General features: G+C 66.8%; 59 protein-coding genes and 2 tRNA genes (2 of these 61 only partly in view). 34 read left to right on the forward strand and 27 right to left on the reverse strand.

Annotated features, from left to right (window positions below; all coding sequences use genetic code 11):
* Positions 1-58: the beginning of a DUF2865 domain-containing protein gene (locus ACFPOB_RS09530; protein ID WP_377797787.1), read on the reverse strand. It extends 1,148 nt beyond the left edge of the window; only the first 58 of its 1,206 coding nucleotides appear in the window; the start codon lies at positions 56-58; the stop codon falls past the left edge of the window.
* A gap of 320 nt (positions 59-378) precedes the next feature.
* Positions 379-867, reverse strand: coding sequence for a MarR family winged helix-turn-helix transcriptional regulator (locus ACFPOB_RS09535; protein ID WP_377797789.1), 489 nt, complete (start codon positions 865-867; stop codon positions 379-381).
* A 123-nt stretch (positions 868-990) separates the two neighbouring features.
* Between ACFPOB_RS09535 and hmgA the strand changes: the two genes are divergently transcribed.
* A complete protein-coding gene (hmgA, locus tag ACFPOB_RS09540; protein WP_377797791.1) occupies positions 991-2,361 on the forward strand; it encodes a homogentisate 1,2-dioxygenase in 1,371 nt (456 codons plus the stop codon).
* A 174-nt stretch (positions 2,362-2,535) separates the two neighbouring features.
* On the opposite strand, the gene ACFPOB_RS09545 is transcribed toward hmgA, so the two are convergent.
* Positions 2,536-3,621, reverse strand: coding sequence for a TRAP transporter substrate-binding protein (locus ACFPOB_RS09545; RefSeq protein WP_377797793.1), 1,086 nt, complete (start codon positions 3,619-3,621; stop codon positions 2,536-2,538).
* 62 nt (positions 3,622-3,683) lie between these two features.
* On the opposite strand from ACFPOB_RS09545, the gene ACFPOB_RS09550 reads away from it, so the two are divergent.
* A complete protein-coding gene (locus ACFPOB_RS09550) occupies positions 3,684-4,697 on the forward strand; it encodes a fumarylacetoacetate hydrolase family protein (RefSeq protein ID WP_377797795.1) in 1,014 nt (337 codons plus the stop codon).
* Between the two features lie 145 nt (positions 4,698-4,842).
* On the forward strand, positions 4,843-5,799 hold the full coding sequence (locus ACFPOB_RS09555; RefSeq protein WP_377797797.1) for an MBL fold metallo-hydrolase: 957 nt from the start codon (positions 4,843-4,845) through the stop codon (positions 5,797-5,799).
* 7 nt (positions 5,800-5,806) lie between these two features.
* On the opposite strand, the gene ACFPOB_RS09560 is transcribed toward ACFPOB_RS09555, so the two are convergent.
* Both ACFPOB_RS09560 and ACFPOB_RS09565 read right to left on the reverse strand, forming a co-directional pair.
* Positions 5,807-6,088: a HigA family addiction module antitoxin gene (locus ACFPOB_RS09560; RefSeq protein ID WP_092156397.1), complete on the reverse strand. Its 282-nt coding sequence runs from the start codon at positions 6,086-6,088 to the stop codon at positions 5,807-5,809.
* Between the two features lie 12 nt (positions 6,089-6,100).
* On the reverse strand, positions 6,101-6,382 hold the full coding sequence (locus tag ACFPOB_RS09565; RefSeq protein WP_377797798.1) for a type II toxin-antitoxin system RelE/ParE family toxin: 282 nt from the start codon (positions 6,380-6,382) through the stop codon (positions 6,101-6,103).
* 47 nt (positions 6,383-6,429) lie between these two features.
* Here ACFPOB_RS09565 and ACFPOB_RS09570 point away from each other — a divergent pair, with 47 nt between their 5' ends.
* Genes ACFPOB_RS09570 through ACFPOB_RS09580 form a run of 3 tightly spaced genes read left to right on the forward strand, consistent with a single transcriptional unit; the run spans position 6,430 to position 8,784 of the window.
* Entirely contained in the window at positions 6,430-7,998 is a 1,569-nt protein-coding gene (locus tag ACFPOB_RS09570; protein WP_377797799.1) for an FAD-dependent oxidoreductase, read from the forward strand.
* Positions 7,995-8,216 carry a DUF2783 domain-containing protein gene (locus ACFPOB_RS09575; RefSeq protein WP_377797801.1) on the forward strand — a complete coding sequence of 74 codons (222 nt, stop codon included), beginning with the start codon at positions 7,995-7,997 and terminating at the stop codon, positions 8,214-8,216. The genes ACFPOB_RS09570 and ACFPOB_RS09575 overlap by 4 nt, the downstream gene beginning before the upstream one ends.
* 34 nt (positions 8,217-8,250) lie before the next feature.
* On the forward strand, positions 8,251-8,784 hold the full coding sequence (locus tag ACFPOB_RS09580; RefSeq protein ID WP_377797803.1) for a hypothetical protein: 534 nt from the start codon (positions 8,251-8,253) through the stop codon (positions 8,782-8,784).
* Here ACFPOB_RS09580 and ACFPOB_RS09585 read toward each other — a convergent pair.
* Positions 8,754-9,320, reverse strand: a complete 567-nt coding sequence (locus ACFPOB_RS09585; protein ID WP_377797805.1) for a GNAT family N-acetyltransferase — start codon at positions 9,318-9,320, stop codon at positions 8,754-8,756. The two genes, ACFPOB_RS09580 and ACFPOB_RS09585, sit on opposite strands and share 31 nt — an antisense overlap.
* Before the next feature lie 112 nt (positions 9,321-9,432).
* Between ACFPOB_RS09585 and ACFPOB_RS09590 the strand changes: the two genes are divergently transcribed.
* The gene (locus ACFPOB_RS09590; protein WP_377797806.1) at positions 9,433-9,948 is read left to right on the forward strand and encodes a CreA family protein; all 516 of its coding nucleotides are present in this window, start codon (positions 9,433-9,435) and stop codon (positions 9,946-9,948) included.
* A 12-nt stretch (positions 9,949-9,960) separates the two neighbouring features.
* Here ACFPOB_RS09590 and ACFPOB_RS09595 read toward each other — a convergent pair whose 3' ends face one another.
* Complete coding sequence (locus ACFPOB_RS09595; protein ID WP_377797808.1) at positions 9,961-10,500, reverse strand: hypothetical protein; 540 nt, start codon at positions 10,498-10,500, stop codon at positions 9,961-9,963.
* Between the two features lie 172 nt (positions 10,501-10,672).
* On the opposite strand from ACFPOB_RS09595, the gene cysS reads away from it, so the two are divergent.
* Together cysS and cimA are read left to right on the forward strand one after the other, a co-directional pair.
* A complete protein-coding gene (cysS, locus tag ACFPOB_RS09600; protein ID WP_377797809.1) occupies positions 10,673-12,142 on the forward strand; it encodes a cysteine--tRNA ligase in 1,470 nt (489 codons plus the stop codon).
* Between the two features lie 196 nt (positions 12,143-12,338).
* Entirely contained in the window at positions 12,339-13,994 is a 1,656-nt protein-coding gene (gene cimA, locus ACFPOB_RS09605; RefSeq protein WP_377797811.1) for a citramalate synthase, read from the forward strand.
* Positions 13,995-14,143: 149 nt separating this feature from the next.
* Here cimA and ACFPOB_RS09610 read toward each other — a convergent pair whose 3' ends face one another.
* Positions 14,144-14,476 carry a hypothetical protein gene (locus ACFPOB_RS09610; protein WP_092156414.1) on the reverse strand — a complete coding sequence of 111 codons (333 nt, stop codon included), beginning with the start codon at positions 14,474-14,476 and terminating at the stop codon, positions 14,144-14,146.
* A 170-nt stretch (positions 14,477-14,646) separates the two neighbouring features.
* Between ACFPOB_RS09610 and ACFPOB_RS09615 the strand changes: the two genes are divergently transcribed.
* The 6 genes from ACFPOB_RS09615 (at position 14,647) to ACFPOB_RS09640 (ending at position 20,881) form a co-directional block, all read left to right on the forward strand.
* Entirely contained in the window at positions 14,647-15,276 is a 630-nt protein-coding gene (locus ACFPOB_RS09615; RefSeq protein ID WP_377797950.1) for a nucleoside triphosphate hydrolase, read from the forward strand.
* A gap of 234 nt (positions 15,277-15,510) precedes the next feature.
* Positions 15,511-17,421: an ABCB family ABC transporter ATP-binding protein/permease gene (locus ACFPOB_RS09620; protein WP_377797812.1), complete on the forward strand. Its 1,911-nt coding sequence runs from the start codon at positions 15,511-15,513 to the stop codon at positions 17,419-17,421.
* A 464-nt stretch (positions 17,422-17,885) separates the two neighbouring features.
* Positions 17,886-18,734, forward strand: a complete 849-nt coding sequence (locus ACFPOB_RS09625) for an AraC family transcriptional regulator (protein ID WP_377797814.1) — start codon at positions 17,886-17,888, stop codon at positions 18,732-18,734.
* Positions 18,731-19,384 (forward strand): SAM-dependent methyltransferase, encoded by a 654-nt coding sequence (locus ACFPOB_RS09630; protein ID WP_377797815.1) that lies wholly within the window; start codon positions 18,731-18,733, stop codon positions 19,382-19,384. Before ACFPOB_RS09625 ends, ACFPOB_RS09630 begins: the two co-directional genes overlap by 4 nt.
* Positions 19,381-20,268: a DMT family transporter gene (locus ACFPOB_RS09635; RefSeq protein WP_377797816.1), complete on the forward strand. Its 888-nt coding sequence runs from the start codon at positions 19,381-19,383 to the stop codon at positions 20,266-20,268. The genes ACFPOB_RS09630 and ACFPOB_RS09635 overlap by 4 nt, the downstream gene beginning before the upstream one ends.
* Before the next feature lie 109 nt (positions 20,269-20,377).
* Positions 20,378-20,881: a hypothetical protein gene (locus ACFPOB_RS09640; protein WP_377797818.1), complete on the forward strand. Its 504-nt coding sequence runs from the start codon at positions 20,378-20,380 to the stop codon at positions 20,879-20,881.
* Between the two features lie 57 nt (positions 20,882-20,938).
* Here the strand turns inward: ACFPOB_RS09640 and ACFPOB_RS09645 are convergent, their stop codons facing one another.
* The gene (locus ACFPOB_RS09645) at positions 20,939-21,331 is read right to left on the reverse strand and encodes a hypothetical protein (RefSeq protein ID WP_377797819.1); all 393 of its coding nucleotides are present in this window, start codon (positions 21,329-21,331) and stop codon (positions 20,939-20,941) included.
* Positions 21,332-21,439: 108 nt separating this feature from the next.
* Positions 21,440-22,441: an SDR family oxidoreductase gene (locus ACFPOB_RS09650; RefSeq protein ID WP_377797821.1), complete on the reverse strand. Its 1,002-nt coding sequence runs from the start codon at positions 22,439-22,441 to the stop codon at positions 21,440-21,442.
* Positions 22,442-22,589: 148 nt separating this feature from the next.
* Here ACFPOB_RS09650 and ACFPOB_RS09655 point away from each other — a divergent pair, with 148 nt between their 5' ends.
* The 3 genes from ACFPOB_RS09655 to ACFPOB_RS09665 all read left to right on the forward strand — a co-directional run bounded on the left by ACFPOB_RS09655 (position 22,590) and on the right by ACFPOB_RS09665 (position 26,122).
* Positions 22,590-24,245: an FAD-binding dehydrogenase gene (locus ACFPOB_RS09655; protein ID WP_377797823.1), complete on the forward strand. Its 1,656-nt coding sequence runs from the start codon at positions 22,590-22,592 to the stop codon at positions 24,243-24,245.
* Positions 24,246-24,349: 104 nt separating this feature from the next.
* Complete coding sequence (locus ACFPOB_RS09660) at positions 24,350-25,090, forward strand: phosphatidylserine decarboxylase (RefSeq protein ID WP_377797825.1); 741 nt, start codon at positions 24,350-24,352, stop codon at positions 25,088-25,090.
* A gap of 159 nt (positions 25,091-25,249) precedes the next feature.
* The gene (locus ACFPOB_RS09665; RefSeq protein ID WP_377797826.1) at positions 25,250-26,122 is read left to right on the forward strand and encodes a CDP-alcohol phosphatidyltransferase family protein; all 873 of its coding nucleotides are present in this window, start codon (positions 25,250-25,252) and stop codon (positions 26,120-26,122) included.
* On the opposite strand, the gene ACFPOB_RS09670 is transcribed toward ACFPOB_RS09665, so the two are convergent.
* Positions 26,119-26,496, reverse strand: a complete 378-nt coding sequence (locus ACFPOB_RS09670) for a hypothetical protein (protein ID WP_377797828.1) — start codon at positions 26,494-26,496, stop codon at positions 26,119-26,121. The genes ACFPOB_RS09665 and ACFPOB_RS09670 overlap by 4 nt on opposite strands.
* 284 nt (positions 26,497-26,780) lie before the next feature.
* Between ACFPOB_RS09670 and ACFPOB_RS09675 the strand changes: the two genes are divergently transcribed.
* The 6 genes from ACFPOB_RS09675 to ACFPOB_RS09700 all read left to right on the forward strand — a co-directional run bounded on the left by ACFPOB_RS09675 (position 26,781) and on the right by ACFPOB_RS09700 (position 31,530).
* Positions 26,781-27,431, forward strand: a complete 651-nt coding sequence (locus ACFPOB_RS09675) for a Maf-like protein (protein ID WP_377797830.1) — start codon at positions 26,781-26,783, stop codon at positions 27,429-27,431.
* Between the two features lie 21 nt (positions 27,432-27,452).
* Positions 27,453-28,880: an L-lactate permease gene (locus ACFPOB_RS09680; protein WP_377797832.1), complete on the forward strand. Its 1,428-nt coding sequence runs from the start codon at positions 27,453-27,455 to the stop codon at positions 28,878-28,880.
* 109 nt (positions 28,881-28,989) lie between these two features.
* Positions 28,990-29,814, forward strand: a complete 825-nt coding sequence (locus ACFPOB_RS09685; RefSeq protein ID WP_377797835.1) for an SDR family NAD(P)-dependent oxidoreductase — start codon at positions 28,990-28,992, stop codon at positions 29,812-29,814.
* Positions 29,804-30,010, forward strand: coding sequence for a DNA gyrase inhibitor YacG (gene yacG, locus ACFPOB_RS09690; protein ID WP_377797837.1), 207 nt, complete (start codon positions 29,804-29,806; stop codon positions 30,008-30,010). Before ACFPOB_RS09685 ends, yacG begins: the two co-directional genes overlap by 11 nt.
* A 555-nt stretch (positions 30,011-30,565) precedes the next feature.
* Positions 30,566-30,641 (forward strand) — tRNA-Phe (locus ACFPOB_RS09695).
* Positions 30,642-30,777: 136 nt separating this feature from the next.
* Positions 30,778-31,530 (forward strand): DUF5131 family protein, encoded by a 753-nt coding sequence (locus tag ACFPOB_RS09700; RefSeq protein WP_377797838.1) that lies wholly within the window; start codon positions 30,778-30,780, stop codon positions 31,528-31,530.
* Here the strand turns inward: ACFPOB_RS09700 and ACFPOB_RS09705 are convergent.
* Together ACFPOB_RS09705 and ACFPOB_RS09710 are read right to left on the reverse strand one after the other, a co-directional pair.
* On the reverse strand, positions 31,485-32,417 hold the full coding sequence (locus tag ACFPOB_RS09705; RefSeq protein WP_377797840.1) for a three-Cys-motif partner protein TcmP: 933 nt from the start codon (positions 32,415-32,417) through the stop codon (positions 31,485-31,487). The two genes, ACFPOB_RS09700 and ACFPOB_RS09705, sit on opposite strands and share 46 nt — an antisense overlap.
* A gap of 121 nt (positions 32,418-32,538) precedes the next feature.
* Entirely contained in the window at positions 32,539-32,823 is a 285-nt protein-coding gene (locus tag ACFPOB_RS09710) for a hypothetical protein (protein WP_377797842.1), read from the reverse strand.
* Between the two features lie 109 nt (positions 32,824-32,932).
* Here ACFPOB_RS09710 and ACFPOB_RS09715 point away from each other — a divergent pair, with 109 nt between their 5' ends.
* The 3 genes from ACFPOB_RS09715 (at position 32,933) to ACFPOB_RS09725 (ending at position 35,148) form a co-directional block, all read left to right on the forward strand.
* Complete coding sequence (locus ACFPOB_RS09715; RefSeq protein WP_377797844.1) at positions 32,933-33,433, forward strand: MgtC/SapB family protein; 501 nt, start codon at positions 32,933-32,935, stop codon at positions 33,431-33,433.
* Between the two features lie 83 nt (positions 33,434-33,516).
* Positions 33,517-33,945: a hypothetical protein gene (locus ACFPOB_RS09720; protein WP_377797846.1), complete on the forward strand. Its 429-nt coding sequence runs from the start codon at positions 33,517-33,519 to the stop codon at positions 33,943-33,945.
* A gap of 126 nt (positions 33,946-34,071) precedes the next feature.
* Positions 34,072-35,148, forward strand: coding sequence for a helix-turn-helix transcriptional regulator (locus ACFPOB_RS09725; protein WP_377797848.1), 1,077 nt, complete (start codon positions 34,072-34,074; stop codon positions 35,146-35,148).
* 25 nt (positions 35,149-35,173) lie between these two features.
* Here ACFPOB_RS09725 and ACFPOB_RS09730 read toward each other — a convergent pair whose 3' ends face one another.
* Both ACFPOB_RS09730 and ACFPOB_RS09735 read right to left on the reverse strand, forming a co-directional pair.
* On the reverse strand, positions 35,174-35,797 hold the full coding sequence (locus ACFPOB_RS09730) for a Vgb family protein (RefSeq protein ID WP_377797850.1): 624 nt from the start codon (positions 35,795-35,797) through the stop codon (positions 35,174-35,176).
* A 38-nt stretch (positions 35,798-35,835) separates the two neighbouring features.
* Positions 35,836-37,056, reverse strand: coding sequence for a helix-turn-helix domain-containing protein (locus ACFPOB_RS09735; RefSeq protein ID WP_377797851.1), 1,221 nt, complete (start codon positions 37,054-37,056; stop codon positions 35,836-35,838).
* A gap of 119 nt (positions 37,057-37,175) precedes the next feature.
* On the opposite strand from ACFPOB_RS09735, the gene ACFPOB_RS09740 reads away from it, so the two are divergent.
* From ACFPOB_RS09740 to ACFPOB_RS09760, 5 genes are all read left to right on the forward strand, one after another.
* Positions 37,176-37,619 carry an SRPBCC family protein gene (locus ACFPOB_RS09740; protein ID WP_377797853.1) on the forward strand — a complete coding sequence of 148 codons (444 nt, stop codon included), beginning with the start codon at positions 37,176-37,178 and terminating at the stop codon, positions 37,617-37,619.
* A 279-nt stretch (positions 37,620-37,898) separates the two neighbouring features.
* Positions 37,899-38,987 (forward strand): branched-chain amino acid ABC transporter substrate-binding protein, encoded by a 1,089-nt coding sequence (locus ACFPOB_RS09745; RefSeq protein WP_377797951.1) that lies wholly within the window; start codon positions 37,899-37,901, stop codon positions 38,985-38,987.
* Between the two features lie 235 nt (positions 38,988-39,222).
* Positions 39,223-39,423 (forward strand): hypothetical protein, encoded by a 201-nt coding sequence (locus tag ACFPOB_RS09750; RefSeq protein WP_377797855.1) that lies wholly within the window; start codon positions 39,223-39,225, stop codon positions 39,421-39,423.
* A 95-nt stretch (positions 39,424-39,518) separates the two neighbouring features.
* Positions 39,519-39,609: transfer RNA gene (locus ACFPOB_RS09755), tRNA-Ser, on the forward strand.
* A gap of 188 nt (positions 39,610-39,797) precedes the next feature.
* Positions 39,798-40,487 (forward strand): DUF2161 domain-containing phosphodiesterase, encoded by a 690-nt coding sequence (locus ACFPOB_RS09760; RefSeq protein WP_377797857.1) that lies wholly within the window; start codon positions 39,798-39,800, stop codon positions 40,485-40,487.
* A 28-nt stretch (positions 40,488-40,515) separates the two neighbouring features.
* Here ACFPOB_RS09760 and ACFPOB_RS09765 read toward each other — a convergent pair whose 3' ends face one another.
* From ACFPOB_RS09765 to ACFPOB_RS09785, 5 genes are all read right to left on the reverse strand, one after another.
* Positions 40,516-41,571 (reverse strand): NAD(P)H-dependent flavin oxidoreductase, encoded by a 1,056-nt coding sequence (locus ACFPOB_RS09765; RefSeq protein WP_377797859.1) that lies wholly within the window; start codon positions 41,569-41,571, stop codon positions 40,516-40,518.
* Positions 41,572-41,681: 110 nt separating this feature from the next.
* A complete protein-coding gene (locus tag ACFPOB_RS09770; protein WP_377797861.1) occupies positions 41,682-41,912 on the reverse strand; it encodes a tautomerase family protein in 231 nt (76 codons plus the stop codon).
* Positions 41,913-41,935: 23 nt separating this feature from the next.
* On the reverse strand, positions 41,936-42,646 hold the full coding sequence (locus ACFPOB_RS09775) for an SDR family NAD(P)-dependent oxidoreductase (RefSeq protein WP_377797862.1): 711 nt from the start codon (positions 42,644-42,646) through the stop codon (positions 41,936-41,938).
* Between the two features lie 148 nt (positions 42,647-42,794).
* On the reverse strand, positions 42,795-43,730 hold the full coding sequence (locus ACFPOB_RS09780; RefSeq protein ID WP_377797864.1) for a LysR family transcriptional regulator: 936 nt from the start codon (positions 43,728-43,730) through the stop codon (positions 42,795-42,797).
* Between the two features lie 31 nt (positions 43,731-43,761).
* Positions 43,762-44,127, reverse strand: coding sequence for a hypothetical protein (locus tag ACFPOB_RS09785; protein WP_377797866.1), 366 nt, complete (start codon positions 44,125-44,127; stop codon positions 43,762-43,764).
* 27 nt (positions 44,128-44,154) lie between these two features.
* Between ACFPOB_RS09785 and ACFPOB_RS09790 the strand changes: the two genes are divergently transcribed.
* The gene (locus ACFPOB_RS09790) at positions 44,155-44,370 is read left to right on the forward strand and encodes a hypothetical protein (RefSeq protein ID WP_377797868.1); all 216 of its coding nucleotides are present in this window, start codon (positions 44,155-44,157) and stop codon (positions 44,368-44,370) included.
* Between the two features lie 58 nt (positions 44,371-44,428).
* On the opposite strand, the gene ACFPOB_RS09795 is transcribed toward ACFPOB_RS09790, so the two are convergent.
* From ACFPOB_RS09795 to ACFPOB_RS09825, 7 genes are read right to left on the reverse strand one after another with little or no spacing between them, the layout of a single operon-like run.
* Complete coding sequence (locus ACFPOB_RS09795; RefSeq protein WP_377797870.1) at positions 44,429-45,112, reverse strand: transglutaminase-like domain-containing protein; 684 nt, start codon at positions 45,110-45,112, stop codon at positions 44,429-44,431.
* A gap of 13 nt (positions 45,113-45,125) precedes the next feature.
* Positions 45,126-45,731: a 2-hydroxychromene-2-carboxylate isomerase gene (locus tag ACFPOB_RS09800; protein WP_377797872.1), complete on the reverse strand. Its 606-nt coding sequence runs from the start codon at positions 45,729-45,731 to the stop codon at positions 45,126-45,128.
* 3 nt (positions 45,732-45,734) lie between these two features.
* Positions 45,735-47,342 carry an acyl-CoA carboxylase subunit beta gene (locus tag ACFPOB_RS09805; protein WP_377797874.1) on the reverse strand — a complete coding sequence of 536 codons (1,608 nt, stop codon included), beginning with the start codon at positions 47,340-47,342 and terminating at the stop codon, positions 45,735-45,737.
* A 4-nt stretch (positions 47,343-47,346) separates the two neighbouring features.
* A complete protein-coding gene (locus ACFPOB_RS09810) occupies positions 47,347-47,847 on the reverse strand; it encodes an acyl-CoA carboxylase biotin carboxyl carrier protein subunit (protein ID WP_377797876.1) in 501 nt (166 codons plus the stop codon).
* 2 nt (positions 47,848-47,849) lie between these two features.
* On the reverse strand, positions 47,850-49,334 hold the full coding sequence (locus tag ACFPOB_RS09815; RefSeq protein WP_377797877.1) for an acetyl-CoA carboxylase biotin carboxylase subunit: 1,485 nt from the start codon (positions 49,332-49,334) through the stop codon (positions 47,850-47,852).
* Positions 49,334-51,172, reverse strand: a complete 1,839-nt coding sequence (locus tag ACFPOB_RS09820) for an acyclic terpene utilization AtuA family protein (protein WP_377797952.1) — start codon at positions 51,170-51,172, stop codon at positions 49,334-49,336. The genes ACFPOB_RS09815 and ACFPOB_RS09820 overlap by 1 nt, the downstream gene beginning before the upstream one ends.
* 5 nt (positions 51,173-51,177) lie before the next feature.
* Complete coding sequence (locus tag ACFPOB_RS09825; RefSeq protein WP_377797879.1) at positions 51,178-51,960, reverse strand: enoyl-CoA hydratase-related protein; 783 nt, start codon at positions 51,958-51,960, stop codon at positions 51,178-51,180.
* A 207-nt stretch (positions 51,961-52,167) separates the two neighbouring features.
* Here ACFPOB_RS09825 and ACFPOB_RS09830 point away from each other — a divergent pair, with 207 nt between their 5' ends.
* Positions 52,168-53,370, forward strand: the 5' portion of a protein-coding gene (locus tag ACFPOB_RS09830) for an acyl-CoA dehydrogenase family protein (RefSeq protein WP_377797882.1). It continues 51 nt past the right edge of the window; 1,203 of the gene's 1,254 nt are visible here — the first part of the coding sequence; the start codon lies at positions 52,168-52,170; the stop codon falls past the right edge of the window.

The raw sequence follows: 53,370 nt of genomic DNA on the forward strand, positions 1-53,370 counted from the left end.
TCAGCGCGGCGAAGGTCAGCGCCGGAGCGAGCGCGCGTCGGAGCGAAGCGAAAATCATCGAAGGCAGAGTTGCTATCCCTGTGACTCGTCCCATGCCAGCGTCGGTCGCTTGCACCGGCAAAGCACATGCTACAAACGCGACGGAACTAAGGAGGTACGCGTCAGCCGCCGGGAGAAAGGCGATTCGACGCAGATTCCACATCCGTCAGCGCATCGCATATCCCGCCCCGGGCAGCAAATCCGCCCCAGTATCACGCTAGAGCCCGTTCCGATCAGCTTGCCCGCAAGCTGATCGGAAAAACGGTCTCTAAACTCAAAGCGAGAGACAGATTCACCGATCAGGCCGATTCGGCGCGATCGGATCTGTCTCTTGCGCGATCACGCCTCCTCGGTCTGGTAGGCGCCGGCGAGATGGCGGCCGCGCTCGGTCAGCAGCGCCAGCACCCGTTCGAATGTGCGCAGCTCGTCTGGCGAAATCCCCTCGATCCAGCGCTCCTCGAAGGCCAGCGCCAGCGGCACGATCTGGGCGTAGAGGCGCTGGCCGGCGGCGCTGAGGGCGACGAAGGCTTCGCGCCGGTCGGCCCGGTTCTCGGCCCGCGTCACCAGCCCGCGCTTGTCGAGTTCGGAGACGGCGCGCGAGACCTTGGTCTTGTGCATCTGCGAGAGCTCTCCGATGTCGCGCGAGGTCAATTGCCCGAACTCGCCGAGCTGGGCGATCACCCGCCATTCCGGGATGCCGATGCCGAAACGCGTGCCGTAGACGCGGCCGAGCGCCCGGCTGGCGAAGAAGCCGACCACGTTGAGCCGATAGGGCAGGAACTGCTCGAGGTGCAGGGCGCGGTCTTCAGGCTTTTGTTTCGTTGACATTAGTTGCACATGTAACTAATTGGAGTGACAGAAGGCCGCGGAAGGCTGCCGCCGTGATCATTGCGCAACGGCAGCGTCTGTCAAAGCGGCCAGCAGCGGAAACGCAGCGGGAGGAGGCCGGCCATGAACCTGCAGACCAACGTGCAGACCACGGTTCAATCGAGCTTCGGCGAGCAGGTCCGCGGCGGTCGCCGCTACATGTCCGGCTTCGGCAACTCCTTCGAGACCGAGAGCCTGCCGGGCGCGCTGCCGGTTGGACGCAATTCGCCGCAGAAGGCCGCCTACGGCCTCTATGCCGAGCAGCTCTCCGGTTCGCCCTTCACCGCGCCACGCTCCACGAACGAGCGCTCCTGGCTCTACCGCATCCGCCCCAGCGTCAAGCATGGCGGGCGCTGGACGCTGGTCGACAAGGGGCTGATGCGCTCCGCGCCGTGCCGGGACGAGACGCCGCCCTCGCTCGGCCAATTGCGCTGGAGCCCGATCCCGATCCCGCAGGAGAAGCTCACCTTCCTCACCGGCCTGCGCACCCTGACCACCGCTGGCGATGCCGACGCCCAAGCCGGCATGGCGGCGCACATGCTCTTCGTCACCGCCTCGATGGAGCGCGAATACCTCTTCAATGCCGATGGCGAGTATCTCGTCGTGGCGCAGGAGGGAGCCTTACGCTTCTTCACCGAGTTCGGCATCATCGAGATCGAGCCGGGCGAGATCTGCATCATCCCGCGCGGCGTGATGTTCCGTGTCGAACTGATGGGCGGGCCGGCGCGCGCCTATGTCTGTGAGAACTATGGCGGCGGCTTCACCTTGCCCGATCGCGGCCCGATCGGTGCCAACTGCCTCGCCAATCCCAGAGACTTCCTCACGCCCGTCGCAGCTTATGAGGACATCGAGAAGCCCTCGACGCTGTATGCGAAGTGGGGCGGGGAGCTGTTCTCGACCGAGGTCGGCCAGTCTCCGCTCGACGTCGTCGCCTGGCACGGCAACTACGCGCCCTACAAATACGATCTCAGGCATTACTCGCCGGTCGGCGCGATCTCCTTCGACCATCCCGACCCGTCGATCTTCACCGTGCTGACCGCGCCCTCCGAGACGCCCGGCACCGCCAATATCGATTTCGTCATTTTCCCGGAGCGCTGGATGGTGGCGGAGAACACCTTCCGGCCGCCCTGGTACCACCGCAACATCATGTCGGAGTTCATGGGGCTGATCTACGGCGTCTACGACGCCAAGCCCGAGGGCTTCACCCCCGGCGGCTTCAGCCTGCACAACATGATGCTGTCGCACGGTCCGGACATCCAGGCCTTCGAGCACGCTTCGACCACTGAGCTGAAGCCGGTCAAGCTGACCGGCACCATGGCCTTCATGTTCGAGACCAGATTCCCGCAGCGCTTGACCGGTTACGCCGCCGGCCTGCCTGAGCTGCAGGACAACTATGCCGATTGCTGGAGCGGGTTGAAGAAGCGCTTCGACCCGAACAAGCGCGAGGCGTGGTGAAAGGCCGTCATTCCGGGGCTTTGCGAAGTGAATAACCTGGAATCCTTGGCTGCACCTCTTCCGTCATGGTCGGGCTTGTCCCGACCATCCACGTCTTCCTTCATCGAAGGTGGTGTTCAAGACGTGGATGCTCGCCACAAGGGCGAGCATGACGGCGTGCAGGAGCGTTGCGGCCTATCGGCTGCGCAGCCGGTTCATGAAGGCGTCGTAGGACAGCTCCGCCACCTGCCACCAGAGCAGGTTCTCGCCGCGGAAGGCGACCATCGACTCGTAGCCCTTCTTGAAGGCTTCGCTCTTGGCCGAGGTCTCGGCGTAGTATTCCTCAGCCGCCTTGAGCGAGGCTTCCATGATCGGCTGCGGGAAGGCCTTGAGCTGCGCGCCCTGGGCGATCAGCTTGCGCAGGCCGCCCGGATTCACGAAGTCGTACTTCGCCAGCATCCAGTTGTTGGCCGCTTCACAGGCATTCTGCACGATCGCCTGGTAGTGCTTGGGCAGCTTGCTCCACTGCTCCTGGTTGATAACGAGGTGCAGCATGGCGCCGCCTTCCCACCAGCCGGGGTAGTAGTAATAGGGCGCGACCTTCACGAAGCCGAGCTTCTCGTCGTCATAGGGGCCGACGAACTCGGCCGCGTCGATGGTGCCGCGCTCCAGCGCCGGGTAGACGTCGCCGGCCGCGATCTGCGTCGGCACCACGCCGAGCTTGGCCAGCACCGCCCCGCCCATGCCGCCGATGCGGAACTTCAGGCCCTTGAGGTCATCGAGCGTCTTGAGCTCCTTGCGGAAGAAGCCGCCCATCTGGCAGCCGGAATTGCCGCAGGGGATCGAGTAGGCGTTGAACTTGGCCAGCGCGGCGTTGACGATCTGCTCGCCGCCGCCGAAATACCACCAGCTGTGCTGCTGGCGGGCGTTGAGGCCGAAGGGGATGCCGGTGCCGAGCCCGAGCGCCGGCTCCTTGCCGACATAGAAATAAGTCGGCGTGTGTGCGCATTCGACAGTGCCGGAGGTGACGGCGTCGAGCGCCTGCAGGCCGGGCACGATCTCGCCGGCCGAGAAGGTCTGGATCTGGAACCGGCCGTCCGTGGCATCGGCCATGAACTTCGCGAACTGCTGCGCGGTGCCGTAGATCGTGTCGAGCTGCTTGGGGAAGCTCGAGGTCAGCCGCCATTTCACCTCGGGCATCGATTGCGCGATCGCGGGCATCGCGATCGGCGCGGCGGCCGCGGCGAGCGCGCCCGTCTTCAGAAACATACGGCGTTGCATGGACTTTCCTCCCGGGGATCGGTTTGCTGCCATCATCACTGTTCGGCGAGGATTGAAAAGAGATGAAAGTCGCATCCCTCATGCACGGCCGGGATGGCCGTCTCGTCGTCGTCTCGAACGACCTGACCCGCGCGACCGACGCATTTCCGGTCGTGGCGACGCTTCAGGGCGCCCTCGACGACTGGGACCGCTGCGCGCCGCGCCTCGCCGATCTCGCCGAGAGCCTGGAGCATGGCTCGGTGCCGTCCTTCCGCTTCCACGAGCATGACTGCGCCTCGCCGCTGCCGCGCGCCTATCAGTGGGTCGACGGCTCGGCCTATGTGAACCATGTCGAGCTGGTCCGGAAGGCGCGCGGCGCCGAGATGCCCGAGAGCTTCTGGACCGACCCGCTAATGTACCAGGGCGGCTCCGATTCCTTCCTCGGGCCGCGCGAAGCGGTGAAGCTGGCGAGCGAGGATTACGGCATCGATCTCGAAGCCGAGATCGCGGTGGTCACAGGCGACGTGCCGATGGGTGTCAGCCCCGAGGAGGCGAGGGGCCTCATCCGCCTCGTCATGCTCGTCAACGATGTGAGCTTGCGGAATCTGATTCCGAACGAACTGGCCAAAGGCTTTGGTTTCCTTCAATCAAAGCCGTCCTCGGCCTTCTCGCCCGCAGCTGTGACGCCGGACGAGCTCGGCTCGGCCTGGAAGGACGGCAAGCTCCATCTGCCGCTGCTCGCCCAGGTCAACGGCAAGCCTTTCGGCAGGCCTGAGGCCGGCGTCGACATGACCTTCGATTTCGGCGTGCTGATCGCCCATGCCGCCAAGACCCGCCCGCTCGTCGCCGGTACCATCGTCGGCTCCGGCACGGTCTCGAACCGCGACGCCGATGGCGGGCCGGGCAGGCCGGTTTCGGAAGGCGGGCTCGGTTATGCCTGCATCGCCGAGCAGCGCATGGTCGAGACGATCCGGCATGGCGCGCCGCAGACGCCTTTCCTGCGCTTCGGTGACAATGTCCGGATCGAGATGAAGGACGCTGCTGGCCATTCGATCTTCGGCGCGATCGAGCAGGACATCCTGCCGCATGCGCAGTAGTCCGCGCCGTCATTCTCGGGCGAAGCGCAGCGCAGACCCGAGAATCTCCTGATGAGGAGGCGCTTCTCAGCGCCCCTTCCGGCCTCAGATGCTCGGGTCAAGCCCGAGCATGACGTCAACATCAACGAGTTTGTGAGGTTGCCCAATGTCCTCCCCCGCTTTCGCCTCCACCGCCGATCTCGGCGAGAAGACGGTCTCCTTCGACGAGATCGGCAAGGGCGTTTACGCCTATACCGCCGAGGGCGACCCCAATAGCGGCATCGTCGTCGGCGACGACAGCGTGCTCGTCTTCGACGCGCAGGCGACGCCGACCATGGCCGAGCGCGTCATCGGAAAAGTGCGCGAGGTCACCGACAAGCCGGTCAGCCATGTCGTGCTCTCGCATTACCATGCCGTGCGCGTCCTCGGCGCGCCCGCCTATGGCGCAAAGGAGATCGTCTGCTCGGATGCGGCGCGGGCGATGATCGTCGAGCGCGGCGAGGAGGACAAGGCGAGCGAGATCGGCCGCTTTCCCCGCCTGTTCCAGGGGGCCGACTCGATCCGTCCCGGCCTGACTTGGCCGACCATGACCTTCTCGCACAACGCCTCAATCTGGCTCGGCAAACGCGAGGTCCGGCTGATGAAGCTCGGCCGCGGCCACACCGCCGGCGACATCGTCGCCTGGATGCCCGACACCAATGTGATCTTCGCCGGCGATCTCGTCGAATACGGTGCGACGCCTTATTGCGGAGATGCCCATTTCACCGACTGGCCGGCAACGCTAGACGCGCTCGCCGCCTTCGCGCCGGCTGCGATGGTGCCGGGCCGGGGCGCAGCGCTGACCAATCGCGGCATGGTCGCCGACGGCATCAAGGGCACGCGCGCCTTCCTCACCGACCTCTACGAGGCCGTGAAAGGCCATGTCGCCGCCGGCCGCTCGCTGCGCGAGACCTTCGAGCGCGTCCACGAGACGCTGAAGCCCTCCTATGGCGACTGGGTGATCTTCGAGCACTGCCTGCCCTTCAACGTCACCCGCGCCTATGACGAGGCCGGCGGCCTCGACCATCCGCGCATCTGGACCGATGAGCGCGACCGCCAGATGTGGCTGGACCTGCGCGGCTGAAGACGGGTCAGGCAGCGTGGGGATGGATCGCGGAATAGTCCTGCTCGGCTTGGGCTTTGGACAGGTCGTGCGCGGCCTGGAGGTTGAGCCAGAAGCGCGGATCGGTGCCGAAATAGCGGCCGAGCCGGATCGCCGTGTCGGCCGAGACATCACGGCGCTCGCGCAGGATGTCGCTGATCCGGTTGCCGGGCACATCGAGGGCCCTGGCGAGCGCGCGGGCGCTCATTCCGAGCGGTTCGAGGTATTCCTCGCGCAAGATCTCACCGGGATGGGTTCTGATCCGAGCCATCGCGATCTCTCCTCAATGATAGTCGACGATCTCGACATCCGCCGGACCGTCGCCGTCCCAGCGGAAGCAGAGTCGCCATTGATCGTTGATCCGGATGCTCCATTGACCCTTACGGTCGCCCTTCAGCGCCTCAAGCCGGTTGCCGGGAGGCGAGCGCAGATCGGAGAGCGTGACAGCGGCGTCGAGCATATCGAGTTTTCGCAACGCGATCCGTTCGATCGCCCGCCAGCGCACGGCGCAGGCTTCTCCGCGAAACAAGCGTTCCGTGTCCCTGTCGGCGAAGCTCAGGATCATATCTCAAGATATGATACGTATCGCGTATCGGTCAAGGAGTTGGCTTGATGCAGCCCTTCCGCCAGTTCGCCTATCGCCGCAGCGCGGACCAGGACGCGTCCGCACCCGCCCGGCATCCGGTGGTCATCGTCGGCGCCGGCCCGGTCGGGTTGACGCTGGCGCTCGATCTGGCGCGCCGGCAGGTTCCGGTCGTGCTGATCGACGACGCCGACCGGATCGGCGAGGGCTCGCGCGCCATATGCTTCGCCAAGCGGACGCTCGAGATATTCGACCGGCTCGGGCTGGCGCAGGCGATGGTCGAGAAAGGCATCACCTGGCAGAAAGGCCGGGTCTTTCGCGGCGAGGCCGAGCTCTACGAGTTCGACCTGTTGCCAGAAGGCGGCCATAAGCAGCCGGCCTTCATCAATCTCCAGCAGTTCTATGTCGAGGCGGCGCTGGTCGACGCCGTGCTGGCCGAGCCGCTGGTCGATCTGCGCTGGAGCAATCGTTTGGCCGGCCTCCACAACCGCGAGGACGGGGCGAGGCTCACAATCACCACCCCGGATGGGGATTATCCCCTCGAAGCCGACTGGCTGGTCGCCTGCGACGGCGCGCGCTCGCCGACGCGTGGCCTGCTCGGCCTTGAGTTCCGCGGCGAGGCTTTCGAGGACCGTTTCCTCATCGCCGATGTGAAGATGACCGCGCCGTTCCCGACCGAGCGCTGGTTCTGGTTCGATCCGCCCTTCCATTCCGGCCAGTCGGCACTGCTGCACAAGCAGCCGGACGACATCTGGCGCATCGACCTCCAGCTCGGCCCCGATGCCGATCCCGAGCATGAGAGGCGGCCCGAGATCGTGCGGCCCCGGATCGAGCGCATGCTCGGCCATGCCGACTTCGCGCTGGAATGGGTCTCGGTCTACCGCTTCCAGTGCCGCCGGCTCGACAGGTTCCTGCATGGGCGCGTGGTCTTCGCCGGCGATGCCGCCCATCAGGTCTCGCCCTTCGGGGCCCGGGGCGCCAATTCGGGCATCCAGGACGCCGACAATCTCGGCTGGAAGCTGGCGCTGGTCGTGCAGGGCAAGAGCCCGGCCTCATTGCTCAGCAGCTATGACGACGAGCGCGTCGCCGCTGCCGACGAGAACATCCTGAACTCGACACGGGCGACCGACTTCATCGCGCCGCGCTCACCGGGGGAGCGGCTGCTACGCGAGGCGGCGCTGTCGCTGGCGCCGCTGACCGGCTTCGCCAAGCGCTTCGTCAATTCCGGCCGGCTCTCGGTAGCCAGTGCCTATGCCGGCTCGGCACTGTCGAGTGACGAGGAGGACTGGGACGACGGCCTGCTGCCGGGCGCCGCCTTTCTCGATGCGCCGCTGGCCGGTGGCTCTCATACCTGGCTGAGTGAAGCCTTTGCGGCCGGGCAGGCGATCCTGCTCGGTGAAGGTGCGGCGGAGATTGCGCCCGCCGGGGTCCTCGCGATCGAGCCGGCCGCTAGCGATGGCACACTGCGCCAGCGTTACGCCCTGAAGCAGGGTGCAGCCGTGCTGCTGCGGCCGGACGGGCATGTCGCTGCTCGGTTCCGCGAGCCAAATCGGGCCGCGATCGAAGCCGCGGTCGAGCGGATGGAGGGCAGGAGATGAACGCCGCGGCTACCATCGCGCCTGCGACCGAGCTCGCCAGCGAATCGCGCTTCGCCGATCCCGACGCCGCCTTCCGCTTGCTCGCCCAGGCGCATCGCGATCTCGACGAGCGCGATAGCGCTGCCTTCAATGCCCGCCTCGTCCTGATCCTCGCCAATCACATCGGCGATGAGCAGGTCTTGCGCGAAGCCGTGGCGCTGGCGCGCGAGGCGGGCTAGGCTCAGGGCTCGACGCCTCCGGAGCCCGAGCCTGATGGAAGATCTGCCGACCTTCTACTCCACCCTGATCCCGCTCGGCTTCTTCTTCTGGGGGCCGGCGCTGGTGGTGCTGACGCTGCTGCTCTCCTGGCTCTGGGCCCGCAGCCTCAAGATCGACCGGGCCTTGGAGAGCGATTTCAACGGTTTCACCCGGGAAGACGTCGAAAAACTGTTCTCGCTCTATGGCCCCGAGCGTCGGGCGATTTACCGCAACAAGCTGCTGCCGGCCGATCTCGCCTTCGCGCTGGTCTACGCGGTCGTCGGCGCGCTGATCGTTACGGGCCTGTCGATGCGCGGCTATCCCTGGTGGGTGGCGGCGCTCTGCGGCGGCGGCTGGCTCTTCGGCGGGCTCTGCGACATCGTCGAGAACCTCGCCATCGCGCGCCTCCTCGATCGGTTCCCGACCCTCGACGACGGCACCGTCGCCATCGCCAGCGGCTTCACCCGGCTCAAGCTCGTCCTGACCGGGCTTGGCTTCATCGGCGCGATCGCGGCCTATTATCTCGCGTTCAAGCCGATCGCGGCCTGATCCGCAGCTCGCCAGGCTTGTGCGCTATGCCGGAAGCACGCTCCGGGCACCGGCGGGTCGCCGATCAGACCGTCGAGCCGGTCAGACTCACGCCTGAAGCCGAGACGCTCGGCAAGACGCAGGGCGGCGGCGTTATCGGGATGGGTCACGATCGCGATCTGCGGTAGGGCCAGCCCTGCAAAGCCGTGCCGCACCAGCCGTGCGCCGGCTTCCAGCGCGTAGCCCTGTTTCCAGTGGCGTGCCGCAAAGCGATAGCTGAGTTCGACGGCCCCCTCTTCGATCGGCCAGGGGATCAGCCCGACATAGCCGAGCAACTCGCTTTCATCGTCACGGGCAAAAACCGACCAGTAGCCGAGCCCGCGATCGACATTGAGGAAACTGCGCGCCTTCACGCCCTCCCGGCTCATCGAGGGATCGCCGAGTGGCCGGATATAGCGCATGACCAGCGGGTCGGCGTTCATCGCCGCAATGGCATCGAGATCGGCTTCGGTCCGCGGTCTGAGGAGAAGGCGCTCGCTTTCCAGCACCGGCAGCATGGTCGTCGCCCTGTCGTTTGGTTCGAAGATTGCTGCGCCTGCACTGGCGCGAAACAGTCCGCCATCCCATATCCTGCCGGCCCCTCTGCGGGAATGCTCTGGGAGAATCTGGATGAGCTTTCGTCGTTGTCTTCTCGCCGCTTCGGCGCTGCTCGTAGCTGCTGGCATCGCCGCGCCGGCCGTGGCGCAGGAGGACCTGATCTTCAAGAAGTCGACAGTCTGGAAGATGCTGACCCCGGACGACAAGCTCGCCGTCTACGGCGTCGATGATCCCGTCGTCGAAGGCGTCGCCTGCCACTACACCGTTCCTGAGAAGGGCGGTGTCTCCGGAATGTTCGGCGTCGCCGAGGAGGTTTCGGACGTCTCGCTCGCCTGCCGGCAGATCGGGCCGATCCGCTTCAAGGAGAAGGCGTCGCAGGGCGACGTCGTCTTCCGCGAGCGCCGCTCGCTGATCTGGAAGAAGATGCAGATCGTGCGCGGCTGCGACGCCAAGCGCAACGTGCTGATCTACATGGTCTATACCGACAAGCTGATCGACGGCTCGCCGCAGAACTCGACGTCCAGCGTGCCGATCATGCCCTGGGGCGCGAGCGGCGACGTGGCGAAATGCTCGGAATGGGTGAGGTGAGGGGCGAGGGGATCAGCCGCTGCAGGTAATGGTCAGCGGCTGTTCGGTCGCGGGGGCGCTGACCTGACGCGGGGTCGAGCCGGTGAAATCTTCCGGCTTGGCGACACCATAGGCGGTCGCGACGCGGTGGCCTTGCGATTCGCACCAGGCGTCCGCGACGATCTGGCCGCATTCCGACTTGCTGGAAATGCAGTCGGCGACACCGTAGCCGTCTCCGGCCGGGATCAGATAGGTGCGTTCGGCCTTGGGCGCGGCAACGGTGTTGGTGGCTGGCGCCAGGGCCAGCGACATGCCGGCGCCGATGATTCCGAAGAGCCCGACCAGAGCGACGGCGCGGCGCATGATGATGTCCCTGAGACCCGACCGGGGCTGAACCTTCGACATGTCAAGTTGGTTCCAAATGGTTAAGACTGCGTGAACCACGGCAATCTTGGTTGCGCGCAAACCGACCTCCGCTTGTGGCGGCATTGCGGCGGCGAGAGCACAAATCGCGGGACGGCGGAACGACGCCGATCGACCGTTGCCAAGCTGCCACTTGACGTAGGCGCACATGACAGGCATCACGGCAGGATGACGCGAGCCCTTGCCATTATTTGCATTATTTGCCGCTAGCTTTCGCTGGCCGGCTGCTCACGTCCTCGTCCCAACGAAAAGACAGACAGCGCCCCGGCCAGCGGCCAGGATACGCCGTTTTTTATCGCCTTCTCGCCAGGACACCGCTTCGATGCAGCCGACCCTCAGGCTCTACAACACGCTGACGCGGACGAAGGAGGTCTTCACCCCCGTCGATCCCCTGAACGTGCGCATGTATGTCTGCGGCCCGACGGTCTACGACTACGCCCATATCGGCAATGCCAGGCCGGTCATCGTCTTCGACGTGCTCTACCGGCTGCTGCGGCATGTCTATGGCGAGGCTCACGTCCGCTATGCCCGCAACCTCACCGACGTCGACGACAAGATCAATGCCCGCGCCGCGCGCGATTATCCCGACCTGCCGCTGAACGAGGCGATCGCGAAGGTCACGCAGACGACGACGGCGCAGTTCCATGCCGATGTCGATGCGCTCGGTAACTTACGTCCCGACGACGAGCCGCGCGCCACCGGCCATATCGAGGAGATGAAGGCGATCATCGAGCGCCTGATCGCGCGTGGCGTCGCCTATGTCGCCGAGGAGCACGTGCTCTTCCACGTGCCGGCCGTCGCCGGGCTGAAGGACGCGCCGCGCTATGGCTCGCTCGCCCGCCGCTCGCTCGACGAGATGGTGGCTGGAGCACGAGTGGATGTCGCCCCCTATAAGCGCGACCCGATGGATTTCGTGCTGTGGAAGCCGAGCCGCGACGGCATCGATCCGGGCTGGCCGTCGCCGGCCGGCATCGCCACGCCTGGTCGTCCCGGCTGGCACATCGAGTGCTCGGCCATGTCGATGAAGACGCTGCTCGAGCCCTTCGGCGGTGGCCTCAGATGCGACGATCTCGCCAAGAACGTCTTCGACATCCATGGCGGCGGCATCGACCTCGTCTTCCCGCATCACGAGAACGAGCTCGCCCAGAGCTGCTGTGCCTTCGGTGCGGCGGGCGGTGCTGCGCGCATGGCGAACTACTGGATGCATAATGGCTTCCTGCAGGTCGAAGGCGAGAAGATGTCGAAATCGCTCGGCAACTTCGTCACCATCAACGAGCTCTTGGCGACCGACACTTTCGGCGGGCGGACATGGCCCGGCGCGGTGCTGCGCCTCGCCATGCTCAAGACCCATTACCGCCAGCCGATCGACTGGACGGTGAAGGCGCTGGAGGAGGCGGAGAAGACGCTTGCCGATTGGGCTGCCGTTGCCGGGCAGGCGGAGGTCGGGCAGGTCCCAGCTGGCGTGATCGAAGCACTGGCGGATGATCTCAACACCTCGCAGGTGCTCGCCGAACTGCACGCCCTGCGCAAGGCCGGTGATCATGCCGGTCTGAAGTCGAGCCTTGATCTGCTCGGCATCGCCCTGCCGAAGGTAGTGGCGGCTGAGATCGACGACGCCCTGCGTGCGAAGGTCGAAGCCGCGATCGCCGCTCGCCTGGCTGCCCGCAAGGCGAAGAATTTCGCCGAATCCGATCGCCTCCGCGACGAGCTCGTCGCGATGGGCATCGTACTCATGGACGGCAAGGACCCGACCACCGGCGCGTTGATAACCAGCTGGGAGGTGAAGCGGTGACGCTTCACCTCCCAGCGAGTGCCTTGACCCCTTGCCGCAGTGCGGCGTTGCCCTAGTCCGTTGAAAGAAGACCAACAAAAATGACCACCCAGACCCCGAAGATCCGCAAGCGTGGTTCGCTCTCGATCGCGATGAAGCTCGTCATGCTCGCCATGGTGATGCCGAAAGTGCTGCGCTATCGGCTGCGGTCCAGGCTATGAGCGCCGCAGCCCCCGCTCCAGTGCCCGAAGCCGCGCCGCGCCAGGCCGGCGAGAGCGCGCTCGCCCGCATCCACCTCTTCGACACGACGCTGCGCGACGGCGCCCAGACCACGGGCGTCGATTTCTCGCTCGACGACAAGCGCGCAGTGGCGGCGATGCTCGACAAGCTCGGCATCGACTATGTCGAGGGTGGTTACCCCGGCGCCAACCCGCTCGACACGACCTTCTTCGCGAACAAGCCGACGAAGCACGCGAAATTCGCCGCCTTCGGCATGACCAAGCGGGCAGGGCGCTCGGCCTCGAACGATCCCGGCATCGCCGCGCTGCTCGAGGCCAAGGCCGACGCCATCGTCTTCGTCGCCAAGAGCTGGGACTATCATGTCCATGTCGCGCTCGAGATTTCCTTGGAGGACAATCTCGACGGCATCCGCGACAGCGTCGCCACCGCCAAGGCCGCCGGCCGCGAGGTGATGCTCGATTGCGAGCATTTCTTCGACGGCTACAAGGCCAATCCCGACTATGCGCTCGCCTGCGCCCGCACCGCCTATGAGGCCGGCGCGCGCTGGGTCGTGCTCTGCGACACCAATGGCGGGACGCTGCCGGACGAGGTTGGGCGCATCGTCGCCGAGGTCGCCAGGGTCGTGCCGGGCGACAATCTCGGCATCCACGCCCATGACGATTGCGGCTGTGCCGTCGCCAATTCGCTGGCGGCGGTCGAGGCCGGCGTGCGCCAGATCCAGGGCACGCTGAACGGCCTCGGCGAGCGCTGCGGCAACGCCAATCTGGTCACGCTGATCGGCGCGCTGAAGCTCAAGGAGCGCTACAACCGCCGCTTCAGGCTCGGCGTCGGCGAAGTCGAGCTCGGCGAGCTCACCCATGTCTCGCGCGCCCTCGACGAGATGCTGAACCGGGCGCCCAACCGCCATGCCCCCTTCGTCGGCGCCTCCGCCTTCGCCACCAAGGCCGGCATCCATGCCTCGGCCGTGCTGAAAGACCCGCGCACCTACGAGCATGTCGCGCCCGATCTGGTCGGCAATGTCCGGAAAGTCCTGGTCTCCGACCAGGGTGGCAAATCGAACCTCGTCGCCGAGCTGGAGCGCATCGGTGTCACCATCGGCCGGGACGATCCGAGGCTCGCGCGCGTGTTGGAGGAGCTGAAGGAAAAGGAAGCGCAGGGTTATGCGTTCGAGGGCGCCGACGCCTCGTTCTACCTGCTCGCCAAGCGCATCCTCGGCGAGTTGCCTGATTACTTCGAGATCGAGCGCTTCACCGCCAATGTGGAGCGCCGCTACAATGCGCTGGGCGAGCTCGTCACCTTCTCCGAGGCGATCGTCAAGGTGAAGGTCGGCGAGGAAACGCTGATCTCGGTCGCCGAAAGCGCGCTCGGCCCGGTCAACGCGCTCGATCTCGCCTTGCGCAAGGATCTCGGCCGCTACCAGTCGCTGATCGGGGGCCTCAGACTGGTCGACTACAAGGTCCGTGTCTTCCAGGGCGGCACCGATGCCGTGACGCGCGTCCTGATCGAATCGGCCGACGAGACCGGCGAGCGCTGGACCACTGTCGGCGTCAGCGCCAACATCATCGACGCCTCGTTCCAGGCGCTGGTCGACTCGATCACTTACAAGCTGATGCGCGAGGGCGCGACGGCGTAGTCAGCCTCCTTCTCTCCTCGGGGGAGAAGGTCCGGCAGGGGATGGGGGCGGTTCGACTGGGTGAGCCGGTTGTCGGCCGGCCCTTTGCGTCCTTCATCCGTCAGCGCTTCGCGCTGCCACCTTCTCCCCTGAGGGGAGAAGGTGAAGGGTCACTCCGTCAGGCGCAGCGACTTCTCCTTGCAGAGGTCGATGCCGTCATTGTCGCTTTCGCTCTCGTCGCTGAACTTGCCGAGCAGGTAGTAGCTGCAGCCGGCCGGCTTGTTGAGCTTGACCATGGCGCTCTTGCCGGGAGCCAGCGGCTTGGCGAGCTTGCCGACGAGCCGGGCCTGCTCACCCGTGGTGGTAATTTCCAGCGACTCGAGCGGCACGGTACGGGCATTGGTGATCTTGATCTGCGTTGGCGGGCGTGATTGCGCGAGGGCCGGCACCACAGGCAGCAGCGCAAGCGCGCAGGCAGCGGGAAGAATGCGTCGAAGCATCATGGGCGTCTTCTCCTGGCGTCAGCCTTAAAGGCTTTCGGCCAGTCTGCCATCGCAGTTGCGACGAGAACAAGGCAGGGTAGATGTCGCTTCATCGCGGCAGCGGCCGGTTGCAGCTTCGGCAAGCCTTGTCGATCTTGCGGCGAAGAGTTGGGAGGCCCGGCCCCTTGACCATGCAGACCGCCGAAGACATCGCTGCCCGCATTGCCGCGCGAGCTCGCGGCCTGCGCCGTATCGTCGTCGCGCTTGCTGGGGCTCCGGGCGCAGGCAAGTCGATGTTGAGCGAGCGCCTGCTTGCCGCGTTGCCAGCAGGCGAGGCGGCGCTGGTGCCGATGGACGGTTTCCATTTCGACAATGCCGTGCTCGATCAGATGGGCATGAGAAACCGCAAGGGCGCGCCCGAGACCTTCGACTACGCCGGCCTCGCGGCGACGCTGTGGCGCATCCGGTCGGGCGGAGGCCCGGTCGCGGTGCCGGTCTTCGATCGCAAGGCCGATCTCGCCCGTGCCGGTGCGGCGATCGTCCCGGCCGATACCCGCTTCGTGCTGATAGAGGGCAACTACCTCCTGCTCGACAGGGCGCCCTGGTCCGGCCTCGCGTCGTTCTTCGACCTGACGATCTTCATCGAGGTGCCGTTGGCCGCGCTGGAGCACCGGCTGCTCGCTCGTTGGCGGGACTTTGGCAGGGGCGAGGAGGCCGGGCGCGCCTGGGTCGAGGGCAACGACCTGCCCAATGCGCGGCTGGTGATCGAAGGCAGCCGCTCAGCCGACATCATCTGGAAGAATGGCGTCGCCACACGCTGATCGGCTTCAAGATCAAGCGCTGGTCGTGCCGGGCGACCGAAGGGAGACGCGGGACGCATTCCGGAACCTCAATCGGAAAAGCTCCGGAATGGGTCCCGGATCTCTGCTTCGCTGCGTCCGGGACGACATTGCTACCAGCATCAACGCAAAAGCAACTTCGGTAATTTCTTCTCCCGCCCCCTGCATTCCCCAGAGAATCCGCCTATATCGGCGGTTCCATTTGGAAGCATTTCAATGTCATCGCCTGCCACGCCGGCTCCGGCGCCCCTCGCGCGTTCGGCCGTGCTCCAGCCCGGCTCCGGCTTCATCGCTACCTTCCAGGCACTCTGGCCTTATCTCTGGCCGCCGGAGCGGGCCGATCTGCGCCAGCGCGTGATCGCCGCCTTCGTGTTGCTGGTGATCGGGCGCCTCGTGCTGATGGGTGTGCCCTTCACCTTCAAATGGGCGACGGACGCGCTCGCCAACAACCCGACGACGCTGTCGAGCTGGCTGCCCTTCCTGGTCGGGGCGCCGCTGGCGCTGACGGTGATCTACGGTTTTGCCCGCGTCGGCTCGGCTGCCTTCGTGCAGTTGCGCGACGCGATCTTCGCGCCCGTCTTCATGCACGCGGTCAGGACGCTGGCGCTGCAGACCTTCGGGCATCTCCACCATCTCTCGCTGCGCTTCCATCTCGAGCGCAAGACCGGCGGGCTCACCCGTGTGCTCGAGCGCGGCCGCAACGGCATCGAGGAGATGGTCCGCCTCGGCCTCAACCAGCTCGTGCCGGTGATCATCGAGGTCGCCCTGATCATCGCCGTGCTGCTCTGGCTGTTCGACTGGCGCTATGTCGTGGTGCTGGTGACGATGGTGGTCGGCTACATGGTCTACACCATCAAGGCCACCGAATGGCGCATCGCCATCCGCGCCCAGATGAACGAATCCGACACCGACGCCAACGCCAAGGCGATCGACTCGCTGCTCAACTACGAGACGGTGAAGTATTTCGGTGCCGAGGCGCGCGAGACGGCGCGCTACGACCTCTCGATGGCGCGCTATGAGCGCAACTCGATCAAGGCCTACACCTCGCTCGCCTGGCTGAATTTCGGCCAGGCCGCAATCTTTGCCATCGGCCTCACCATTTCGATGGTGATGTGCGTGCGCGGCTTCCAGGCCGGCACCAACACGGTCGGCGATTTCGTGCTGATCAACGCCATGCTGATCCAGCTCTATCTGCCGCTGAATTTCATGGGCACGGTCTATCGCGAGATCAAGCAGGCGACGCTCGACATCGAGCAGATGTTCTCGCTGATCGGCCGCGACCCGGAGATCCAGGACAAGCCGGGCGCGCCGTCGCTCGACGTCCGCGCCGGCACCGTCACCTTCGAGGACGTCCACTTCGCCTATGTACCGGAGCGGCCAATCCTGCGCGGCATCTCCTTCGAGGTGCCGGCCGGCAGGACGGTCGCGATCGTCGGCCCATCGGGCGCCGGCAAGTCGACGATCTCGCGCCTGCTCTTCCGCTTCTACGAGCCGCAGAGCGGCCGCATCCTGATCGACGGCCAGGATATCGCCGAGGTCCAGCAGGTCTCGCTCAGATCGGCGATCGGCATGGTCCCGCAGGACACCGTGCTGTTCAACGACACCATCGAGTACAATCTGCGCTATGGCCGGCCCGAGGCGACCCAAGCCGAGATCGAGGACGCGGCGCGGCTCGCCCAGATCGACCGCTTCATCAAGTCGCTGCCGGAAGGCTACCAGACCTCGGTCGGCGAGCGCGGCCTCAAGCTCTCCGGCGGCGAGAAGCAGCGCGTCGCCATCGCCCGCACCATCCTGAAGGGACCGCCGGTGCTGGTGCTGGACGAGGCGACTTCGGCACTCGATTCCTTCACCGAAAAGGAGATCCAGGACGCGCTCGATAGAGTCAGCGAGGGCCGCACCACGCTGGTGATCGCCCACCGGCTCTCGACCGTGGTCAACGCCGACGAGATCATCGTGCTCGACAAGGGCTTGATCGTCGAGCGCGGCCATCACCGTGAACTGCTGGCGGCAGACGGCGTCTACGCCGCGCTTTGGAACCGCCAGCGCCAGGTCGACGAGGCCAAGGCGACGCTGCAGCGCGCGACGCAGGAAGAGGGCGAGAGCGTCCGGGTCAGCCTGACGCAGTGAGGTTCTAACGCCGCGCGAAGGAAATTTGCGCGGCGTCGTTGATACCCGCTCAAAATCTCGCATATCGAATTTACGACGCTAGCATAGGCCGGGGCGCCCCGGCCGAGGTGGCCTTCGGGTCGTCGCTTGTTTCTTTCCGGCGTGCACGCCGCTACGGCGTCGCAGCTTCTTTCTCCGTCCCATTCCGCAATCCAGGCGCACGCAGCGCCCGACATCACGAGGCGCGCGGCCCCAATCCCGGAGCCCGACCATGATCATCGCTGGCTACGCCCTTCTGGCACTCGGCTACACGCTTCTGGCCATCGCCACCCTGACCGGTATCGGCCACTGAAGCAGACCCCGCCCCGGAGCTAAGGCTCCGGGGCGGCGGCTTCCGGAAAGAGCGCTGTCGGTAGTGGACGATCGATCAAGCGACCGGCTGAAGCCGATGATATGCACGGGACTTTCGCGGGAGGAACCGGGGCATGTCGCTTGCCGACAAGGCGCTTTGGGTGATGGAGCGCAATTCCAGCCGGGAACTGACGCTGGGCTCGATCGCTGCGGCCTGCGAGGTCTCGCGCTCGCACCTCGCCAATGCCTTCGGAACGGCGAGCGGCTGGCCGGTCATGGCCTATCTTCGGGCACGGCGATTGAGCGAGGCCGCCAAGCGCCTAGCCGCCGGTGCTCCCGACATCCTCACGGTTGCGCTCGAATTCGGCTACGGCTCGCACGAGGCCTTCACGCGCGCCTTTCGCGAGCAGTTCGGCGCCACGCCGGAGGAAATCCGCAACAGCGGCAGCACCGAGCGGATCGAGCTCGTCGCGCCGTTGCGGTTGACGAATGGCTGCGCGCGCACACCGATCCCGACCCTGCGCGAGCTGCGTCGTTTGCGCCTCGTCGGCCTGTCGGCGCCATGCTCATATGAATCGGCGATCGGGATACCGGCGCAGTGGCAGGCGTTCATGTGCGACCATTATGCCGACATCCCCGACAAGGCGCCGGGCATACCCATCGGCGTCTGCCGCGCGCCTGATGAGGATGGCTGCTTCGAATATATGTGCGCGACAGAGGTCAGCACGGCCTGCGTGCCGCGCAAGCCGCTCGCTGCTCTGGAGATCGAGCCCAGGGGCTATGCTGTCTTCGAGCATCGCGACCACGTCTCGACGATCTTCGATACCTACACGGCGATCTGGAACATGGCATTGCCCGCCGCCGGGCTCAACGCGGCGAACGGTCCCGTGCTCGAATTCCACAATGACGACTTCGACCCGGGCACCGGGCTCGGCGGCCTGACGATCTGGATTCCCCTGGAGCGCGAGGGACGTGGGAGATGAGTGTACCGGAAACACCCAAGGATGGCGGAGAAGCGAGCCGCTCGGCCTCCAACACCTCGACCCTCGCCGGTTACGAGGGCTGTGCCGACGAGTATGCGGAAACGACCGCGCCCAAGCCGGAGGCGGATGATCAGCCGGCACTGGTCGAGCTGCTGAAAGCACTCGAGCCCGGAAGCCGCCTGCTCGAGATCGGCTCCGGCCCGGGCTGGGACGCCGACTGGCTCGAGGAAAGAGGGCTCGTCATCAGGCGTACCGACGGTGCGGACTCCTTCGTGCAGTTCCAGGTGTCGCGTGGCCGCCAAGCCGAACGCCTCGATGTGATCGGCGACCCGCTCGGCGGTCCCTATGACGGCGTCGTCGCGCTGCACGTGCTCCAGCATGTCGAGCGCGAAATCCTGCCTTCCGTCCTCTCCAGGATCGCCGCGGCGATCCGCGACGGCGGCGTCTTCTTGCTCGCGCTCCGGGAGGGGGAGGGCGAGAGCGCCGACATCGGCTCGAAAGGGAACGAGTATTACGTCGCCCTCTGGCCGCGCGCTGAAATCATTGCCGTTTTGGCGGCACTCGACCTCGGCCCGCTCTGGTCGAACTCCTTCGAAGGGCGTGAAGGCCGCTGGCTGACCGCCTTGTTCAGAAAGGGCCTGCCCGCATGAGCCGGAAAGCCTTGCTGCTCTTCCTCGCCCTCGGCGTGATCTGGGGCGTGCCTTATCTGCTGATCCGGATCGCCGTCGCCGACTACCACCCGCTCATCGTGGCGTTCGGGCGTGCGGCGATCGGTGCCCTGGTGCTGTTGCCCTTCGCGATACGTGGCGGCGGCATCATGGCCGGCTTCCGCAAGCCGGGCTGGCTGATCCTGTTCACGCTGGCCGAGATCAGCGGGCCCTGGTTCCTGATCGGCTTCGCCGAGACGCGGGTCACGAGCTCGCTCGCCGGCCTGATCATCGCGCTGACGCCGATCCTCGCGGCGATCCTGGGTGTCGTGCTCTCGCAGGAGCGGCTTGGCACAGGCCGGCTCATCGGTCTCGGCCTCGGTTTGGCCGGTGTCGTCGCTCTGCTCGGCTTCGACGAGCAGCCGACCGAGCTCCTGCCAGTGCTGGCCCTGGGCGCGAGTGCATTCGGTTATGCGCTCGGGCCGATCATCGTGGCACGCAGGCTCGCCGATACCGACGATGGCGCGGTGGTCGTCGCCTCGCTCATCGTCGCATCCGTCCTCTATCTGCCCTTCGTCCCCGCCTATTGGCCGGCACGTTTCCCGCTGGATGCATCGCTCGCCGTGCTGGCTCTCGCCATCATCTGCACGGCCTTGGCCTTCCAGCTGCTGTTCGCGCTCATTGCCGAAGTCGGCGCGTCGCGGGCGACGGTGATCGCCTATCTCAATCCGGCCGTGGCGGTGCTGCTGGGAGTGAGCATCCTCGGTGAGCCGTTCTCCTTCGCGCTGCTGCTGGGTTTCGCGCTGATCGTCGCCGGTTCCTATTTCTCCACGGCGCGAAAGCCTCTCGACGGCGAGCCCGCCGAGACTCGGGCGGCGGCGGAATGATCCATCTGAGAATCCTTCCAGAATAGCCCTCGCCAGCCTGCTCCAAGGTTGGCAGTATCGCATCCGCAGCGACCGCGGGGTTGCTGCGGCCGAAGCGGGGGGCTTCATCATGTTCGTGCTCGATCCGACCACTTTGGTCGGCTTTCATACCTGGCTCAGCATCATCGCGATCGTCGCCGGCATTCCGATGACGGCGGCGCTGCTCAAGGGCCATCTCAGCCAACGCTGGAACGGCGTTTATCTCTCGACCTCGGCCGCGACCGACATCACCGGCTACGTCTTCCCGTTCAGCGGCGTGCTGCCGTCGCATATCGTCGGGGCGATCTCGCTCCTCTTGCTGGCGATCGCCGCGGTCGCCCTCTACGGCAAGGGCTTGCAGGGAGCCTGGCGCCGGACCTACGCGATCACGGCGGTGCTCTCCTTCTATCTCTTGATCTTCGTGCTGGTCGCGCAGCTATTCCTCAAGGTCGCCGTGCTGCGCGACATGGCGCCGACGCAGAGCGAACCGCCCTTCGCCATCTCGCAAGGCATCGTGCTCGCCATTTTCCTGGCGCTGACGGTGCTGGCGGCAAGGCGCTTCGGCAATGGGGTGAATTTCGCTCGTCCGGCATGAAAAAGGGCGGCCTGGAGGCCGCCCAAGTTCTCACCATTCCGGTCTTCCGACGCGGCTTCAGTCACGGTCGACGTCGACGATTTCGCCGCGCCAGTTGATCTCGACGCGAAGGTCGTCGCCACGCCTGTCGGTGCCGTCGATCACCCAGACATTGCCGCTCCAGCGGGCCTGGTCGATATCGGCGACGCCGTTGCGCCGGGCGATCCTGATCGCCTCGCGCTGCGAGATCATGTCGTAGCGCGCGCCGTCATAGCCGCCCCGGTCAGCGCCGCGGCGATAGTCGTCGGGTTTGTAGGTGCCGCCGCGATAGGGCGCATTATCGTAGCTGGTCGGCCCGCGGTCATATTTCGGAATGCTATTCTCCGGCCGCAGGTCGACGCCCTGCGCCATAGCCGCGAGCGACGACACCGCGAGCGCACCGGCCACCAGTCCGATCTTCAGAGGTCTCATCCTCATCCTCCGGGTTGATGATCTCTGCTGTTTCAACCGCTGCGGCGAGGATGCGTTCCAAAATTTTTCGTGTCCATTTTGCGGCAAATCTTTAATCCAACCAATGGTCTAGCCGTGTCCGCCAATGATCGGCAGGATTTCGCCGGTGATGTAACTCGAGCAGTGCGGCGAAGCCAGGAAGACATAGGCCGGCGCGATCTCCTCCGGCTGCGCCGGCCGCTTCATCGGCACTTTCGAACCGAACTCCGCCACCGCCTCGGCCGGCCGGTCCGACGGGTTGAGCGGTGTCCAGACCGGGCCGGGCGCAACGGCGTTGACCCTGATCCCGCGCGGCAGAAGATGCGCCGCCAGCGAGCGGGTGAAGGCATGGATGCCGCCCTTGGTCGTGGCGTAGTCGATCAGTTCCTTGCTGCCCTCCAGGCCGACCACCGAGCCGGTGTTGACGATCGCGCTGCCTTTGCCGAGATGCGGCAATGCCGCCTGCGTCAGATGGAAATAGCCGTGCAGATTGGTGCGGATCGTCGTGTCGAAATGCTCCTCGCTCAGATCCTCGAAGCGCGGCGCATGCACCTGGAAGGCGGCGTTGTTGACGAGGATGTCGAGCCCGCCGAGTGCCTTCACCGTCTTCGCCACGGCCTCCCGGCAAAAGCCGGAATCACGGACGTCGCCGGAGATGGCGATGCCTCTGCGGCCTTCCTTCTCGATCGCGGTGAGCGTTTCCTTCGCGTCCTCGTCCTCGCCGAGATGCAGGATCGCGACATCGGCGCCTTCGCGCGCAAACAGGACTGCGACAGCCCGGCCGATACCCGAATCGCCACCGCTGATCAGCGCGACCTTGCCTTCGAGCTTGCCAGAGCCCTTGTAGAAGGGCGCGTCGTACATCGGTGCCGGGTCGAGCGCCGCCTCCGAGCCGGGCTTGGCCTGATGCTGGGGCTTGAATGGCGGCACTGGATAGAGCCGCGCACCGGCCTGCACCGCGCCATCCTTCTGCTTCGATGGCCGGGCGTCGGCGCGGGCGATCTCCTTCTGAATGCGCCGCTGCTGCTTGGCGGCGGTTTTCACCGATTTGGGCGCCTTGTCGTCTTGGCGCTTCGCGGCGGTCTTGGCCATCCGAGTCTCCTTGTGTGCTTTCCCTGTTGCTTTGGGCAACGTGTCGCTGCTGGCTCTGTTCCGCGCGCCGCCTCATCCAACGCCCTTGCGGCCAGGCGACTTCTGGGCAAGCTCGACCGCAACGGGAATCCGGCTGCAGGGAGGGGGCATGGCGCTCGAGGCGGATGTGGTCATCGTCGGGGCCGGCCTTGCCGGCCTCGTCGCCGCGGCCGAACTGGCCGATGCCGGCCGCAGGGTCGTCATCGTCGAGCAGGAGCCGCGCACCTCGCTCGGCGGCCAAGCGCACTGGTCCTTCGGCGGGCTCTTCCTGATCGATTCGCCCGAGCAGCGCCGCCTGCGCATCAGGGATTCGCTCGCTCTCGCCCGTCAGGACTGGTTCGGCTCGGCCGGCTTCGATCGCGACGAGGACCATTGGCCCAGGCAATGGGCGGACGCCTATCTCGATTTCGCCGCGGGCGAGAAGCGAGCCTGGCTGCACCAGCAGGGCATGCGCTGGTTCCCGGTCGTCGGCTGGGCCGAGCGCGGCGGCTACCTTGCCACCGGCCACGGCAACTCTGTGCCGCGCTTCCACGTCACCTGGGGTACGGGGCCGGGCGTGCTCGAACCCTTCATGCGCCGCGTCGCGGAGGCGGAGGCGAAAGGGCTGATCGAACTGCGCTTCCGCCATCGCGTCACCAGCCTGACGCGCGGCGGCGACGGCATCGACGGCGTCGAGGGCGAGGTGCTCGAAGAGAGTCCGGTCGAACGCGGGCAGGCGAGTTCGCGCACCGTGACTGGCAATTTCGCGATCCGGGCCCAGGCTGTGATCGTCGCCTCCGGTGGCATCGGCGGCAATCACGAGCTCGTCCGTCGCAACTGGCCGCAGCGTCTCGGCGAGCCGCCAAAACATATGCTCTCCGGCGTCCCGGCCCATGTCGACGGCGCCATGCTTGGCGTCGCCGAGGCTGCCGGCGGCCGGCTGATCAATGGCGACCGGATGTGGCACTATGTCGAGGGCATCGCCAACTGGGCGCCGATCTGGCCGGCTCATGCCATCCGCATCCTGCCCGGTCCGTCCTCGCTCTGGTTCGATGCGCGCGGCAACCGCCTGCCAGCGCCGCTCTTTCCCGGCTTCGACACTTTGGGCACGCTTGAGCATCTGCGCAGGACCGGTTTTGACCATTCCTGGTTCGTCACCAGCCGCAGCATCGTCGCCAAGGAGTTCGCGCTCTCGGGCTCCGAGCAAAACCCGGACCTCACTGGCAAGAGCTGGCGCCAGGTCATCCAACGTGCGCGGGCCGGGATGCCGGCGCCGGTCCAGGCCTTTCTGGACAAGGGCGAGGATTTCATCGTCGAGACCGATTTTTCGCGGCTGGTCGCTCGCATGAACGAACTCGGCGGCGCCGGGCTGATCGACGAGGGGCATTTGCGCATGCAGATCGAGGCGCGCGACCGCGACGCCGACAACCCCTATGGCAAGGACCTGCAGGTCACGGCGCTGCGCGGCGCGCGCGCCTATCTCGGCGATCGGCTGATCCGCACGGCCAAACCGCATCGCATCCTCGACCCCGCCCACGGCCCGCTTGTCGCGGTCCGCCTCAACATCCTGACGCGCAAATCGCTGGGCGGGCTGATGACCGATCTCTCGGCGCGCGTGCTGGGGGATGACGGCGAGCCGGTACCCGGCCTCTATGCGGTCGGTGAGGCCGCCGGCTTCGGCGGCGGCGGTCTGCACGGCTACCGCGCGCTGGAAGGCACCTTCCTCGGCGGCTGCATCTTCTCGGGACGAGTCGCGGGAAGGGCGGCGGCGAAGGCGGTTGGATAGGATCGATTGTCGCGCGGTCCCCGCGCCCCTTTCGCAAAAGCCCGCAAAAGCCTAAACAGCTTGCCCGCCTTGCGGTCTCAACCCCGCCGCGAAGGCGAAGCCGAATGCGCGTGCCGCGCCAACAAGAGCAACAGGACTTTACGACCATGTCTCTCGTCGACTCCGTCCGCCGGACGATCGTGCCGATCCACAAGGAAGGCTATGTCTTCATCGCCATCGGCGTGGTGGCGACGCTGGTGCTCGGCCAGCTCTGGGCGCCCTTCGGCTGGATCGGCACGCTGATCACCCTGTGGATCTGCTATTTCTTCCGCGACCCCGTGCGCATCGTGCCGCAGCGCGAGGGGTTGGTGATCTCGCCCGCCGACGGCCGCATCAGCCAGATCGCCACCGCCGTGCCGCCGCCGGAACTGGAGCTGCCGGCCGAGCCGATGACGCGCATCTCGGTATTCATGAACGTCTTCGACTGCCATGTGAACCGCAGCCCGGTCGCCGGCCGCCTCACCAAGATGGCCTATACGCCAGGCCTCTTCCTCAATGCCGAGCTCGACAAGGCGAGCGAGGACAATGAGCGCAACGCGCTGGCGATCGAGACGCCGGCCGGCACCATCGCGGTCGTCCAGATCGCCGGGCTGATCGCCCGCCGCATCGTGCCCTTCGTCAAGGAGGGCGATCCGCTCGGCCAGGGCGAGCGCTTCGGCCTGATCCGCTTCGGCTCGCGCGTCGACGTCTACCTGCCGCAGGGCGTCGTCCCGCTGGTCGGCGAGGGCCAGACCGCGATCGCCGGCGAGACCGTGCTGGCGGATCTTTCCGGCAACGACATCGGCCGGGTGTTCAGGGGGATTTGAGCCAGGAACATCATTCTCGGGCGGGGCGCAGCGACGACCCGACAATCTTGTGCCAAGACCGCAATGCCTCCCGGTCCCGAGGCGCTCGGGTCAAGCCCGAGCATGACCCTGGTCGCCCGACGCTAGCCTCCCATCTTAAAACCGCGTATTCCGGCTGATATGAGCGACCTCTTTCCGCCTTTCGAGCCCGAGCGCGTCGAAACCAAGCGCGCGCGCTTCAAGCCGATTCCGTTCCGGCTGATCGCGCCGAACGTCATCACCCTGCTGGCGCTCTGCCTCGGCCTGACCGCGATGCGCCTCGTCGTCGAGGGCAAGCTCGAGACCGCCACGATCTGCATACTGGTCGCTGCGGCGCTCGACGGCGTCGACGGCCGGCTCGCGCGCCTGCTCAAGGGCACCTCGCGCTTCGGCGCCGAGCTCGATTCGCTCTCCGACTTCGTCAATTTCGGCGTCGCCACCGGCTATGTGCTGTGGGTCTTCGTCCTGCACGACCTGAAGTCGTTCGGCTGGATCATCGTGCTGACGCTCGCCTGCGCCATGGCGCTCCGGCTCGCGCGCTTCAACGTGATGATCGACGATCCCAACCGGCCGGAATGGCAGAAGAACTTCTTCGTCGGCATGCCGGCGCCCGCCGGCGCGATCACGGCGATGCTGCCGCTCTATCTGCACTTCATCGGCGTGCCCGTGCAGGACTATGGCGCGCCTTTCGTCGGGCTGTATATCCTGTTCATCGCCTTCCTGACGATTTCGCGCATCCCCTGCTATGCCGGCAAGACGCTCGGCACCCGCATCCCGCGTGACCAGGTGCTGCCGATCTTCGTCGCGGTCGTCGTCGCGGCCGGGCTGCTTTTCGCCTACCCCTTCGAGATGCTGGCGCTCGTCGTCGTCGCCTATCTCGCTCTGATCCCGGTCAGCGTCGCGCGCTACCGCAAGCTGGAGCGCGAGTATGCCGCAGAGGCCGCCGCACCCGCCGTCAGCGAAGCGACTGTGACCGAGCCGGTAACCGAACTCGGCTTGGAGCCGAAAGCCTAGCGCCGCTTCGCCAGCCGGCTGGCATTGGCGCGGGTGCGCCGCGAGAACGGCTCGAGCGAGCTGTGCACGGCTTTGGCTGTCGCCTCGCCGAGCCCGTTCGGGGTTAGCGGGTTGAGCGCCATGCTCCACCAGAACAGCGCCGCGGCATGGCCGATGGCGAAGCTGCTCTCGGCCATCGCCGCCGCCTTCTCGACCACCGCCTTGCTCGCCTCGCGCTGGCCCCTGGCGTCGCCGAGTGCGCCCTTGGCCAGGATCGGCAGCCGCATCGCGATGGTGAGCCCGGCATCGACCTGCATCGCGACCATCTCGGTAAGCACGCTCTGCGCGTTCGCTGCGAGTGCGACAGTCGAAGCCGGTCCAGTCCGTGACGCCATGGCGAAAGCTCTCCGGTGACGAGAAGGGGGCCAAGCAGCCAAGCCCTCGCGGGTCGCCGCCACGCCCGCTTCTCCGATGTGGCAAGCTAAACCGTTTAGTGCAATCCGGGACAATGCATGGCCGTGCCCAAATTCTGGGCCTTGCACAGGAGATGCGAGGAGCCACGCGCGAGGCTCCGGTTGGCATGCAACCATGCCGCAACAGCGAAAGTGGTTCCCAGCTCGGCGGAACATGCTCTAAAGCCTTGCAGGAAATTCGTCCTCGACCCGCAGCGAGCCGACACTTGAATCTCTTCAGCTCCCAGAAGCCGCCCGGTTGGCGGCCCAAGCTGGTCTTGGCCTCGGCCTCGCCTCGGCGACTCGCCCTGCTCGAACAGGCCGGCCTCAAGCCCGACGCACTGCTGCCCTCCGATCTCGACGAGAGCCCGCTCAAGGGCGAGCGCCCGCGCGATCTCGCTCGCCGGCTCGCCCGCGCCAAGGCCGAGGCGGGCCTGGCCGGGCTGAAGGGCCGGCCCGATCTCGAAGGCGCCTATATCCTCGCCGCCGACACCGTTGTCGCGGTCGGCCGGCGCATCCTGCCCAAGGCCGAGATCGTCGACGAGGCCGCAGCCTGCCTGCGCCTGCTCTCCGGCCGGGCGCACCGGGTCTACACCGGCGTCGCGCTGGCGACGCCCTCGGGCGCGATCCGCGAACGCATCGTCGAGACGCGGCTGCGTTTCAAGCGGCTCTCCGGCGAGGACCTCGAAAACTACCTCGCCTCCGGCGAATGGCGCGGCAAGGCCGGCGCCTATGCCATCCAGGGCATTGCCGGCTCCTTCGTCGTCAAGCTCGTCGGCTCCTATACCGCTGTGGTCGGCCTGCCGCTCTACGAGACCGTCAACCTGCTCGGCGGCGAGGGCTTCCCGGTTCGCCTCGGTTGGCTGAATGTCGGCTGAGCCCAGCGGCGCCGGGCTGCCATGATCCTGATCTGGCTCTCGCCGCTCATCCTGTTCCTCGGGCTGATCCTGTCCGGCCGCTCGGCGCTGACCGCCGGTATCTTCGGCACGATCTGCGCCGCCATCGTCGCCTATCTCGCCGGTCCCAACCATCCGGACGCCGCTGCGATTGCCCGGCATTTTGCCGCCGGCGCCTGGATCGGCCTGCCGGCAACGCTCGTCATCGTCGCCGGGCTCGCCTTCTCGCTCAGCCTGGAGAAGGCGGGCGGTGATGACGGCCTGGTTCAGCCGGAGCATGGCTCGCTCGCCGAGGTTTGCCTGCTGCGCGGACCCTTTCTGGAGACCACCACCGGCTTCGGCGTCGGCTATGTCGTCGCCGTCTCCGGCGCTCGAAAGCTCGGCGTCGACAAGGCGCCGGCACTGGCGCTCGCCACCTTCAGCCAGATCCTGGTGCCCTGGGGCGCGCTCGGCATCGGCACCAGGATCAGCGCCGACATCGCCGGCGTCTCGCTCACGGCGCTGATCTGGCGGATCGCGGTCGTGACAGCGCTGCTCGTCGCGCTGCTGCTGCCGCTGTTCTGGCGCTTGTCGCGGCAGGCCGGGCTGTCGCCGGCGCTCGCCGACCGCCTCGAATGGGCCGGCCTGATCGCATTGCTGATGGCCCTGCTCGTCGCCGCGAATCTCACGCTGCCGCTGGAGCTCGCCGCGATTGCGGCGCTGGCTCCCGTGATGCTGCTGCGCTTCCTGCGCGTGAAGGGCTGGGCCGGGGTCGACCGGGCGCTGCTTGTCCGCCTTGCGCCCTATATCGCGCTCGTCGTCGCACTGGCGCTGATGCGGCTGCTGCCGGCGGTCCATGACCGGCTCGAGCATCCGTCCTTCAAGCCGTTCGCCGACGCTTCGGCCTTCGCGCCGCTGCTCTCGCCGGCCCTGCCACTGCTCATCATTGCGCTCGTGGTCGCCCTGCGCCGCGGCGGGGCCAAGCAGGCGACGGCCCTGATGAAGCTGACGCTGCAGCGCGCCGGCCGCGCCGCGTTGCTGACCTTCCTGCTCGTCGGCATGGCCTGGATCATGGTCGGCTCCGGCCTCGCCGGCGGCATCGGCCTTGCCGTCAGCGCCGTGCTCGGCTCCTGGGCGGCCGGCATCGTCCCGGTGGCGGGTGCGCTCGGCGGCTATCTCACCGGCTCGAATACGGGCGCCGGCGCCGTCTCGATGCCGCTCGCCACGGCGCTCGTCCCGGCCGGCGAGGCGCGGCTTCTGGTGATCGCCGCTGCAGTCGTCGCCGGCAGCCTGCTCACCGCCGTCAGCCCGGTCCGCGTCACCATGGGCCAGGTCCTGATCAAGGCGACGACGGGCGAGACCGGACAGGCGCTGCGCTCGCTCTGGCCCTGGTTCGCGCTGGTCGTCGGCCTCACCACAGTGATCGCGCTCGCAGCCGCGCAGCTTGCCTGAGCGCTTCCGGAGCGCATGCCGGCTTGCATGCCATGCGCTTGCTCCGGCTGCCGCGAGTGCCGATGGTGGCGCCAACACCAAGCAGGTGCGCAGGGCAGGGAACATCGCCATGACGAAACGTCTCGAAGGCAAGGTCGCGATCGTCGCGGGCGCTGGCTCGATCGGTCCGGGCTGGGGCAATGGCAAGGCGACCGCGACCGTGTTCGCCCGCGAAGGCGCCAAGGTCGTCTGCGCCGACCGCAATCTCGAGGCCGCTGAGGAGACAGCGAGCATCATCGCCAGCGAGGGCGGCGAGGCCTTCGCGATCCGCACCGACGTCACCAGCGAGGATGATCTCGCCGCGCTCGTCGCGGCGACTCTCAAGGCCTATGGCCGCATCGACGTGCTCGACAACAATGTCGGCATCGCCGAGGTCGGCAGCGTCGTCGACCTGCCGCTGGAGACCTGGGAGCGCGTCTTCAGGGTCAACCTGGCCGGCTGCTTCCTGGCGATGAAGCACGTCATCCCGGTGATGCAGCGCCAGTTTGCGCAGAGCGGGCAGGGCGGCTCGATCATCAACATCTCCTCGATCGCCTCGATCCGCCACACCGGCGTGCCCTATGCCAGCTATGGCGCCAGCAAGGCGGCGATGAACCAGCTCACCCGCACGACGGCAGCGCAATACGCGCCCGAGAAGATCCGGGTGAACGCCGTGCTACCCGGCTTGATGAAGACGCCGATGGTCGAGCATTCCGCCGGGCTCGCCCAGACCTATGGCAAGGGCGACGTCGCGGCGATGTGGGCGGCGCGGGACCGTCAAGTCCCCATGGGCCATATGGGCGAGGCCTGGGACGTCGCCTGGGCGGCGCTCTTCCTTGCGAGCGATGAGGCGCGCTATGTCACCGGCATCGAGCTACCAGTCGATGGCGGAGTGACCTTGCAATATGGCGCCTGAACAACCCGAGAATCCGAAACCGTCGCGGCCTTGCCCGATCTGCGGCAAGCCTGCTGTGCAGCGCTTCAAGCCGTTCTGCTCGGCCCGCTGCGCCGACATCGACCTCGGCCGCTGGCTCAAGGGCAACTACGTGATTCCGGGCGAGCCGCTGGAGGAGACCGAGGACGCGCCGATGCGGCGCGACGAGGACGGCTGAGGCCGATCAAGCACCGTCATAGCGAGGAGCAAGGCGACGAAGCAATCCAGGGTACGTAGAGCTCGGCCGCCCCTGGATTGCTTCGCTTACGCTCGCAATGACGATGGGAGCCCGGACATGGAAAGGCCCGGCGTTTCCCTGTCGGGAGGACGCCGGGCCATTCGCTGACCGGCCGCGCGACGGGTCAGGACTTTTCGGTGGGCTCATCGCCCTGAATTCCGCCTCCCGCGCGATCGAACTGCCGGTACATCCGCGGCTTGCTCCAGATCGGCGGTAGGCACGGCGCCATCACTGGCGCCGCCGCATCAACCCGACTACCGCGCTTTGGTTCCAGGGCTTGTCAGCATCGGCGCTGCCATCGTGCTCGCTGCCGGCCCGGCCGACGCGACATTAGCGCCGGGCGCGGCAAATGGGCCGTCTTGGCTGGGGTTTTCACGCCCTGGCGGGGCCGGATGAAATTTTCCCACCGGCAGGATCGTTTGTCGGCTGGACAGCCCGCGCCCATGCCTCTATATCGCCTCGCACCAACCGAAGCGCAGCGCGCTTCGCGGGAATGCCCAGGTAGCTCAGTTGGTAGAGCATGCGACTGAAAATCGCAGTGTCGGTGGTTCGATTCCGCCCCTGGGCACCATTCTTTCATCATTGCGTTGCTTATGATCCTGAGGCGCGTCTTGATCTGAAATTCTAGAAACTCAGACGCCGGCGCTCTTTAGGATGACGCAGCAATTGCTGCTTCGGAGCAGTGCCGGGCGCGATGGAGCGCTTTCATGGCTGAGACGACAATCGAATGGACAGACGCGACATGGAACCCGGTTGCCGGGTGCTCTGTAGTGACCGCCGGTTGCACAAACTGCTACGCCATGCGAATGGCCGCCCGTTTGGAGGCAATGGGCGTCAAAAAGTATGATGGTCTGACTAGAGAAAGCGGCAACCGACGCATTTGGACCGGACGGCTCTACCTTGACGAGGGATCTCTTGGGTTGCCTCGCAAGTGGCACAAGCCACGACGCATTTTTGTGAACAGCATGTCGGACCTGTTCCACGAGGACGTGCCCGTCGAGTTTATCCGCCGCGTATGGGAGACGATGGCTGCAACGCCACAGCATACATTTCAGGTCCTCACCAAACGGCCTGAACGCATGGCGGAGGTTCTTTCTGACAGAGCATTGAGTGTCTTGCCAAATGTTTGGCTTGGAACGAGCGTTGAGGACGCCCGAGTTCTCGGTAGGCTCAGCGACTTGCGCCGTGTGCCAGCCGCGATCCGCTTTGTTTCCTTTGAGCCGCTGATCGGCTCAGTAGCTGGGGCAAATCTCCATAGCATTGCTTGGGCAATTGTTGGTGGCGAGAGTGGCCCGCGCTCTCGCCCAATGGAGCCCAAATGGGTTGATGAGATTGAGGCCGCATGCCGGCAGCACGGCGCAGCATTCTTCTTCAAACAATGGGGAGGTGTGCAGAAGAAGCGCGCTGGCCGAACCTATCGCGGCCGCCAATGGGATGAGTTGCCAGAGTTGAGAACGTGACTAGCGATTTTCTTTGCAAGGGCTACTGCTTTCGGCGCAGGGTTCGCGGTAGCAAAAAACAATGAAGCAAGCGCGTGCCCTCGTGAGCCGGTAATGCGTCGCGGAGGTAGCACAACCCCCTTGAAGACGCTTTCCAGACGCTTCTGGACATACGCTTCGATCGCGTTCACATCGGCCGTTCTTACACGAGCGGCGTCGTCGTCCATTAAACCCAAGAGATTACTCGAAGGTGCTGCGGGTTTGTACCATTCGTGTTGCCATTCATCGGTCCCGAGTACCGAGTTCAGCTTGGCTCGTTTTCTATCGTCGATTGCGGCGGGCTCACGCGCTGCTTGTCGATACAAGCCCATCAGGGGAAAGAAGCACCACATATCGATTGCCTCTGTTCGCGCGACAGCCTCGATGGTCTCCCAGCTCACTTCCATTCCATAAGGATCGAGAAATAGCAGGCCGCGAATGGGTGGGCTCTTGTGGGAGCCTTGCCACGGTGTGTTGCGACATAGCCGTTGAACGACTGCGTTTGCGTCACCGTTCTCTAAAACAACGCGATGCTCGGGATACTCGGTAGAAAGGCGTTCGAGAGCTGCAAACCGACCTGGATCTTTCTCAATTAAAACGAAACCTCCAAATGGAGGTTTTGTTTCGAAGGCTCGTTTTGCAGATCCAGGTAGTGTTATTGTTTCCGGATCACCGTCATCGACCTCAAAAAGCGGAAGAGTTGGCTTCGTCTCCACCCTCGTGCCTGAACCAGCAAATGCGTCGATATAGACCAGAACGAAGCCCTTCTCTCGCAAGGCAGTTGTATACGCACTCATATAGGCTTGCAGCCGATCGAGCTTCTCGTCTGTATGCCGCCCTCCGAAGCGGTGTTGCTCATCCGCAGGCATTCGGCCAACTCCCGATCTGGCGCGACGTAAAGTTACTGTAGTTGATGCACGTTCGGGTTGCGCACGCAACGTTCTTAGTCGGCCTCGTAGCCCTGGCCCATCGCCTTCCAATTTCGGCCTATTAACCTAGCCTCCGATCCCGCTCATCGACAATCCGCTCCACGATTTCCCAATGCTCGGCCAGCAACGCCTGCAGCGGCCCGATCGGCCTGAACGCCCGCTGATCCCACTCTTCCTCGCCTTGCTCCTCCCAGGCTGCGATCGCCGCGTCGGCCGCGGCGAGGTGTTTGGCTGACAGGGTGGGCGGCGGCGGGGCGCCGGCTTCCTCGACGAGGCGCCTGGCGATCTCATGGCGCAGATCCTCCTCGCGTTGCAGCAGCGATTCGAGCGGGTCGGTATAGGGCATCTCTCGGGCCTCGCGGCGACCGGGCGAACGCGGCCGCGCCGACGGCGCGGCAACACTGCGCTTCCTCGCGCGTTCACGCCCGAAGGGCAATCGCTGCGGGGAGGGCGCCATGAGCTTCGAAGAGCTGGGTCTCGGCGGGCTGAGCATCGATATCTGGGCCGAGATCGACCTTCTGCTGCGCCTGCTGGCGGGAATGGCGGCCGGCATCGGCGTCGGTTGGGAGCGCACCAACAGGCAGCGCGCCGCCGGCATCCGCACTTTCGGGCTCGTCGGCCTCGGCACCGCTGCGGCCGCGACCATCTTCAGCGGCGCGGACCAGATCGACGCCGCCAGCCGCGTCGTCCAGGGGCTGGTCACCGGCATCGGCTTCCTGGGCGCCGGCGTCATCGTGCTGCGCAAGGGCCGCCGCACGCCAGAGGGGCTGACCACGGCGGCGGCGATCTGGGTCACCGCGGCGCTCGGCTGCGCCGCCGGACTCGGCGACTATGCCATCGTCTTCTCGGCGACGCTGCTTGCCGTCGGGCTCCTGTTCCTCGACCATTCGATCGAGCGTCGGGCCGGGCGGCCGAAGCCATCCGGGGATGGAGGCGGCGCGGAGGAAACCGGCTGATGCGCCGGGTTGCGCTGCGCCACTCCCAGCATGGCGTGGCATCCGGCAAAGTGCCCGTGCGGGCGGGAGGGCGAGGGCAAGCGATGATGGTACGTGCAATGATGTCGGCCGCGCTGGGCATGCTGGTGCTGGTGGCTCCCGCCGCAGCCCAGATCGGCACGCCGGGCAATGCGCCGCTGGCGCCGGGCGGGCCGCGCCAGGGCTTGGGTCCGCCCTCGATCTTCGACAGCACACCCGACATCAGGCTGCACGCGCCGGGACCCGGCGGCCTGCCCGGCGCCGGCCCGCCCGTTGACTATGGCGGCACGCCGCGGGGCGCGCCGCGCTCGTCGAACCCGATCACCATGCCGCGCTACGGGGCGGTCGAAGATCCTGCACCCCGGCGAGCCATCGTCGCCTATTGCAAGACCCCGCGCCGGACCTGCGTCGCGCCAAGCCGGGCGCGGGCCAATGCGGCGTGTTTCTGCCGTTTGCCGAACGGAGCGCGGCTGCGCGGGCGCGTGGTTCGATAGAGCGCAGATCGCCGCTCCAGCTCGGTATCCGCTTCGGCGACGAGCCGGCCGGACTTGTCTGCCTGAACCAATTCGTCGTTGAATGCGTTACGGCTTCATCGCCATGAAGGGCGCCGGCGCTGGTCTATGCTCAAGGACGTTGCCGACGACATCTATGAGGCCGCCTTCGATCCGGAGCGATGGCCGCGCGTCATCGACCGGATCAGCCTGCACAGCGGCGCCGATTCCGGCGCGATGATGGTGTTCGACAATATCCGGCCGATCAGAAGTCTCGCCACCGGCCGTTCGGCCGAGCTCTGGGCGCAGGTGTCGCAAGCCGGCCGCTGGAAGGAGGATGGCCGCATCCCGTTCTTCTTTGGCAACCCGCTCAGCGGCTTCGTCGTCGCGGACGCGTATTTCCCACCGGAGATCCTCGGCGACGGGACCCTGGAGCTCGCGCACGCGCTGGGCCTCGATCAGCAGGTCGGTACGATCATCCCGATGCCCACCGGGGAGCTCGTCGTCTTCATCCTCAATCGGCTGCGGGAGGACGGGCGTTTCGGTCCGGGCCTGACGCGGGAGCTCAACGGGCTCTATCCTCATTTCGCGCGCAGCGCCTATCTGGCGGCGCGCCTGAGAATGGAGCGGGCGCTCTCGACGGTCGCGGCGCTTCAGGCGCTCGGCGTGCCGGCGGCCGTGCTCTCTGCCAAGGGGCGGGTGATGGCGAGCAATGCCCTGATCGAGACCGTTTCGCACACCCTGATTCCGCTTGCCTTCGGCGGCCTCGGCCTTCCTCGCCCGGCCGCCAACAAGCTGCTGCAGGAGGCGATCATGGCGGCGCAGGGCGACCAGGCCGCCGCCGCCCGTTCGATCCCGGTGCCGGCCGAGGCCGACCGGCCGGCGATGATCGTCCATGTCGTGCCGTTGCGGCGCTCGGCGAGCGACATCTTTTCGGGTGCGGCCACCCTCATCGCCGCCGTCACCGTGAGCGCGAGCCGGCTCGTGCCGTCGCTGCAGGTGCTGATGGGCCTGTTCGATCTGACGCCGGCCGAGGTCAAGCTCGCGGCGGCGCTGGCTGGCGGGTCGTCGCTGCAGGAAGCCGCTGCGCAGAGCGGCATCCGGAAATCCACCGCGCGGACTCACCTCGACGCCATCTTCCGCAAGACCGGGACGACCAGGCAGGGCCAACTCGTGGCCCTGCTGAAGGGGGCGCAACTGGTCTGAGCGGGAATGGCGCTGGCGATGGCCGTCAGGGCCGGGCCACCGCCCTGACCACGCCGCTCTTGCCGCCGCCGCAATAGAATCGGTCGCCGCCGGCCTCCATCCCGGAGATGAAGGTTCCCCGCGGCATGTGCACGCTGTTCAGCACCTTGCCGCTTTCGGGATCGACCTGGCGGAGCTCGCTCTCGTCGTCCTCCCAGGTCGCGTGCCAGAGCTCGCCGTCGCTCCAGGTCACGCCGGTGACGAAGCGGTTGGATTGCAGCGTGCGCAGCACCTTGCCGGTCTCGGGATCGATCTGGTGGATCTGGCGCTCGCGGTAATGGCCGACCCAGAGCGTGCCTTCCGCCCAGGCGAGGCCGGAATCGGCGCCGCCGGCCGGTGCGGGGATGGTCGAGAGCACCTTTCCGCTCTCCGGATCGACCTTCTGGATGCGGTCCTCGGCAATCTGGTACAGGTGCTTGCCGTCGAAGGCGGTGCCGGCATGGGCGGGCACGTCGAGGCTGCGAGTGGTCTCGCCGCTCTCGGGGTCGAGCTTGTTGAGCTTGTCGCCCGAGGCGAACCAGACTTGTCTGCCATCATAGCTGACGCCGTGCACGGCCTCGACGCCGGGGAAGGGGCCGTATTCGCGAAGGATCGTAGCTGTCCTGGTCATGACGTGAACTCCTCTGTTCGGTTGGACCGGGACGAGGTCTAGCCATCCGGCAGCGGGGCCGGGAGTAACAAGGCTGTCGGGAAACCCGGCACCGGCGGCGTCAGCCAGCGCCGCGCCCGCGCCTTGCCGAAGGACTGGATCTTGCCTGCCTCGGCGAGCGTCTCCAGAGCACGCTGCATGTTGCGCTGGCTGGTGCCGAGCGCCAGCGCCAGCGCTGAGCTTGACCAGGCCTCGCCATCGGCCAGCAAGACGAGCACGTCGGCATGCGGCTCCTCCACTGGCTGTGCCAGCACGACGACCTCGCCCGCCCGATGCGGCTTCAGGGCAAAGCCGCGCTTGGTCGCGTTGATCTCGGCCAGCCCATGCAGTTCGGCGCGCAGCCGGCCGATTTCGACCCGCAGGCGCGCGCGATGCGACTCGTCCGCCTCCTTCGCCCGGAAAGCGCGCCTCAGCAACGCCTCGCGCGAGGCATCAGCCGGCCAGGCCTCGGCGAGGGTACGGGCAAGGGAAAACAGCACCGGGCGGGTGGCGAGCGGCACGGCCGTGCCGGCCTCGCGCACGACATTGCGGCAGGCATCGACGACGAAGGTTTCCGAAGCGAGCAGCGTCGCGACCTCGCCCAGCATCAGCGGGCGCTCCTTGCCCTGCGCGATCAAGCGTGCTGCCGGCGCCTCCAGCACGCGTGCCGCAACCTCGATCTCGGCAGCGAGCGCCGGGATGCGGGCGCGCCCGGCCGCTTCCGCCGCCCGCGCGAACGCTGTGCGGGCCGGCTCCGCCTGCAGACGCCGCAGCGCGATGCCGCCGGTCGCGAGCGCGCGGGCAGCCTCCAGCGCAGGCGGCAGCGGCGCCTCGTCGAAGCCGCCGAGCAGGCGCTCGGCCTCGCCAAGCCGGCCGATCAGCAGCAGCCGGCGCAGCTCGATCGTGCGGGCATGGGCGGCGTTGAGGCGGTCGCCATGGGCTTCGAGCACCGCGCGCGCCGCGTCGAGCGCCTTGGCCGGCCAGGACAGATCGCGCGAGACCAGGGCGATCTCGGCCTCGGCCAGGATGCAGCGGGCCCGCGCCAACGGTTCCCTCATGCCGAAAGCCTGGCCGGCGCGCTTGAGCAAGACCTTCGCCCTGGCGAGGTCGCCGAGCTGGGCCATGGCGATGCCACGCAGCGCCAGCGCCGGCGCATCCTCGCGCAGCGCGACGCGGTTGAGCGCGGCGAAGGGATCGCCCGCCGCCAGTGCCCTTCCGGCCGCTGTGATCAGCGAGTCCATGGCGCCACCCGAAATCCCGCCAAACTTGTCACTCCCGCTCGCTGCCGCCCCGCCTGTAGTTCATCTCCTCACGACGGCCGGACGGCTCGTCGCCGACACCGGACAACGAGGAAATCATCATGCCGGACATCCTGCACAGAGTTGGGGTCAAGTCTTCCCCCGAGGCCGTCTACAAGGCACTCGCTACCATCGATGGCTTGTCGCACTGGTGGACGGACGAGACGCGCGGCGAGAGCAAGGTCGACGGGCTCATCCACTTCCAATTCGGCGAGCGCGGCTTCTTCGATATGAAGGTGGTCACCCTGGAGCCGGGCAAGCGCGTGCTCTGGCAGGTGGTCGACGGTCCCGCCGAATGGATCGGCACGTCGGTGGGCTTCGATATCCGGCAGGAGGGCGACTATGCGATCGTGCTCTTCAAGCACGAGGGCTGGAAGGAGCCGGTCGAATTCATGCACCATTGCAGCACGAAATGGGGCGTGTTTCTGCTCAGCATGAAATCGTTGGTTGAAACCGGCCGGGGGACGCCTTACCCGAACGACGTCAAGATCGACGACTGGAACTGACGCGCCCGGCCGCGCTGAGCGCAATCAGCAAATCGCAGTGGCCCTCGCCCGGGTCGCTGCGATTTCGTGTTCACGTGCCAAGTTGGGCTGGCAACGGTGGCGAAAGCCGGTCTCGCCATGTCTGCCATGCATTTTTGCATCTGCTCAGAAACGCGCCACGCAGTGCCGCGATGCTTCGCTCTGGCCTATACAGGTCGAAGGCGATCCGCGGATTGGGTCGCACGCAAAGATTGCAAGGCTAGAGAGGAAACGCACATGACGCTCAGAGCCAGATTCCTGATGGGAGCGGCTTTCGCCACGGCGCTGCTCGCAGGGGCGCCGGCGCGCGCCGACATCACCATCGGCCTGCTCGCGCCGCTCACCGGCCCGGTCGCGGCCTATGGCGACCAGGTCAAGAACGGCGCCCAGGCCGCCGTCGACGCGATCAACAAGAAGGGCGGCATCGGCGGCGAGAAGGTCGTCCTGAAGCTCGCCGACGATGCCGGCGATCCCAAGCAGGGCGTCTCTGCCGCCAACCTTCTGGTCGGCGACAAGGTCCGCTTCGTCGTCGGCCCGGTGACCTCGGGCGTCGCCATGGCCGCCTCCGATGTCTTCGCCGAGAGCGGCGTGCTGATGGTGACCCCCACCGCGACCTCGCCGGCCCTGACAAATCGCGGCCTGTCCAACGTCTTCCGCACCTGCGGCCGTGACGACCAGCAGGCCGAAGTCGCCGCCGCCTACGTCCTGAAGAACCTGAAGGGCAAGAAGGTCGCCATCGTTCACGACAAGGGCACCTATGGCAAAGGCCTCGCCGATTCCTTCAAGAAAGGCATCAATGCCGGCGGCGTCATCGAGGTCGCCTATCTCACGGTGAACCCGGGCGACAAGGACCTCGCGGCGGTGATCACCCGGCTGAAGTCGGGCGGTGCCGAGGTGATCTATTTCGGCGGCTACCACCCCGAAGGCGGCCTGCTCGCCCGCCAGCTGCACGATGCCGGCGTCAAGGCGACGATCATCGGCGGCGAGGGCCTCTCCAACACCGAGCTCTGGGCAATCGGCGGCGACACCGCGGCCGGCACGCTCTTCACCAACGCGACCGACGCGCTGAAGAACCCGGCCTCGGCCGAGGCCGTGGCGGTGCTGAAAGAAAAGGGCATCCCGCCGGAGGCCTTCACGCTCAACGCCTACGCTGCCGTCGAGGTGCTGAAGGCCGGCATCGAGAAGGCCGGCAAGGACGCCAAGGCCGATGCGGTGGCCAAGGCGCTGAAGGCCGGCCTCGAGATCAAGACCGCGATCGGCACGCTGAGCTATGGCAAGACCGGCGATCTGAGCTCGCCGAGCTTCGCCATGTACAAGTGGGACGCCGGCAAAATCGTCGCCGCCGACTGACGAACGCGCCTCCAGGAGGCTAGGGAAGGGGCCTGCGGCATGCCGCAGGCCCTTTTGTCGTCTTCCCGTCATTGCGAGCGTCAGCGAAGCAATCCAGGAAACGTAGAGCGCTGGAGCCCCTGGATTGCGTCGTCGCTTCGCTCCTGGCAATGACGGTGCGCTCTCCTGAACGCGCGGTTCGGGAACCGTTCAGGCGCTGGGCCGTTGTCTCCGCCGACCGCACGGGAACTGCCCAATGCCAGCCGCCGAAACCTTCGCCACGACCAAGCCCCTCGCCAAGCCGTCCCTGATCGCGATTCGGCGGGAAGCGGATGGCTATGGCATCCGCTTCGGCCTGAACGAGGCCGAAGATGCGGCAATGCCGGGCCCGGTCTTTCCGACGCTGGACGAGGCCATGGCCTGGATCGAGCGCATCGACGGCGCCGGCGGTCGTTGAAGCGGCCTGATCGGACCGATTTGCCCCAAGCCTGTCGATCGATCGCCGGGACGGCTTGTCAAAGCGGGTTGGGATCGGGCATAGAGCCTTCCAACGGAGACGTGGCCGAGAGGCTGAAGGCACTCGTTTGCTAAATGAGCATACCCCACAAGGGTATCGAGGGTTCGAATCCCTCCGTCTCCGCCATTTTTTCACCTGACATCGGCGCCTCGAACCGCAGCGCCAAAGGTACATGATCGACGGCCACGACGCTTTCGAGGCCGCCGGTGCCGGTCGGGCCGTGGGGGCGGGCTTCGATCCCACGCGGCTGCAGCGTTCGCCTCTCGGAAACCTCTCGACGCTAGAGTCCCGCGCCAGCCGTCAGGGGATGCCGCTTGGAAACAACCCTTTACCCTCCCGTCAAACGCTTCCTCGAAGAACTCGGCTATGCGGTGAAGGGGGAGATCGGCCGCTGCGATCTCGTCGGGCTCAGGGAGGGCGATCCCACGGTCGTGGTGATCGGCGAACTGAAGCTCGCCTTCAATCTGGAGCTCGTCCTGCAGGGCGTCGACCGGCTGCGCCTCGGCGACGAGATCTGGCTGGCGGCGCAGCTCTCGGCCAGGGGCAAGGGGCGCGAGAGCGATCCGCGCTACCGCGATCTCTGCCGGCGCCTCGGTTTCGGCCTGCTCGGCGTCACCAGCACTGGCCGCGTCGAGGTGCTGGTCTCGCCAACAGCACCGATGCCACGGAAGAACCCGAAGGCCCGCTCGCGGCTGGTCGACGAGCACCGGCGGCGCAAGGGCGATCCTGCTGCCGGCGGCAGCACGCGCCGCCCGATCATGACGGCCTATCGCCAGCAGGCGCTCGCCTGCGCGGCGGCGATGAGCGCCGCGCCGCAGCGCCCGCGCGATCTCAAGCCATCCTGTCCCGATGCCCAGAAGATCCTGCATCGCAATGTCTATGGCTGGTTCGAGAAGGCCGAGCGCGGCGTCTACGGTTTGACCGAAGCCGGCCGCAGCGCGCTGGCGCGGTGGGGCGCAGCCTCTCCGGCAATCGAATCAGAGCATATTGGGCTACCGGCTTAACGTCCGCGTGCAGCCGCCGGCCGATCTCTCAATGATCCCGTCCTGCCAGCATTCGCGTCAGCGCCGCTGACGACATCGGCTTGGCGAGCGGATAGGACTGGCCGGCCCAGAGCAAAGTGAAGTCGTCGCGGCCGGCCGCCTCGGCGGCGCTGCGCAGCGGCCCGAGCGCCGTGCCGGCAGTTGGGAAGGCCGGTGCGAGTTCGGAGAGCGGGCCGAGCTCCGCCATGGCGCGGTTCACGATGCCGCGCGCCGGCCGGCCGGTGAACAGGTTGGTGATCGCGGTCGGCCGCTCGCGCATGCCGAGCGCCTTGCGGTAGATCGGCGAAATGCTCGCCTCTGGCGTGAACAGATAGGCGGTGCCGACCTGGACGGCCGCTGCCCCGAGCGCGAACGCAGCCTCCACCCCGCGCCGGTCCGTGACGCCGCCGGCGGCGATGACCGGCACGGAGACCGCATCGACCACCTGCGGCACCAGCGCGAAGGTGCCGACCTGCTCGCAGATCCGGTCGTTGAGGAAGATGCCGCGATGACCGCCGGCCTCGGCGCCCATGGCGATGACCGCGTCGACGCCGCGCTCGGCGAGCCAGCGCGCCTCAGGGACCGTAGTGGCGGAGGCGATGATCCTGGCGCCGGTGCGCTTGACGCGGTCGAGCAGCTCCGGCGCCGGCAGGCCGAAATGGAAGCTGACGACCTCCGGCCGATACTCCTCGAGCACGGTCGCGAGGGAGGCGTCGAAGGGCGTGCGTCCGCTCGGCGTCTTCGGCATGTCCGGATCGAGCCCCGCCTCGGCATAGTAGCCGGATAGGTGCTTCAGCCAGGCCGCCTGCCGAGCCGGATCGTCGGCCGGGGGCGTATGGCAGAAGAAGTTGACGTTGATCGGCCGGCGCGTGCCGGCGCGTACCTCGTCGAGCGCGGCCCGGAGGCCGGACTCGTTGTACTGCGCGCCGGCCAGCGAGCCGAGACCTCCGGCTTCGCTGACGGCGATCGCCATCGCCGGCGTCGAGGCGAGGGCCATCGGCCCCTGGATGATCGGCAATTCGATGCCGAACAGATCGAGCAGTCGCGCTTGTGCCGGGCTGGTCATGATCGTTCCTCACTACGGCCGAACGGGCAGCGGACAATCTCCGCCGCGGCCCGCCGATTTCAAAGGCGAAGCTCAGCCCAACCGCAGTGCAGGATTGGGCGGGAGCTGGTTCAGTCCGTGGCGCGTCGCTTGCGGTATTCTGGGACGGGCAGGCCGCCCCAGCCCCAATTGTCGAGCTCGACCTCCTCGATCACGACGAAGGTCGCCTCGACCGGCTTGTTCAGCACGTCGAGCAGGAGCTGGCTGGCGCCGGCAATCAGCTTCGCCTTCTCCTCGGCGGTGACCGAGGAGCGGCCCGGACCGGAGCCCTCGCGGGTGACCTGGATGGTGACGATTGGCATGGAAGCCTCCTTCGGCTTGTGAGTCAGTGGCCGGCGCTCTGGCCGCCGTCGACATGCAGGATCTCGCCGGTGACGAAGGAAGCGCCCTCCAGGAACAGCACGGCGTCGACGATGTCCTTGACCTCGCCCAACCGCTTTACCGGATGCAGATTGGCCAGGAACTCATGCCTCTGCGGCGCGTGCATCGGCGTCTTGATGATACCGGGCGAGACGGCGTTCACGCGGATGCCCTGAGTGGCGTACTCGATGGCGAGCGCCTTGGTCGCCGAGTTGATGCCGCCCTTGGTCAGGTTGGCGAGCACGGTCGGGACGCCCGCGACGGCTTGGTCGGTGAGGCTGGTGGTGATGCTGACGATGTGGCCGGAGCCCTGCGCCAGCATGACGCGGGCCGCCTGCTGAGTGATGTGGAAGAAGCCGGCGAGATTGGTGGCGATCTTCCCCTGGAAATCTTCGGCCGTGTAGTCGGTGAAGGGCTTGGCGATGAAGATGCCGGCATTGTTGAGCAGCGTGTCGACGCGCCCGAAGCGGGCGAGTGCCTCGCGGACGACCCGCTCGGCGGTTTCGGGATCGGCGATGTCGCCGGGGATCGCCAGGACGTCCGGATCGCTGCCCTGGGTGATCGAGCGCGACGTCGCGGCGACGCGATAATTGCGGTCGCGGAAACCCTTGACCAGCGCCGCGCCGATGCCCTGCGAGGCGCCGGTGACGATGGCGACCTTCCGTTCGTTGCTCATGTTGTTCCTCACGGTCTGGTCAGCGAGCAAGTTTGCCGCTGATGGCCATATCTGGCCTGGTGAGGGGAATTTGGAGCGTACCGACAAGCGATTGAAGGCCCGCTGATCGGCAGTCATTCTTCCGAACGAAGGAAGAATGACACGAAGGTCAATCGCCGAGAGCGAGCGCTTCGGCTGACAATCGGGCAAAAGCGGCGCGTAGGGGCGGCACTGCGAAATCCAGGAAGGCGCGGACCTTGGGGACGGCGCTTCGCCCTTCCGGCATCAGCAGGTTGACCGGGCGCGCCGGCGGCTCGGCATTGCGCAGAAGGAGGCGGAGCGAGCCATCCTCGACCTGGTCGGCAACATGATAGGAGTAGAGGCGTGTGACGCCGAGGCCGTCGATGGCCGCTCCGCGCGCAGCGCGCACGCTGTTGACGATCAGGCGCGGCTTGAACTGGACCGAGCGGGGAACCGCTCCTCCCTTCGCCGGCGGGAACACCCAGGCGTCGCGCCCGAAGTCGGTACAGGCGATGATGGTGTGCTTGAGCAGATCGCCCGGCGCGTCGATGCGCGGATGCCGGGCGAGATAACGCGGCGAGGCGACGATGACCGGCCTGACGCCGTCGCCGATATGGACCGCCGTCATCGCCGAATCCGGCAGCTCGGCGATGCGCAGGGCGATGTCGATGCCTTCCTCGACCAGGTTGGCGAGGCGCACCAAGAGGACGAGATTGACGGTGACCGCCGGATGGGCCTCGAGGAAGGCGTCGATGATCGGGCGCAGGATCTCCTCGCCGCTGATCGGCGGCGCCGTGATGGTCAGCGTTCCTCGCGGAGCGGTCCGCTCGCCGGTGCCGACCGCTTCGAGCTCCTGCAGATCGGCGAGGACGCGGCGGCAGAGATCGGCATAGCGCTCGCCGGTTTCGCTCAGGCGGATCGAGCGGGTCGTGCGATGCAAAAGCAGCGCGCCGGCTTGCTGCTCCAGGAAGGCGACGGCCCGGCTTACAGCGGCCGGCGAGCGGCCGAGCAGGCGTCCCGCCCCGGCGAGACTGCCCTCGTCCAGCGCGGCGATGAACACCTTCATCGCGTCGATGCGATCCATGATCCCCCCGAGCCTCGGACCTTAAGCTCGGTCAATCCCTTAGGCTGTCAAGCGCAGGCGCCGCCAGCCCAAACCTCGCCGGGTCAGGCCGGCTTGCGCGGCAGCGCGAGGCCCGAGCGCTCATAAGCAGCTGCTCTTGGGCCTTGCGCAATCTGGTTTCGCTGAGTTCGTCGGCCGCCTCCAGGATCGGATAGCCGATCGGGATGATGTGGCCGTGAATGCATGTCAGGTCGCGCAGCACGTCAAGATGGATCGATGAGGTCCCGAACGACTGAGGTTGCCCCGCTGCGCAGCCGCTCGTGATGCTTCTCGGCCGCCATGCGTTCGGCCAAGCGCATCGCTCGTCGAAGAGCTGGCGGGCGAGTGTGACGTCGCGCGGGGCGAGCACATTGAGCAAAAGCTGCAGGCTGTGGCTGACCCGGGCGTGGAAGTCGCGGATCTCGGCAAGACCTTCTTCGGAGAAGCGGTAGCGCTTGCGGATTGTCTTTCCCGCCAGCTCGCGCAGGTTCTTGTCGATGATGTCGCCGATATGCTCGAGATTGGTGGTCGCGGTGATCGTCTCGAACAGGCTAGACGGGATGGGGAACGATTGGTGGCCACGCAGACGCGCCGGCCTGCGATGAAACGCAAGACCGGATAGCCGTCAGCGAACGCTGTCGAAGCGATGCTGGTGTTTACTCAGTGTGCAGGAAGTGCGGTCAGGCTTCCGAGGCAGGCTTCGGATGAGCCTTGCCCGCAAGGGCGGCGCGCTCGGCCGCCATCGCCTTGATCAGGCGCGGATAGGCGTCCTGCATGGCCTCGCCGAAGGCCTCGTATGGCATGTCGTCATGGTCGCCGCGGTCGAGCACATAGTCCATGTGCTGCCGGCCAGCCGCATCGAAGGGCTGGAAGATCGAATCCGTGCTGCCGTCGAAATCGAGCGGCTGCACCCCGAAGCGGGCGCAGAAGGCGAGGTCGAAGGCCGGCGTCGCCTTGACCCAATGGCCTTCGATGTGGAGCAGCGTGTATGCGTGCCAGCGAAAGACGTCGCTGCCCATCAATTCGAGGATCCGCGGCGAAGCCAGATGGTTGCGCACGTCCGCAAAACCGACTCTGGCCGGAATGCCGGCGGCGCGGGCGACCGCCGCTAGCGTTAGCGCCTTGGGCACGCAGAACGAGCCCTTCGCCTCCAGGCAGCGCGAAGCGACGAAGATGTCGCGCTCGATGCCGAAATAGCGCAGGTCATAAGGGACGGCGTCGCGGACGGCGTAATAGAGCCGCACGGCGCGGTAGCGGTCCGGCCCGCTGCCGGCATGGCGGTCGATAAAGGCGCGGATCGTCGGCGCATTCGCATCGATGAAGGGCGTCGCCTTGAGCGCCCCGGCGAGCCTGTCATCGCTCATCCCACTCTCCCGTTCACGCCATGCGCGGATGCTGCAGCCGCCAGGCGATCTGCGGCAGGCGATCGGCACCGAAGAAGCTCTCGCCGTCGAGCGTCACGAAGGGTACGCCGGTGATGTTGGCCGCGCAGGCCTCCTCCACCGCGTCGCTGAGGCGCTGGCGGCCCTTAGGTCCGTCGATCATGACGCGGATCGCCTCCGGAGTCTCGCCTGAGAGGCAGGGCAGGGCGGCGAGCACGGCCGGGTCGGTGATGTCCTCGGCTCGGGCGAAGAAGGCCTCGAAAATCTCGCTCGCCAGGCGCAAACCGTCCTGCGGCCGCGTCGCGGTCCAGGCGTGATAGAGCCGACCGGCGAGATGGGCCGAGATCTGCAGTGGCTCTGGAATGCGGAAGGGCAAGCCGAAGAACTCGGCCGAGCGGGTCACGTCCTCGAGAAAATAGCGCCGCCGCGCCGGCTTCTCCAGCGGGTTGGCGACGCCCTGCTGCTTGAAAACCGCCCAGAGCAGGATCGGCCTCAGCTCCAGCGCTCGGCCATGTTCATCGGCCAGTCGCGCCAGCGAATGGAGCGTGAAATAGGAATAGGGCGAGGCGAAATCGAGATAAAGGCGCAGCGCTCCCGGCATCGATCAGAACCGGAAGACGCCGTAGCCGGGCGGGCCGAGCGGAGCGTTGAGCGAGGCCGAGATCGCCACGCCGAGCGCATTGCGGGTGTCGAGCGGGTCGATGATGCCGTCGTCCCAGAGTTCCGAGGTCGAATGATAGGCCGAGAGCTGCTCCTGATAGGCTCTCCGCGTCTCCTCCCAGAGCCGATCGATCTCGCTCTGGTCGACCGCGCCGCCATTGCGCTTCATCTGGTTGGCCTTGACCTCGGCCAGCGTGTTTGCCGCCTGGTCGCCGCCCATCACGCCGATCTGGTGGTTCGGCCAGGAGAACAGGAAGCGCCCGTCGAAGGCGCGCCCGCACATGCCGTAATTGCCGGCGCCGAACGAGCCGTTGCACATCACCGTGAACTTCGGCACCCGCGAGCAGCTCTGCGCCATGATCATCTTGGCGCCGTCCTTGGTGATGCCCCGCCGCTCGTATTCGCGCCCGACCATGTAGCCGGTGATGTTCTGCAGGAAGACCAGCGGCGTGTTGTTCTGGTTGCAGAGCTCAATGAAATGGGCGCCCTTGATCGAGGAATCGTTGAAGAGCACGCCGTTGTTGGCGAGAATCCCGACCTTGAAGCCCCAGATATTGGCAAAGCCGCAGACCAGCGTCGTGCCATAGTTCGGCTTGTATTCGTGGAAGCGGCTGCCGTCGACGATGCGCGCGATGATCTCGCGCATGTCGAAGGCCTTCTTGATGTCGTCGGGCACGATCCCGTAGAGCTCGGCGGGATCGTAGAACGGCTCCTCCGGCGCCTCGCACTGCGCTTCCCAGCGCGGCAGCCGGTCCCATTGCGCGACGATGTCGCGTCCGATCTCGATCGCGTGCTCCTCGCTGTCGGCGGGGTAGTCGCAGGTGCCGGAGACGCTGGTATGCATCTCGGCCCCGCCGAGCTCCTCGACCGTGACGTCCTCGCCCGTCGCCGCCTTCACCAGCGGCGGGCCGCCCAGGAAGACCGCGCCGGTGCCGCGCACGATGACGCTGTAGTCGGATAGCCCGGGGATATAGGCGCCTCCGGCGGTGCAATGACCGAAGACGAGGGCGAGCTGCTTCACGCCCATCTTCGACAGCAGCGACTGGTTGCGGAAGATCCGCCCGCCCATATAGCGGTCCGGAAACAGCTCTGACTGGAGCTGCAGGAAGCCGCCGGCGGAATCGCAGAGATGGACGACCGGCAGCCGGTTCTCCATGGCGATGTCGAGGGCGCGGACGATCTTCTTGACTGTCAGCGGATACCAGGCGCCGCCCTTCACCGTCGGGTCATCGGCGCGGATCATCACCTCGCGGCCGCAGATCATGCCGATGCCGACAATCGAGCTGGCCGAGGGCGATTCCCCGCCATAGGCCATGTTGGCCGCAAGCGAGGACAGCTCCAGGAAGGGCGTACCTGGGTCGAGCAGCATCTCGATGCGCTTGCGCTGCGGCATCTTCTGCTGGCGGGCGAGCCGGTCGAGGTCGCGCTGCGGGCGGGCGTGGCGAGCCGCGTCCTGCTTCGCCTTGAACTCGGCGACGAGGCGGCGGTTATGCGCTTCGTTGCGGCGGAAATCGGCGGAGGCGGTGTTGATCGACGATTGCAGTCTGGACATCGGGTCAGCCTTCCGCCGGAGCCGCGAGACGGGCGAGGACGACATCCTTGTCGAAGCCTTCGCCCTCGCGCGCCGCGATCTCGGCGATCTCGCCGTCGCGCGGCGCATCGAGCTTCATCTGCAGCTTCATGCTTTCGATCGTGACGATGGTCTCGCCGCGCTGGACGTGATCGCCGACGCGCTTGTGGACCACGATGACCGTGCCCGGCATCGGCGCGCGCACGACATTGGCACCGCCGCCGGCTGCCGAGGCTTCGGCCGCCGCATCAAGCCGGCGCAGCGCGAAGCTGCGCCCGTCGAGCCGGACGATGACGCCGTCGGCGCTACCGGCGCGGGCGAAGGCGATCGGCTCGCCGTCCATCGTCAATTGCCGGCTGCCGTCGCCGACCTGGTCGAGGTCTTGGACGACATGCCGTCGGCCATCGATGGAGAGCACCAGATGCGGCCGGCGCGCCAGGATGGTGACGTGATGCACGGTGCCGGCGAGATCGAGCTTGAGGACCATGCTCAGTTCCTCCAGCGCCCGATCGAGGCGTGCGGCTCGGGCACGCCGAGGACGAGGTCGCGGAAATCGCGCAGGCCGAGCGCCGCGGCGATCAGGACCTTGTCGCGCGTCGCATCATTCGGTTCGCCGGCGGCGAGCGCCGCCCTGTGCTGGGTGACGAAGCCGGTGTGCAGTTCCCCGGCGCCGAAGGCGGGGTGGCCGAGCACGCGGGCGAGATAGTCGATATTCGTCTTGACCCCGAGCAGAGCGAGGTCGTGCAGCGCCGCGATGCTGCGCCGCGTCGCGCCGGTGCGGTCGGGCCCATGGGCGACGAGCTTGGCCAGCATCGGGTCGAAATCGGCGGTGACGCGCTGGCCGCGATCGAGCGCGTTCTCGAATCGCAGATAGGCCGCCTGCGGCGCGTCGAGGTGCAGGATCGTGCCGGTCTCCGGCAGGAAGTCGCGTTCGGGATCCTCGGCGCAGATCCGGCATTCGATCGCGTGGCCATTGGCGCTGACGTCATCCTGCGCGAAGGGCAGGTCGCGCCCGGCAGCGATCTCGATCTGCAGGCGTACGAGGTCGAGCCCGGTGATCATTTCGGTGACGGGATGCTCGACCTGCAGGCGCGTGTTCATCTCCAGGAAGAAGAAGCGGCCGTCTGCGCCGAGGATGTATTCGACGGTGCCGGCATTGCGATAGTGTGCCGCCGCCGCGAGCCTGACCGCCGAGGCGCAGATCTCGTCCCGCAAGGCCGCCGGCAGGTTCGCCGCCGGCGCCTCCTCGATGATCTTCTGGAAGCGGCGCTGCACCGAGCATTCGCGCTCGAACAGGTGGATGGCACCGCCCTTGCCGTCGCCCAAGACCTGGACCTCGATATGACGGGGCTGCTCGACGAAGAGCTCGGCATAGACGCGCCCGTCGCCGAAATAGCGCTGCGCCTCGCTTGCGGCGTGGCGGGCCGCGCCTTCCAGCTCCTCGGCCGAGCGCACGATGCTCATGCCCTTGCCGCCGCCGCCGGCCGCCGCCTTGATCAGCAGCGGGAAGCCGATTTCTGTCGCCTGGCGGGTGAATTCGGCGAGATCCTGCGTCGGCATCACCGAAGGCGCGACAGGCACGCCATGATCGGCCGCGAACTGGCGCGCCGAGATCTTGTCGCCCATCAGAGCGATCGTATCGGCATCCGGGCCGATGAAGGTGATTCCGGCCTCGGCGACGGCGCGGGCAAAGCGCGCATTCTCGGAGAGGAAGCCATAGCCGGGATGGATCGCATCGGCCCCGACGGCGCGGGCAGCGTCAACGATCTGGGCGATGTCGAGATGGGCGGCGACCGGCGTCTCGCCCGCAATCTCGATCGCCTGATCCGCCTCGCGCACATGCCGGGCGCGAGCCTCGACCGGGTGGTGGATCGCGACCGAGGCGATGCCCATCTCGCGCAAGGTCCGGATCACCCGGCAGGCGATCTCGCCGCGATTGGCGATCAGCACCTTGCGGAACGGCGGAGTGCTCATCATGCGTCGTCCATGGTCTTGGAGCCGTGGAGGGGGCCACCCGACGCGAGCCAGGCGGCAGGGACGGGCACCGGCAGGCTCATCAGCACCTGGGCCATCGCCTTGCCCTGCGGGTCATGGCGCAGCGAGGCGATGCCGCCGCCGCCAAGCGCTCGGTGCATCACCAGGTTGAATCCGTGCAGACCCGGCCAGTCGAAGCGCTCGACCCTGCCCTGGACGTGGTGGGCGAAATGCTGGCCGACCGCCTCCGGCGTCAGCGCGCGCCGGAGCCAGGGCAGGAAAGCGGCATCGCGCGCGATCACGCCGATATTGGCGATGTCGCCCTTGTCGCCGCTGCGGCCGAAGGCGAGGGCGACGAGCGGGACGGAGACAGTCTCGCCGGTTGGCGCCTCCGGGGCGTCCAAGTTCGCGCTGGCAGGAGAGGGCGCATCCGTGGCCGCTGCAGGAATATGCGCCGGCACCGGCAGGCTGGTCTCGCCGAGGCTCACCCTCGGCTGCAACTCGGCTTTGTCGATCAGGAAGGAGAACAGCCTGATCACCGGCTGCGGCTCGGGCCGGCCGCCGGCGAAGCCGGTCAGGCTCTGCGCCATCGCGGTTGCGGCCGGGTAGATTTCGCGGGCGAAGATCTGCAGCGCCTCCTTGGCGGGGTGGCGCACGCCGATCTTGAGTACGACCTCGCGCGTCGCCCGCGCTCGGCTGTGCGCGCCATAGCTCGCCTCGGCGCCGAGCGTCTCGACCGAGCTCTCGGCGAAATCCGGGAAGCCGGCCTCGCGGATCAGGCGGCCGCAGCGCGCGAGAACCGCCTTCGCGACCGCTTCGGCCCGCTCGGCCGCATCGTCGCCGACGATCATCATCGTTGTCGCGCAGCGATAGCCGTCGGCATAGGTGGCGCTGACCTTGTAGCTGCCCGACGGCGCCCGCCCGCGCGCGCCGGAGACCCGCACGCGATTGGGACCGGCCGTCTCCAGCTTAACCTGCGACCAGTCGCAAGTGACATCCGGCAGCATATAGGCGGCAGGGTCGCCGACCTCATAGACGATCTGCTCGGCGATCGTCGAAGGGCTGACGCGCCCGCCGGTGCCCTCGGGCTTGCCGATCTCGAAGCTGCCATCGGCCCGGCAATCGGCGAAGGGAAAGCCCATATCGGCCCAGTCGCCGGCGACCTCGCGCCAGTCGGTGACGATGCCGCCGGTCGCCTGCGCACCGCATTCGAGGATGTGGCCGGCCAGACTCCCGGCCGAGAGTTTGTCGTAGTCCTCAGGCGCCCAGCCGAATTCGTGGATCAGCGGGCCGAGAACCACGGCCGAGTCGACGCAGCGCCCCGTCACCACGACATCGGCGCCGGCTGCCAGCGCCGCCGCGATCGGGAAGGCGCCGAGATAGGCGTTGATGCTGGCGGTCCGTTCGGGGAAGGGCGCGCCTGAGAACATCTCGCTGATGCCTTGGGTGCGCAGCCGCTCGGCCTCGCCCGAGAGGTCGTCGCCGGTGACGATCGCGACCTTGAGACCGACGCCGACCTCCTTGAAGGCGGCGAGCAAAGCGTCGCGGCAGACTTCCGGATTGACGCCGCCGGCATTGGTGACGACGCGGATGCGCTTCTCGGCGATCTCGCGGGCGAGCGGCTTCATCACCAGCGAGACGAAGTCGGTGGCATAGCCGAGCGCCGGGTTCTTCGCCTTCATCCGGGCGAGGATCGACATGGTGATCTCGGCGAGATAGTCGAGCACGAGATAGTCGATGCCGCCCTGCCGGACGAGCTGTCGCGGCCCTTCCGGGCTGTCGCCCCAGAAACCGGCGCCGCAGCCGATGCGGATGCTCTCGCGCAGTGTCGCCACCATGGCGCTCACCGCCCGGTCCAGGCCGGCGGGCGCTTTTCGGCGAAGGCGGCAAAGCCCTCGCGCGCATCCTCGGTGCGGGCCATGTTCGCCAGCATGAACTGGGCGTATTCGAGCGCCGCGTCGGTCGACATCTCCCTGATCTTGGCGAGGCTCTGCTTGCCGAGGCGGATGCCGGTCGGCGACTTGTCGACGAGGCGGCCGACCAGCCACGCGGTCTTGGCGTCGAGCTCAGCAGCCGGCACGGCGTAGTTGACGATCGCGCCGGCCTCGAGATCTCCCGCCTTGATGGTCTCGCCGGTCAGGCAGAGCTCCATCAGCCGGCGATAGGGCAGGACCCGCATCAGATAGGGCAGGATCATCATCGGGAAGAGCCCGACCTTGACCTCGGTCACCCCCAGCAGGGCGTCGTCGCGCGCCACCACCAGATCGCAGGCGCAGATCAGGCCGAAGCCGCCGGCCAGCGCATGGCCGTTGACCCGCGCCACCAGCGGCAGCCGGCAGGCATCCATCCGGCGCAGCAGGGCGGCGACGTAGTGGCGGGGATCGGCCGCCTCGATGGTGAAGGGCGTTCCGTCCGCGTTCGGCTTGAGGTCGCCGCCGGCGCAGAAGGCCTTGTCGCCCGCGCCGGTCAGGATGACCGCGCGCACCTCGGAATCGGCCTCGGCCCGGTCGAGCGCGGCAACGATCCCCTCGGCGACCGCCTCGTTCAGAGCGTTGCGGCGGCTCTCGCGATTGATCGTGACGACCAGCGCCGAGCCCTCGCGTCGGGTGATGACCTCTTCGCCCACGGGTTCCGTCCCTGCGCGGCTCGCTGAAGGAGCCTTCGCTAAATAAATGATTTGAATTCATTTGCTGTGTCAATAGTCGTTCCGTACCTGAATCGTGCAGGCAATTGCGCAAACGGATTATTCGACCCCTTGGTATCCAGCCTGCATTGACAGCTCGGTTTGGCGCTGATGAAATAGGCTCAATAAGATCGACGGCCGAATGGCGCGATGCCCGCACCGCTGCGTGACGAGGCAGGGGAGGAGATCGACGTGAATGCCGTGACCGGTAGCAACCGCGCCAACGCCTTCGGCCTCGACGAGGAGCAGAGCGCCATCCTCGACGGCGCCGACCGCTATGCACGCGCCGAGCTCTATCCGCTGTCGCGGCGCATGGACGACGAGGAGTGGTGGCCGGACGAGGCTTTCCGCCAGATCGGCGCCAACGGCTTCTTGGGCGCGACGATCCCCGAGCAATATGGCGGGGCGGGGCTCGACCTGCTTCAGGCCGGGCTGGTCCTGCAGGGCTTCAGCCGCTGGAACCATGCCATGGCGCTCTCGGTCGTCGCCCACGACAACCTCTGCGCCAACAACATCTATCGCAACGGCAACGAGGAGCAGCGCCGCAGATACCTGCCCGATCTCTGCTCGGGTAGGACGATCGGTGCGCTCGGCCTGACCGAGCCGGGGGCAGGGTCGGACGCGCTCGGTTCGATGCGCACCACGGCGCGCCGCGACGGCGACCATTACGTCCTCAACGGCAGCAAGATCTACATCACCAACGGCCCGGTCGCCGACGTGCTGCTGGTCTATGCCAAGACCGACAAGGAGCGCGGCGCCCACGGCATCTCCGCCTTCATCGTCGAGAAGGGTTTTCCCGGCTTCAAGGTGGCGCAGAAGCTGGTGAAGATGGGCTATCGCGGCAGTCAGACGGCGGAACTGCTGTTCGAGGATTGCCGTGTGCCGGCCGCCAACCTCGTCGGCGCCGAGAACCAGGGCGTCGCGATCGTGATGAGCGGGCTCGATCTCGAGCGGGCGATGATCTCGCCGCTCTGCCTGGGTGTCGCCGAGCGCGCGCTGGACCTCTCGATCGACTATGCCAGGACGCGCAAGCAGTTCGGCAAGCCGATCGGCGCCTTCCAGATGGTCCAGTCCATGCTGGCCGAGATGTATGTGCTGGTTGAGACCATGCGCAGCTTCACCTATCGCACCTTGGCCGAGGCGGCGCCGCTCGAAGTCGGCGGCGGCGGGCGCGGCGACATCCATCGCCTGACCGCGGCCTCGGTGATGTATGCGGCGCAGGCCTGCCACGATGTCCTCGACAAGGCGGTGCAGGTCCATGGCGGCACCGGCTATATCTGGGAATCGGAGATCAACCGTCTCTTCCGCAGCACCAAGCTGCTCGAGATCGGCGCCGGCACCACCGAAGTCCGC

This window comes from Allobosea eneae (genome assembly GCF_042657265.1).
Taxonomy (GTDB): Bacteria; Pseudomonadota; Alphaproteobacteria; order Rhizobiales; family Beijerinckiaceae; genus Allobosea; species Allobosea eneae.

Coding starts and splice junctions, on each gene's coding strand:
- ACFPOB_RS09535 (WP_377797789.1), bottom strand. CDS start 867: ATGTCAACGAAACAAAAGCCTGAAGACCGCGCCCTGCACCTCGAGCAG.
- hmgA (WP_377797791.1), top strand. CDS start 991: ATGAACCTGCAGACCAACGTGCAGACCACGGTTCAATCGAGCTTCGGC.
- ACFPOB_RS09545 (WP_377797793.1), bottom strand. CDS start 3,621: ATGCAACGCCGTATGTTTCTGAAGACGGGCGCGCTCGCCGCGGCCGCC.
- ACFPOB_RS09550 (WP_377797795.1), top strand. CDS start 3,684: ATGAAAGTCGCATCCCTCATGCACGGCCGGGATGGCCGTCTCGTCGTC.
- ACFPOB_RS09555 (WP_377797797.1), top strand. CDS start 4,843: ATGTCCTCCCCCGCTTTCGCCTCCACCGCCGATCTCGGCGAGAAGACG.
- ACFPOB_RS09560 (WP_092156397.1), bottom strand. CDS start 6,088: ATGGCTCGGATCAGAACCCATCCCGGTGAGATCTTGCGCGAGGAATAC.
- ACFPOB_RS09565 (WP_377797798.1), bottom strand. CDS start 6,382: ATGATCCTGAGCTTCGCCGACAGGGACACGGAACGCTTGTTTCGCGGA.
- ACFPOB_RS09570 (WP_377797799.1), top strand. CDS start 6,430: ATGCAGCCCTTCCGCCAGTTCGCCTATCGCCGCAGCGCGGACCAGGAC.
- ACFPOB_RS09575 (WP_377797801.1), top strand. CDS start 7,995: ATGAACGCCGCGGCTACCATCGCGCCTGCGACCGAGCTCGCCAGCGAA.
- ACFPOB_RS09580 (WP_377797803.1), top strand. CDS start 8,251: ATGGAAGATCTGCCGACCTTCTACTCCACCCTGATCCCGCTCGGCTTC.
- ACFPOB_RS09585 (WP_377797805.1), bottom strand. CDS start 9,320: ATGCTGCCGGTGCTGGAAAGCGAGCGCCTTCTCCTCAGACCGCGGACC.
- ACFPOB_RS09590 (WP_377797806.1), top strand. CDS start 9,433: ATGAGCTTTCGTCGTTGTCTTCTCGCCGCTTCGGCGCTGCTCGTAGCT.
- ACFPOB_RS09595 (WP_377797808.1), bottom strand. CDS start 10,500: ATGTGCGCCTACGTCAAGTGGCAGCTTGGCAACGGTCGATCGGCGTCG.
- cysS (WP_377797809.1), top strand. CDS start 10,673: ATGCAGCCGACCCTCAGGCTCTACAACACGCTGACGCGGACGAAGGAG.
- cimA (WP_377797811.1), top strand. CDS start 12,339: ATGAGCGCCGCAGCCCCCGCTCCAGTGCCCGAAGCCGCGCCGCGCCAG.
- ACFPOB_RS09610 (WP_092156414.1), bottom strand. CDS start 14,476: ATGATGCTTCGACGCATTCTTCCCGCTGCCTGCGCGCTTGCGCTGCTG.
- ACFPOB_RS09615 (WP_377797950.1), top strand. CDS start 14,647: ATGCAGACCGCCGAAGACATCGCTGCCCGCATTGCCGCGCGAGCTCGC.
- ACFPOB_RS09620 (WP_377797812.1), top strand. CDS start 15,511: ATGTCATCGCCTGCCACGCCGGCTCCGGCGCCCCTCGCGCGTTCGGCC.
- ACFPOB_RS09625 (WP_377797814.1), top strand. CDS start 17,886: ATGTCGCTTGCCGACAAGGCGCTTTGGGTGATGGAGCGCAATTCCAGC.
- ACFPOB_RS09630 (WP_377797815.1), top strand. CDS start 18,731: ATGAGTGTACCGGAAACACCCAAGGATGGCGGAGAAGCGAGCCGCTCG.
- ACFPOB_RS09635 (WP_377797816.1), top strand. CDS start 19,381: ATGAGCCGGAAAGCCTTGCTGCTCTTCCTCGCCCTCGGCGTGATCTGG.
- ACFPOB_RS09640 (WP_377797818.1), top strand. CDS start 20,378: ATGTTCGTGCTCGATCCGACCACTTTGGTCGGCTTTCATACCTGGCTC.
- ACFPOB_RS09645 (WP_377797819.1), bottom strand. CDS start 21,331: ATGAGACCTCTGAAGATCGGACTGGTGGCCGGTGCGCTCGCGGTGTCG.
- ACFPOB_RS09650 (WP_377797821.1), bottom strand. CDS start 22,441: ATGGCCAAGACCGCCGCGAAGCGCCAAGACGACAAGGCGCCCAAATCG.
- ACFPOB_RS09655 (WP_377797823.1), top strand. CDS start 22,590: ATGGCGCTCGAGGCGGATGTGGTCATCGTCGGGGCCGGCCTTGCCGGC.
- ACFPOB_RS09660 (WP_377797825.1), top strand. CDS start 24,350: ATGCGCGTGCCGCGCCAACAAGAGCAACAGGACTTTACGACCATGTCT.
- ACFPOB_RS09665 (WP_377797826.1), top strand. CDS start 25,250: ATGAGCGACCTCTTTCCGCCTTTCGAGCCCGAGCGCGTCGAAACCAAG.
- ACFPOB_RS09670 (WP_377797828.1), bottom strand. CDS start 26,496: ATGGCGTCACGGACTGGACCGGCTTCGACTGTCGCACTCGCAGCGAAC.
- ACFPOB_RS09680 (WP_377797832.1), top strand. CDS start 27,453: ATGATCCTGATCTGGCTCTCGCCGCTCATCCTGTTCCTCGGGCTGATC.
- ACFPOB_RS09685 (WP_377797835.1), top strand. CDS start 28,990: ATGACGAAACGTCTCGAAGGCAAGGTCGCGATCGTCGCGGGCGCTGGC.
- yacG (WP_377797837.1), top strand. CDS start 29,804: ATGGCGCCTGAACAACCCGAGAATCCGAAACCGTCGCGGCCTTGCCCG.
- ACFPOB_RS09700 (WP_377797838.1), top strand. CDS start 30,778: ATGGCTGAGACGACAATCGAATGGACAGACGCGACATGGAACCCGGTT.
- ACFPOB_RS09705 (WP_377797840.1), bottom strand. CDS start 32,417: ATGCCTGCGGATGAGCAACACCGCTTCGGAGGGCGGCATACAGACGAG.
- ACFPOB_RS09710 (WP_377797842.1), bottom strand. CDS start 32,823: ATGCCCTATACCGACCCGCTCGAATCGCTGCTGCAACGCGAGGAGGAT.
- ACFPOB_RS09715 (WP_377797844.1), top strand. CDS start 32,933: ATGAGCTTCGAAGAGCTGGGTCTCGGCGGGCTGAGCATCGATATCTGG.
- ACFPOB_RS09720 (WP_377797846.1), top strand. CDS start 33,517: ATGATGGTACGTGCAATGATGTCGGCCGCGCTGGGCATGCTGGTGCTG.
- ACFPOB_RS09725 (WP_377797848.1), top strand. CDS start 34,072: ATGCTCAAGGACGTTGCCGACGACATCTATGAGGCCGCCTTCGATCCG.
- ACFPOB_RS09730 (WP_377797850.1), bottom strand. CDS start 35,797: ATGACCAGGACAGCTACGATCCTTCGCGAATACGGCCCCTTCCCCGGC.
- ACFPOB_RS09735 (WP_377797851.1), bottom strand. CDS start 37,056: ATGGACTCGCTGATCACAGCGGCCGGAAGGGCACTGGCGGCGGGCGAT.
- ACFPOB_RS09740 (WP_377797853.1), top strand. CDS start 37,176: ATGCCGGACATCCTGCACAGAGTTGGGGTCAAGTCTTCCCCCGAGGCC.
- ACFPOB_RS09745 (WP_377797951.1), top strand. CDS start 37,899: ATGGGAGCGGCTTTCGCCACGGCGCTGCTCGCAGGGGCGCCGGCGCGC.
- ACFPOB_RS09750 (WP_377797855.1), top strand. CDS start 39,223: ATGCCAGCCGCCGAAACCTTCGCCACGACCAAGCCCCTCGCCAAGCCG.
- ACFPOB_RS09765 (WP_377797859.1), bottom strand. CDS start 41,571: ATGACCAGCCCGGCACAAGCGCGACTGCTCGATCTGTTCGGCATCGAA.
- ACFPOB_RS09770 (WP_377797861.1), bottom strand. CDS start 41,912: ATGCCAATCGTCACCATCCAGGTCACCCGCGAGGGCTCCGGTCCGGGC.
- ACFPOB_RS09775 (WP_377797862.1), bottom strand. CDS start 42,646: ATGAGCAACGAACGGAAGGTCGCCATCGTCACCGGCGCCTCGCAGGGC.
- ACFPOB_RS09780 (WP_377797864.1), bottom strand. CDS start 43,730: ATGGATCGCATCGACGCGATGAAGGTGTTCATCGCCGCGCTGGACGAG.
- ACFPOB_RS09795 (WP_377797870.1), bottom strand. CDS start 45,112: ATGAGCGATGACAGGCTCGCCGGGGCGCTCAAGGCGACGCCCTTCATC.
- ACFPOB_RS09800 (WP_377797872.1), bottom strand. CDS start 45,731: ATGCCGGGAGCGCTGCGCCTTTATCTCGATTTCGCCTCGCCCTATTCC.
- ACFPOB_RS09805 (WP_377797874.1), bottom strand. CDS start 47,342: ATGTCCAGACTGCAATCGTCGATCAACACCGCCTCCGCCGATTTCCGC.
- ACFPOB_RS09810 (WP_377797876.1), bottom strand. CDS start 47,847: ATGGTCCTCAAGCTCGATCTCGCCGGCACCGTGCATCACGTCACCATC.
- ACFPOB_RS09815 (WP_377797877.1), bottom strand. CDS start 49,334: ATGAGCACTCCGCCGTTCCGCAAGGTGCTGATCGCCAATCGCGGCGAG.
- ACFPOB_RS09820 (WP_377797952.1), bottom strand. CDS start 51,172: ATGGTGGCGACACTGCGCGAGAGCATCCGCATCGGCTGCGGCGCCGGT.